The sequence below is a fragment of the Frankia torreyi genome, assembly GCF_000948395.1.
GTDB lineage: Bacteria > Actinomycetota > Actinomycetes > Frankiales > Frankiaceae > Frankia > Frankia torreyi.
On record NZ_JYFN01000005.1, the window covers coordinates 115,344 to 173,014 of the forward strand.

The 57,671-nt window shown below is 73.7% G+C and carries 42 protein-coding genes and 4 pseudogenes; 12 read left to right on the plus strand and 34 right to left on the minus strand.

What is annotated here, in order from left to right; genetic code table 11:
• Nucleotides 1–103 precede the first annotated feature (103 nt).
• Nucleotides 104–445 (minus strand): histone-like nucleoid-structuring protein Lsr2, encoded by a 342-nt coding sequence (locus FF36_RS04935; protein ID WP_011606763.1) that lies wholly within the window; start codon nt 443–445, stop codon nt 104–106.
• Between the two features lie 506 nt (nt 446–951).
• On the opposite strand from FF36_RS04935, the gene FF36_RS31400 reads away from it, so the two are divergent.
• A complete protein-coding gene (locus FF36_RS31400) occupies nt 952–1,662 on the plus strand; it encodes a hypothetical protein (protein WP_052680959.1) in 711 nt (236 codons plus the stop codon).
• 402 nt (nt 1,663–2,064) lie between these two features.
• Here the strand turns inward: FF36_RS31400 and FF36_RS04950 are convergent, their stop codons facing one another.
• The 5 genes and pseudogenes from FF36_RS04950 to FF36_RS04965 form a co-directional block, all read right to left on the minus strand.
• Nucleotides 2,065–2,889: an ABC transporter ATP-binding protein gene (locus tag FF36_RS04950; protein ID WP_044883766.1), complete on the minus strand. Its 825-nt coding sequence runs from the start codon at nt 2,887–2,889 to the stop codon at nt 2,065–2,067.
• 94 nt (nt 2,890–2,983) lie between these two features.
• Nucleotides 2,984–5,773 (minus strand): SpoIIE family protein phosphatase (locus FF36_RS04955; RefSeq protein WP_242422300.1); only part of this gene is annotated, 2,790 nt, incomplete at its 5' end.
• A 1-nt stretch (nt 5,774) separates the two neighbouring features.
• Nucleotides 5,775–7,054 (minus strand): annotated as a pseudogene (locus FF36_RS40330) (PAS domain-containing protein); the annotation flags it as partial.
• Nucleotides 7,051–9,696 carry a bifunctional acetate--CoA ligase family protein/GNAT family N-acetyltransferase gene (locus FF36_RS04960; protein ID WP_044883767.1) on the minus strand — a complete coding sequence of 882 codons (2,646 nt, stop codon included), beginning with the start codon at nt 9,694–9,696 and terminating at the stop codon, nt 7,051–7,053. The pseudogene FF36_RS40330 and the gene FF36_RS04960, both read right to left, overlap by 4 nt.
• Nucleotides 9,693–10,961 (minus strand): acetoin utilization protein AcuC, encoded by a 1,269-nt coding sequence (locus FF36_RS04965; protein ID WP_173667287.1) that lies wholly within the window; start codon nt 10,959–10,961, stop codon nt 9,693–9,695. Before FF36_RS04965 ends, FF36_RS04960 begins: the two co-directional genes overlap by 4 nt.
• Before the next feature lie 201 nt (nt 10,962–11,162).
• On the opposite strand from FF36_RS04965, the gene FF36_RS04970 reads away from it, so the two are divergent.
• Nucleotides 11,163–13,205 (plus strand): acetoacetate--CoA ligase, encoded by a 2,043-nt coding sequence (locus FF36_RS04970; protein WP_044883851.1) that lies wholly within the window; start codon nt 11,163–11,165, stop codon nt 13,203–13,205.
• Between the two features lie 185 nt (nt 13,206–13,390).
• On the opposite strand, the gene FF36_RS04975 is transcribed toward FF36_RS04970, so the two are convergent.
• On the minus strand, nt 13,391–14,659 hold the full coding sequence (locus FF36_RS04975; RefSeq protein ID WP_082121681.1) for an RNA polymerase sigma factor: 1,269 nt from the start codon (nt 14,657–14,659) through the stop codon (nt 13,391–13,393).
• Between the two features lie 728 nt (nt 14,660–15,387).
• Between FF36_RS04975 and FF36_RS04980 the strand changes: the two genes are divergently transcribed.
• Nucleotides 15,388–16,725, plus strand: coding sequence for an MGH1-like glycoside hydrolase domain-containing protein (locus tag FF36_RS04980; RefSeq protein ID WP_044883768.1), 1,338 nt, complete (start codon nt 15,388–15,390; stop codon nt 16,723–16,725).
• A gap of 41 nt (nt 16,726–16,766) precedes the next feature.
• Here the strand turns inward: FF36_RS04980 and FF36_RS04985 are convergent, their stop codons facing one another.
• The 5 genes from FF36_RS04985 to FF36_RS05005 all read right to left on the minus strand — a co-directional run bounded on the left by FF36_RS04985 (nt 16,767) and on the right by FF36_RS05005 (nt 22,441).
• Entirely contained in the window at nt 16,767–17,126 is a 360-nt protein-coding gene (locus FF36_RS04985; protein WP_199865327.1) for a type II toxin-antitoxin system VapC family toxin, read from the minus strand.
• Nucleotides 17,127–17,180: 54 nt separating this feature from the next.
• Nucleotides 17,181–17,447 carry a hypothetical protein gene (locus FF36_RS04990; RefSeq protein ID WP_206778442.1) on the minus strand — a complete coding sequence of 89 codons (267 nt, stop codon included), beginning with the start codon at nt 17,445–17,447 and terminating at the stop codon, nt 17,181–17,183.
• A 107-nt stretch (nt 17,448–17,554) separates the two neighbouring features.
• Entirely contained in the window at nt 17,555–20,572 is a 3,018-nt protein-coding gene (locus FF36_RS04995; protein ID WP_044883769.1) for a vitamin B12-dependent ribonucleotide reductase, read from the minus strand.
• Nucleotides 20,573–20,954: 382 nt separating this feature from the next.
• Nucleotides 20,955–21,749 carry a transcriptional regulator NrdR gene (gene nrdR / locus FF36_RS05000; RefSeq protein ID WP_044883770.1) on the minus strand — a complete coding sequence of 265 codons (795 nt, stop codon included), beginning with the start codon at nt 21,747–21,749 and terminating at the stop codon, nt 20,955–20,957.
• A 386-nt stretch (nt 21,750–22,135) separates the two neighbouring features.
• The gene (locus tag FF36_RS05005; RefSeq protein WP_052680960.1) at nt 22,136–22,441 is read right to left on the minus strand and encodes a LysM peptidoglycan-binding domain-containing protein; all 306 of its coding nucleotides are present in this window, start codon (nt 22,439–22,441) and stop codon (nt 22,136–22,138) included.
• 640 nt (nt 22,442–23,081) lie between these two features.
• Between FF36_RS05005 and lexA the strand changes: the two genes are divergently transcribed.
• Complete coding sequence (gene lexA, locus FF36_RS05010; protein WP_044883771.1) at nt 23,082–23,843, plus strand: transcriptional repressor LexA; 762 nt, start codon at nt 23,082–23,084, stop codon at nt 23,841–23,843.
• 164 nt (nt 23,844–24,007) lie between these two features.
• Here lexA and hflX read toward each other — a convergent pair whose 3' ends face one another.
• Nucleotides 24,008–25,468, minus strand: coding sequence for a GTPase HflX (hflX, locus tag FF36_RS05015; protein ID WP_044883772.1), 1,461 nt, complete (start codon nt 25,466–25,468; stop codon nt 24,008–24,010).
• 321 nt (nt 25,469–25,789) lie between these two features.
• Between hflX and FF36_RS05020 the strand changes: the two genes are divergently transcribed.
• Nucleotides 25,790–26,677 carry a helix-turn-helix transcriptional regulator gene (locus tag FF36_RS05020; RefSeq protein ID WP_242422302.1) on the plus strand — a complete coding sequence of 296 codons (888 nt, stop codon included), beginning with the start codon at nt 25,790–25,792 and terminating at the stop codon, nt 26,675–26,677.
• Here FF36_RS05020 and FF36_RS05025 read toward each other — a convergent pair.
• The 8 genes and pseudogenes from FF36_RS05025 to miaB form a co-directional block, all read right to left on the minus strand.
• Nucleotides 26,665–27,075, minus strand: coding sequence for a VOC family protein (locus tag FF36_RS05025; protein ID WP_044883773.1), 411 nt, complete (start codon nt 27,073–27,075; stop codon nt 26,665–26,667). The genes FF36_RS05020 and FF36_RS05025 overlap by 13 nt on opposite strands.
• An 89-nt stretch (nt 27,076–27,164) precedes the next feature.
• A pseudogene (locus tag FF36_RS37150) lies at nt 27,165–27,429 on the minus strand (diaminopimelate epimerase); the annotation flags it as partial.
• Nucleotide 27,430: 1 nt separating this feature from the next.
• Nucleotides 27,431–28,217 (minus strand): annotated as a pseudogene (gene dapF, locus FF36_RS05030) (diaminopimelate epimerase); the annotation flags it as partial.
• 86 nt (nt 28,218–28,303) lie between these two features.
• Complete coding sequence (locus tag FF36_RS05035; RefSeq protein WP_044883774.1) at nt 28,304–29,194, minus strand: EAL domain-containing protein; 891 nt, start codon at nt 29,192–29,194, stop codon at nt 28,304–28,306.
• A gap of 108 nt (nt 29,195–29,302) precedes the next feature.
• Nucleotides 29,303–30,214 (minus strand): tRNA (adenosine(37)-N6)-dimethylallyltransferase MiaA, encoded by a 912-nt coding sequence (gene miaA, locus FF36_RS05040; RefSeq protein ID WP_044883775.1) that lies wholly within the window; start codon nt 30,212–30,214, stop codon nt 29,303–29,305.
• 69 nt (nt 30,215–30,283) lie between these two features.
• Complete coding sequence (locus FF36_RS05045; protein ID WP_236705939.1) at nt 30,284–31,096, minus strand: alpha/beta fold hydrolase; 813 nt, start codon at nt 31,094–31,096, stop codon at nt 30,284–30,286.
• Nucleotides 31,097–31,157: 61 nt separating this feature from the next.
• Nucleotides 31,158–31,931: a class III extradiol dioxygenase subunit B-like domain-containing protein gene (locus tag FF36_RS05050; protein ID WP_044883777.1), complete on the minus strand. Its 774-nt coding sequence runs from the start codon at nt 31,929–31,931 to the stop codon at nt 31,158–31,160.
• Nucleotides 31,928–33,424: a tRNA (N6-isopentenyl adenosine(37)-C2)-methylthiotransferase MiaB gene (gene miaB, locus FF36_RS05055; RefSeq protein WP_044883858.1), complete on the minus strand. Its 1,497-nt coding sequence runs from the start codon at nt 33,422–33,424 to the stop codon at nt 31,928–31,930. The genes FF36_RS05050 and miaB overlap by 4 nt, the downstream gene beginning before the upstream one ends.
• Before the next feature lie 315 nt (nt 33,425–33,739).
• Between miaB and FF36_RS05060 the strand changes: the two genes are divergently transcribed.
• The 4 genes from FF36_RS05060 to FF36_RS05075 all read left to right on the plus strand — a co-directional run bounded on the left by FF36_RS05060 (nt 33,740) and on the right by FF36_RS05075 (nt 37,278).
• Nucleotides 33,740–34,474, plus strand: a complete 735-nt coding sequence (locus FF36_RS05060; RefSeq protein ID WP_044883778.1) for an amino acid ABC transporter ATP-binding protein — start codon at nt 33,740–33,742, stop codon at nt 34,472–34,474.
• A 180-nt stretch (nt 34,475–34,654) separates the two neighbouring features.
• Nucleotides 34,655–35,641, plus strand: a complete 987-nt coding sequence (locus tag FF36_RS05065; RefSeq protein WP_044883779.1) for a glutamate ABC transporter substrate-binding protein — start codon at nt 34,655–34,657, stop codon at nt 35,639–35,641.
• A gap of 102 nt (nt 35,642–35,743) precedes the next feature.
• Nucleotides 35,744–36,364: an amino acid ABC transporter permease gene (locus FF36_RS05070; RefSeq protein WP_255355681.1), complete on the plus strand. Its 621-nt coding sequence runs from the start codon at nt 35,744–35,746 to the stop codon at nt 36,362–36,364.
• Nucleotides 36,361–37,278: an amino acid ABC transporter permease gene (locus tag FF36_RS05075; RefSeq protein ID WP_044883781.1), complete on the plus strand. Its 918-nt coding sequence runs from the start codon at nt 36,361–36,363 to the stop codon at nt 37,276–37,278. The genes FF36_RS05070 and FF36_RS05075 overlap by 4 nt, the downstream gene beginning before the upstream one ends.
• A 33-nt stretch (nt 37,279–37,311) precedes the next feature.
• Here FF36_RS05075 and rny read toward each other — a convergent pair.
• The 4 genes and pseudogenes from rny to FF36_RS05095 form a co-directional block, all read right to left on the minus strand.
• Nucleotides 37,312–38,878, minus strand: a 1,567-nt coding sequence (gene rny, locus FF36_RS05080) for a ribonuclease Y (protein WP_242422304.1), incomplete at its 5' end; no start/stop codon positions are given.
• A 952-nt stretch (nt 38,879–39,830) separates the two neighbouring features.
• Entirely contained in the window at nt 39,831–40,439 is a 609-nt protein-coding gene (gene recX, locus FF36_RS05085) for a recombination regulator RecX (RefSeq protein ID WP_044883783.1), read from the minus strand.
• Between the two features lie 54 nt (nt 40,440–40,493).
• Nucleotides 40,494–41,483, minus strand: a pseudogene (gene recA, locus FF36_RS05090) (recombinase RecA); the annotation flags it as partial.
• Between the two features lie 167 nt (nt 41,484–41,650).
• On the minus strand, nt 41,651–41,845 hold the full coding sequence (locus FF36_RS05095; protein WP_044883859.1) for a DUF3046 domain-containing protein: 195 nt from the start codon (nt 41,843–41,845) through the stop codon (nt 41,651–41,653).
• Nucleotides 41,846–42,030: 185 nt separating this feature from the next.
• Here FF36_RS05095 and FF36_RS05100 point away from each other — a divergent pair, with 185 nt between their 5' ends.
• From FF36_RS05100 to FF36_RS05110, 3 genes are all read left to right on the plus strand, one after another.
• Entirely contained in the window at nt 42,031–46,779 is a 4,749-nt protein-coding gene (locus FF36_RS05100) for an ATP-dependent helicase (RefSeq protein ID WP_044883785.1), read from the plus strand.
• Nucleotides 46,776–48,197, plus strand: a complete 1,422-nt coding sequence (locus FF36_RS05105) for an MFS transporter (RefSeq protein ID WP_044883786.1) — start codon at nt 46,776–46,778, stop codon at nt 48,195–48,197. The genes FF36_RS05100 and FF36_RS05105 overlap by 4 nt, the downstream gene beginning before the upstream one ends.
• 130 nt (nt 48,198–48,327) lie before the next feature.
• On the plus strand, nt 48,328–49,233 hold the full coding sequence (locus FF36_RS05110) for a DNA-formamidopyrimidine glycosylase family protein (protein ID WP_044883787.1): 906 nt from the start codon (nt 48,328–48,330) through the stop codon (nt 49,231–49,233).
• Between the two features lie 44 nt (nt 49,234–49,277).
• On the opposite strand, the gene FF36_RS05115 is transcribed toward FF36_RS05110, so the two are convergent.
• The 9 genes from FF36_RS05115 to FF36_RS05155 all read right to left on the minus strand — a co-directional run bounded on the left by FF36_RS05115 (nt 49,278) and on the right by FF36_RS05155 (nt 57,536).
• Nucleotides 49,278–49,841, minus strand: a complete 564-nt coding sequence (locus tag FF36_RS05115) for an RNA polymerase sigma factor (RefSeq protein WP_011606798.1) — start codon at nt 49,839–49,841, stop codon at nt 49,278–49,280.
• 516 nt (nt 49,842–50,357) lie between these two features.
• Nucleotides 50,358–51,257 carry a phage shock envelope stress response protein PspM gene (gene pspM, locus FF36_RS05120; protein WP_052680967.1) on the minus strand — a complete coding sequence of 300 codons (900 nt, stop codon included), beginning with the start codon at nt 51,255–51,257 and terminating at the stop codon, nt 50,358–50,360.
• Between the two features lie 19 nt (nt 51,258–51,276).
• Entirely contained in the window at nt 51,277–52,176 is a 900-nt protein-coding gene (locus FF36_RS05125; protein ID WP_044883788.1) for a PspA/IM30 family protein, read from the minus strand.
• 88 nt (nt 52,177–52,264) lie between these two features.
• Complete coding sequence (locus tag FF36_RS05130; protein ID WP_044883789.1) at nt 52,265–52,459, minus strand: hypothetical protein; 195 nt, start codon at nt 52,457–52,459, stop codon at nt 52,265–52,267.
• A 178-nt stretch (nt 52,460–52,637) separates the two neighbouring features.
• Complete coding sequence (locus FF36_RS05135) at nt 52,638–53,105, minus strand: Dps family protein (RefSeq protein ID WP_044883790.1); 468 nt, start codon at nt 53,103–53,105, stop codon at nt 52,638–52,640.
• Nucleotides 53,106–53,354: 249 nt separating this feature from the next.
• On the minus strand, nt 53,355–53,666 hold the full coding sequence (locus tag FF36_RS05140) for a helix-turn-helix domain-containing protein (protein WP_009742389.1): 312 nt from the start codon (nt 53,664–53,666) through the stop codon (nt 53,355–53,357).
• Between the two features lie 108 nt (nt 53,667–53,774).
• Entirely contained in the window at nt 53,775–55,088 is a 1,314-nt protein-coding gene (locus FF36_RS05145) for a competence/damage-inducible protein A (protein WP_044883791.1), read from the minus strand.
• Nucleotides 55,078–55,869, minus strand: coding sequence for a CDP-alcohol phosphatidyltransferase family protein (locus FF36_RS05150; protein ID WP_370657110.1), 792 nt, complete (start codon nt 55,867–55,869; stop codon nt 55,078–55,080). Before FF36_RS05150 ends, FF36_RS05145 begins: the two co-directional genes overlap by 11 nt.
• A complete protein-coding gene (locus FF36_RS05155) occupies nt 55,866–57,536 on the minus strand; it encodes a MiaB/RimO family radical SAM methylthiotransferase (RefSeq protein ID WP_044883792.1) in 1,671 nt (556 codons plus the stop codon). Before FF36_RS05155 ends, FF36_RS05150 begins: the two co-directional genes overlap by 4 nt.
• Nucleotides 57,537–57,671: the final 135 nt, after the last annotated feature.

Consider the following 57,671-nt stretch of genomic DNA (forward strand, 5'->3'; position numbering starts at 1 on the left):
GGGCGCCGGGGCCTGCGGCCCACGGCCGAATACCGCGGGCACGGCGGGTACTACGGGGTCCACCGCTTCGAGTCTCGACCCGGAAAAGTCGTCAAGACCAGGATCAGTGGGCCTTGTCGTACGCCTCGACGATGTTGGAGGCGATACGGCCACGGTCACTCACCGTGTATCCGTTGCTGCGCGCCCACTCGCGAATGTCGGCGGTGCGGTCGGTTCCGCCGGTACGCCGCGAAGCGGTACGCACGCCACGGCGGCTGCCCGCCGCACGGCCGCCGGAACGGCGGGCCGCAGTCACGAACGGGGCCAGCGACTCACGCAACTTCGTCGCGTTCTTCTCCGACAGGTCGATCTCATACTGCGCACCGTCGAGTCCGAAGCGGACAGTCTCGTCGGCCTCTTCTCCACTGAGATCGTCAATCAACGAGACGATGGTCTTCTGGGCCATGCCACACTCCTTCAGGTCAGCGGACCGCAGAACTCACGCGTCTAGTATTACCACGAGAACACCGGGAACTGTCACGCCTGGTTCGACGGACTCGCAGACTTGGGGCCGCCGAACACGAAGACACCGGTCTAGGCACGCTGGTGAGGCTGTCGGAGTGCGGAACCCAAAGACGGTGGCCAAGCTCGGCATGATAGGGGCGATCATGTTCTGCGAATCACACCTTCCGAGCCGAAACGCCGGCCGCAAGCGGACAGTTGGGCCGCCGTCGGCCGGGCGGCGACCATGTCCGCCGACCTTGGGACACCGATCGTGTTCGTCTACCGACTCCCCGGACGATTGCCGGGCAATCGGCAGGCATCAGCCGGTGGGTGCTTTGGGGTGCTGGCGCCGCGAGCGGAACCGACCGGTACGAATGCCAAAGGCGATCGTGGCGGCGGATGAGTACGCCTGATTCCGGCGCCGACCCTATGGCTCGGCGCACGGACGAGTACCCACGGACGTGGGTGGTGGACGGTGCCAACGTCATTGGGTCCCGGGCCGACGGCTGGTGGCGCGACCGTCCGGGCGCGGCCCGGCGCCTGCTCGCCGATATTTCGGCCTGGATCGCCGGGTCCGACGGGCACGTCGGATCGCCCGGGTCAGCGGAATGGCCGACGGGGATCGTGGTCGTTCTGGAAGGGGCGGCCCGGGCCGGGGTTCCCGCCGCCGCGGTGGTCGTCGAGCCGACTCCGGCGAAGTCCCTGGCTCCCGACGATGACCATGTCCAGTCACGCGGAAGCACGGACCAGCCGAGCGGGAACACGGATCAGCCGAGCGGGAACACGGACCGGCGGGCCGGGAACAGCTACCAGCCGGCCGGGAACACCGGCCGGCCACGCGGGAAGGGCGATCGGTCTACGGGGAAGGGCGACCACTCGGCCGAGAACGGTGACAGCTACGCGAGGAAGGGCCGCCGCTCGCCTGGCGACGGCGACGGCGACGGCAATTCCGGGAACGGCGCCGACCGATCGGACGCGACGAACGACGACAGCGCCGCACCCTCACTCGCCGTCGTCCACGCGCCCGGGAACGGCGATGACGCGATCGTCGACGCCGCCCGCGACGCCGGCCCCGGCGTCATCGTGATCACTTCGGATCGCGGGCTCACCGCCCGCGTCCGCGCCCTCGGCGGCGAGGTGCGTGGCGCCGGCTGGCTGCGGGACCGGCTTCGGCGGTAAGCGCGCCCGCGCGGTTCTCGGCTGCACCCGGCTCCGCCCACCGGGCTCACCGCCCGGCCGCTTCCGGGTCGGCCCGTCCGGCATACCCCTTCCGGGGCTCCCAACGCGCGTGCGGGGCCGGAAGGGTGCTATGGGAGAAAAAGACCCGACCGTGGTGCCAGCGCGGGTCTGACGCCTTCTGAGGGCCTCGCGTCGCCCTGGCGCACCAGTCCGCGCCGCGTCGACCACGCATCGCCCGGGAAACCCGGCCGGAGGCCCGCGAGGATCGCCCGAGCGGCGGTCCTCGGGCGCGGCGCCGGCTGCGGACGCCCGGCTCGTCCTGATCCGCCAGGCGGTCCCTGAGACGCGCCGTGCGGACGCCCGGCCGGGGCCGGGCGAGGCGGCACCGGGCGGGACGCAGGCTCAGACGCCGACGGACACCGGTCGCCGCGGCGGCGGGCCGGCGGCCAGGCGGGCGGCGTAGCGCCCGGCCGTGACGCTGACGTCGAGGGGAATCCCGAAGCAGTCGGACAGCCTGGGCGCGGTGAGCACCTCAGCCGCCGGACCCGCGGCCCGCACCTGGCCGCCGCGCACCAGCAGGGCATGGGTGACGCCCACCGGGATCTCCTCGACGTGGTGGCTGACGAGGACGCTGACGGGCGCCGAGGGGTCGGCGGCGAAGCGGGTCAGCCGGCGCAGCAGTGCCTCTCGGGCCCCGAGGTCAAGCCCGGAGGCGGGCTCGTCGAGCAGGAGCAGTTCCGGGTCGCTCATGAGCGACCGGGCGATCAGCACCCGCTTGCGTTCGCCCTCGGACAGCGTCCCGAAGCGCCGGTCCCGCAGCTCCCGGCAGCCGAACTGGGCCAGCAGGCCGGCGGCGCGGGCGAGGTCGACGTCGTCGTACGGCTCGTCGCCGCGCCCGAGCACCGACCAGCCGGCGGTGACCACCGCGTCGAGCACCCGCTCGTCCGGGGGCGGCGTCTCGACCAGCGCCGGGCTGACGACGCCGACCCGGTAGCGCAGCTCGAGAAGGTTCACCGTGCCCAGCCGGTGACCGAACAGGTCGACCGTGCCCGAGGTCGGAAACAGCCGGCCCGAGGCCACCTGCAGGAGGGTCGTCTTTCCCGCACCGTTGGGGCCGAGGACGACCCATCGCTGACCGGGAAACACCTCCCAGGCAACATTTCGCAGAAGGTACGACCCATCCCGCACGACATTGACATTGTCGAGCCGCAGCACCGCGTCCGGCATGCCGCTCACGTTACGCGAGACGTGCCCGCCCGGCGGCGGCGGGACAGCCCGACCCCGCCACACCCGCCCTGCGCCGCCCGCCCGGGCGATCCGATCACGACGCGCCCGGATCGGCGGGGGCCGGCCCCACCAGGTCAACCTCCGCCCAGACCACCTTGCCGTCGGGGATCGGGCGGAAACCGTGCCGCACGGCGAGCCGGGAAACCAGGCCGAGCCCACGCCCGGCCTCGTCGTCCGGCGAGGCGTGCCGGCGCCGGGGCAGCCGGCCGCCGCCGTCGGCGACCTCGACGACAGCCCGGTCACCGAGCCGCCGCAGTCGCACGGACAACGGCGGCCGGCCGTGACGCACGGCGTTGCTCGTCAGCTCGGACAGAACCAGGACGACGGTGTCGATGATCTCGACCGGCAGCTCGGCGTTCTCCAGCGCGAGCCGGCACTGTGCCCGCGCCGCGCGCAGCCCGGACGGACCGTCGACGGTGACGTCGAGCAGCGTCGGTCCGGCGGTCGGTTCGTCGGGCAGGCGGGCGAGCAGCAGCGCCACGGCGTCGTCGGCGGGCGCCGGCTGGTTGTCGCGGCCAAGGCCCGCGCAGGCCGCGGTCGCCAGCGCGTCGAGGTTGTCGTCGGGTGCCTCGCTGGTGCGGGCCAGGACGGCCGCGAGATCCGAGACGCCGGCATCGACGTCCCGGCCGCCCCCGCGGACCAGGCCTTCGGTGAACAGGGCGATGAGGTAGCCCCGGCCCAGGCGGACGGTGTACTCGGTGGCGTCGGTGTATCCCGACGGATCCCGGTGGACATCGCCGAGCGGGGAGCCGACCGCCATGTACAGCCGCGAGACGAGCCCGTCCGGGGCGACCACGAGGGGCGGCGGATGGCCGGCGCTGGCCAGCGTCAACACGCCCGTGTCGAGCTCGGCGATCGCGTAGATGCAGGTCGCGACCTCGCGTCCCGGCAGGTCCGCGACGACCCCGTCGAGCAGCGCCAGCACCTCGCCGGGTGGCAGGTCGAGGCGGGCGCAGGCGCGCGCGGCGGCGCGTAGCTGCCCCATCACGGCGCTCGTGCGCAGCCCCCGACCCCGGACGCCGCCGATCACCAGGGCGGCCCGGCCCGCCCCCAGATCGATCACGTCGAACCATTCCCCGCCGGCGTCCCCCTCGGCCCCGGCGGGCAGGTAGCGGGAAGCCACCTGCAATCCCTTGGGCACCACCGGTGCCGCGCCGCGCAGGGCCTCGTGCAGCTCCACGGCGCCGCTGTGCGCGCTGTGCTCGCGGTCGATGCGCTCCAGGGCGACCCCGGCGCGCGCGGCGAGCTCGGTCAGGAAGGCCAGGTCGGCCTCGGTGAACGGGGCCCGGTCACCGACGGCGGTCAGGCTGAGCACGGCCGCGACCCGGCCGGCCCGCACCACGGGCAGCACGGCCGTCGTGTGGGCGCCGGCCTGACGGATCCAGCGCGCGATGTCGGACGGCGGCTCCCAGCCGTCCCCGGCGTGGCTGACGACCTCCCCGATCCCACGGGCCGCGACCTGGGTGATCGGGTTCGCCGGCGAGGCGAGCGCCGCGATCCAGGCGCCGGTCGAAGGCGCGGCGCCGGTCGCGGCGGAACCCGCGACAATCAGCGGCCGCAGCCGCGGAGCCTGCGCCGTCCCGCCCGTTCGCCCACCGCCGTCCTGCTCGGTCCCGGTGACCTGCCCACCGCCGTCCTGCTCGATCCCGGTGACCTGCGCGCCGCCCTCAGCCGCCGCAACCGCGGTGGGCGCGAGAGCCGGATGGGCCGTGACCAGGTGGACCGCGCACAGGTCCGCGATCTCCGCCACGATCAGCTCCGCGACGGCCCGCAAGGACGGCTCGGGGTCCTCGGCCGCGGTCACGATCTCCGTGGCCCGGGTCAGCAGGCGCAGCCGCCGGTCGGCGCGCTGCCGGGCCTCGCGCTCCTCGTCCGCCGCGGTGAGCGCCGCCTGGGCCCCCGCCGCCTCGGTCACGAGCCGCTCGTGTGCCCTGGCCCGCTCCAGCGCGCGGGCGCCGGCCGCGGCGATGCCACCGAGGTAGGCCCGATCCGCGGCGGTGAAGGTCCGCGGCGCCGGGAAGGCGAAGGTCACCACGCCGAAGGCCGAACCGTCGGGGGCGACCAGCGGCAGCATGGCCCACGCCTGCTCACCCGCCGCCGCGGTGGCGTCGGCGAGACCGGACACCGGCCAGCGAGCGAGCAGCTCCTCCCGGTCGGCCAGGAACAGGGGCCGGGCTCCCCGCACCACCTCGGCCACCGGATGCACCGCTCCCAGCGCCACGTCCGGCCAGCGGCCGGACCGCTGTGCCGGATCCTCGCCGGGTCGGACGAACCGCAGCTCCTCCTGGCCGTCGTCGACCAGCGCGACCCCGCGCCCGGCCGCCCGCGCCGCCTGACCGCCGACGTCGAGGATCGCCGCGAGGACCTCGTCGACCGTGCTGGCCCGGGCCAGCGCGACGGAGAACAGCCCGCCGGACTCGGCCCGTTGCGCGGCCGCCTCGGCCTGTTCGACGGCCGCCTCGGCCCGCTGATCGGCATCGGCCCGCGCCGCCTCGGCGGCCCGCTCCCCGGTGAGGTCGCGGACCACGCCGAGCCACTCGGCCGGCCGCCCGTCGCGCGCTGGACCGGTGCCGGCGGCGGCCTGACCGCCGGCGGCATCCACCGCAGGTCCGGGCACGGGCAGCACCCGGGCGGTGACGACACGCTCGGCGGCGCCCACGCCGCTCGGCGCGGAGATCCGGAATTCGGCCTCGAAGGTCTCGCCGCGTTCGACCGCCCCCCGCCACAGCCGCGCGACCCGGTCCCGGTCATCCGGATGCACCCCGGACAGCCAGCCGCCACCGGCCAACGCCCCCGGTTGCTGGCCGGTGGCGGAACGCCAGCCNGGCAGGTCGACGTCGAGGGCGCCGTCGGCCGTCGCGTGGAACACATCCAGGCCGGCGGCGTCGGCGAGCCCGCGGTAGCGCGCCTGCGCCCGCAGCCGCTCCCGATCGGCGATCTGCAGGCCGGTGACGTCCAACGCGACGAAGGACACCCCCACCGGACCGAGCTGCGGATCGCTCACCGGGAACCAGCTCGCCAGCCAGATCAGCGGTGTTCCGGCCGGGCCCGCGACCCCCACCTCCAGGTCCACCACGGCCTCGCCGGTACGCAGCACCCGGGCCAGCAGAGCGTCGAGTTCGGCATCGCTGTCACCGAGCACCTCGGACACGGTGCGGCCCAGGTGGTCCCGGGCGGACCGGCGGTCCAACCGGGTGAGCGCCTCGTTGACGCGCACGAACCGGCCAGCCCGGTCGAGCAGGGCGAGTCCGACCGGAGCCCGGGCGAACAGGGCATCCAACATCGCGTACGCCGCCACCGCGGGATCCACCCCGCTGCCACCACCGCTGCCACCACCGCTGCCACCGCCACCCGGTGCCGGTGGCCCGCCACGGGCAAGGCTCAGCGGCCCGCGCTCCGGGGGGACGTCCTCGGGGCCTCGCCGCGGGCCGGTCCCGTCGATCACGTCGCGCGGCATCGCCGTGCCGGCCACCGGCGGATCGGCCCGCGGGACCAGTGGCCATCCCTCGGGCAGCACGGGCAGGTCTCGGCCCCCGCCGCTCTCGGGATCCTGGCCGGGCACCAGGCTCGGGCCGGGGGCCGCCGTCGAACCAGGGCTCGCCAGCGAAGCGGGGCTTGCCAGCGAACCAGGGCTCGCCACGGCACCAGGGCCAGGCGTGGACCCGCCGCCGGAGCCGCCGGAACCGCCGGCGACGCCGCCCGGCGCGGGGCGGGCGCCCGGCGCGAGAGCTGGGCCGGGCACGCGGGTCGGCGGGGCAGTCGGTGTGCCGTCGATCGAGCGACCCCCGCCGCTCACGTCCGGCCGACCCGGCCCGGGAACCTGACCCGGCATGATCGGCCCCGAGACCGGCCCGGTCGAGATCGGCCCGGTCGAGATCGGCCCGGCGTCTTCCGGACCGCTTCCGGCGGGACCCGTCGCCCCCGACTCCGGCGGCCGCTGCGCGCCCCGCTCCGGGCCGTACATCGGCACCAGCTCCGCCTGCCCGGGTGCCCTCACCCCGGGGATACCCATGGCCTCGATGGGCCCCCCGGAATCGGACTGCGGCACCCCAAAGGCGCCGGATGCGGGCCAGACGGGCGGCTGCCCGGAGTACGGCGACGTCATGGGAGACGATTGTGGACGGTGTGACCATGTTGTGCCGAACCGCCCCGGACGGGAGGTCGGTCGACTACAGGCAGCGCCGGGGTCCAGAAACGCCGCGGTCCGGCGTCCGCCCTGGGCATGGAAGGGCCGGTCACGACCTCCGCCGACAGCACGGTGACCCGCCCGGTCGACACGATGACCGGGTCAAGAGTGAGATGAACCACCTCGGGGATATCGTCGGCGAGCCGGCCGACGCGCAGCACGAGATCCTCCAGCGCTGCGATGTCGACGGGAGTCGAACCGAGGTAGCCGAGCAGCAGCGGCGCCGCCCGCACCGAGCGGACCAGCCGGGCGGCGTCGACGTCGGTCAGCGGCAGGATGTGGTGGGCGCGGTCACCGAGCAGCTCCGTCGCCGGGCCCGACAGGCCGAAGGAGACCAGCGGGCCGTACTGCGGATGCTCCTCGGACCCGACGACCACCGACACGCCGACCGGCGCCATCCGCTGCACGACGATCGGCACCTCCGGCCCGAGCTGGGAGCGCAGCGACGTCCAGGCCGCCCGCACCGCCGCCGCGTCGGGCAGGTCGAGGCGCTGCCCGCGCAGGTCCGGCCGGTGCCGGTACGGGCGGGACCGGGCCTTGACGGCCACCGGGTAGCCGAGCCGCGCAGCCGCCTCGACGGCGCGCCGCGGCGAGGTCACGAGCTCCGCCGGCTGCACCGTGATGCCGTAGCAGTCCAACAGCGCGGCGGCCCGCTCCTCGGGCAGCCGACCGGCCAGGCCGGCGATGATCGCGCGGGCCTCGTCGGTCCGCACGGCCGTCACCGGCTCGATACCGGTCGGGCGAGACCGCCACTGCGCGTAGCCAACGACGCGACGCAGTGCGGTCACCGCGGCCTCCGGTGACGCGTAGGCCGGGATGCCGGCGAGCTCGCCCGGCAGGTCGACGCCCTGCATAGAGGCCAGAATCGGCACGGTGATGCGCTCGGCCGCCTCGACGGCCCCGGCGGCGACCGGGCCCGGCGACGAGGGCGGCAGGCGGGCCAGCGTCACGATGAGTGCGTCGGACCGCTGCGCCGCGGCGAGCAGCGCGGCCGTGAACGCCGCCGAACCGCTGCCCGCGGGCAGCAGGACCTCCTCGACGATCAGACCGGCGGCGTCGGCGGCGTGCGCGGTGAGCCGGACCAGCGCCCGGGAGTCGCCGATCACCGCGACCCGGTTTCCCGCGGGCAGCGGCTGCGAGGTGAGCAGCAGCGCCACGTCGAAAGCCTGCGAGATGCGGTCCACGCCGATCACGCCGGCCTGCCGCAGCAGGGCGTCGTCGAGGGCCGAGCGGCCGGAGTACACGGTCACGATCGGCTTGCGCCGGCCGAGACGGCGCGCCAGCCGGGCGAACTTGCGCGGGTTGCCGAACGTCTCCAGGTGCATGATCACCGCGTCGGTCTCCGGGTCCTCCTCCCAGTACTGGAGCAGGTCGTTGCCGCTGACGTCGGCCCGATCCCCCGCCGAGACGAACACGGACAGCCCGACCCCCCGCGCGGCGGCCGCCTGCAGGATCGCCCCGCCGAACGGTCCGGACTGCGAGTAGCAGCCGACCCGCCCGGCCGGCGGCATCTGGGGCACCATCGACGCGTTCAGGCCCCCCGCCGGGTTCTGGATGCCCATGCTGGCCGGGCCCACGACGCGCATGCCGTCGGCCCGCGCCTCGGCGGCCAGGGCGGCGTCGGCGGCATCGTCACGCTGGTCGGTGAGCACGACCAGCCCCCACACGCCGGCCCGCCCGCACGCGGCGACGACCCCGGGCACCTCGGCCGGCGGCACGCACACGACGGCCAGGTCGATCGGGCGGGGCACCTCCTCGATGCCGCCGTAGGCGCGGATCGAGGCGACCGCGGTGCCGGCCGCCGCGGCGGCCGGGTTCACCGGGTAGACCGGCCCGTCGAAGCCGCCGGTGAGCAGGTGGCGCAGCACCGAGTTGCCCACGGAGCCCGCGGCCCGCCCGGCGCCGATGACGGCGATCGACCGGGGATGCAGCAGCCGGCCGATGGAGGCCGCCTCCGCGCGGTGCTCGCGGGCGCGCATCACCGTCACCGACTGCTCGGTAGGGGTGATCTCGAACGACAGCCGGACGGCGCCGGAGTCCCAGGCCCGGGCGACGGTGTAGCCGGCGTCGAGGAAGACGCGGATCATCTGCCGGTTCTCGCCGAGCACGTCGGCGTCGAAGCGACGGATCCCGCGGTCCCAGGCCGCGGCGGCGAGGTGCTCCAGCAGCACCGAGCCGAGGCCCCGACCCTGCTGGGCGTCCTCCACCAGGAAGGCCACCTCCGCCTCGGTCGGCCGGGCCGCGGTGCCCTCCCAGTGCGCCACGGCGACGAGATCGTCACCGATCATGGCGACGATGGCGCCGCGCAGCCGCTGGTCCACCACGGTCATCCGGTGGATGTCGGCGTCGCTCAGCGCCCGGCGAGCGGTGAAGAAGCGGAAGTAGATCGACTGGGGGGACAGCCGGGTCCAGAACGCCCGCAGCAGCGGGCCGTCGGTCGGCAGGATCGGCCGGATGTGGGCCGTGCCGCCGTCGGTGAGGATGACATCGGCCTCCCACTCCGCCGGGTACGCCAGAGGCGTCTCGTCCCCGGCCGGGGGCGGCAGCGGCGCGGCGCTCACCGGTCCACGGTCGGGTCGAGACCGTGCAGGGGCAGCACCTCGCGCCGGGTGGCGGCGACCGCCCGGTCCAGCGGGTCGTCGGGGTCGCCCTCGCCGGCGTCCCAGGGCCGGTAACGCACGCTCACCCCGTCACCGAGGGTCCGGGGCATCCCCGCCGTGGCTCCGACGGAGTCGTGGCCGGTGACGGCCCGCACCCGTTGCGGGGCCTCGGCGCGCCACTGCGCCGGCAACGCGGTGCCGGGTTCGAGAGGGTGGTGGGCGGCGACCGCCAGCAGTTGCGTCCACGCCCGCGGCACCACCGCGTCCAGCGCGTACCCGCCGCCGCCGCAGGCCAGCCAGCGGCCGTCGCACAGCTCGTGGGACAGCGCGTGCAACGCCTCGTAGGAGGCCCGCTGCCCGTCGACCGACAGCTCCAGATCGGCCAGCGGATCGAGGGCGTGGGTGTCGCAGCCGTGCTGGGTCACCAGCACCTGCGGCCGGAACGACCGCAGCAGCACCGGGACGACGCCGGAGAAGGCCCGCAGCCAGCCGGCGTCACCGGTGAACGCGGGCAGCGCGACGTTCACAGCGCTGCCCGCGGCGCCCGGCGCGCCGACCTCGTCGGGGAAGCCGGTGCCGGGGAACAGCGTCCGCCCGGTCTGGTGCAGCGAGATCGTGAGCACCCGCGGGTCGTCGTAGAACGCCGTCTGCACCCCGTCGCCGTGGTGCACGTCCACGTCGACGTAGGCGATGCGGGTCGCCCCGGCGGCGAGCAGCCAGGCGATCGCGATCGCGGGATCGTTGTAGATGCAGAAGCCGCTGGCCATCCCCGGCATCGCGTGGTGCAGACCGCCGGCGATCGACACGGCGTGGCGCGCCGGCCCCCCCCACACCGCCCGGGCGGCCTCGATCGTGCCGCCGGTGATCAGGGCGGCGGCCTCGTGCATCCGCTGGAAGACGGGGGTGTCGGCGGTGCCGAGGCCGAACAGGGCCGCCATCCGGGCCCGGGTGGGGTCGGGCGCGGCACGGACCGCGTTCAGGTACAGGGGATCGTGGACAAGCTCGATCAGTTCGTCGGGAGCCAGGGTCGGGGTGGCGATCCGCAGCCCCGGCGCGTCGAGCACGCCCAGACTCTCGGCGAGGTCCATCGTCAGGCCCAGCCGGACGGGGTGCAGCGGATGCTGCGGCCCGAAGTCGTAGTCGGCCATGGCGGGATCCCACGCCAGGATGGTGGGTTCGACCGCCGGCGGCAGGGTGCCGCCGGACCGCTGTGTTCCGCCCGGCACCGTCACCCCTCGACGGTAGCCCGAACGGGTCCTGTGCCGGTAGCGGTGGTGACAAGCTCGACCGACCGTCGGCGGATCGAGGTTCACCATAGATCCGCGCGAAATGCCCTAGGGTCAGTGCCCGTGGCAGCAGACGGAACGGCACCGCAGCGTCCGGCGCCGGCAGGCGCGGAGCATCCCGCGGCCGCCGGCTCGACCCAGGTGCGTCCCGGCACGCCGCTGTGGGAGCCCTCCGCGCGGCGGATCGAGCAGGCGGCGGTGACGAACTACCGCGGCTGGCTCGCCGCCGAACGCGGGGTGGATCTCGGCGACGAGGCGGCCCTGTGGGAGTGGTCGGTCACCGAGCTCGGCCCCTTCTGGGAGTCGATCTGGGACTTCTGCGCCGTCGAGGGCGAGCGCGGCGACGGCCCCGCCCTCGCCGACGGCCCCGCCTTCACGGATGCCAAGATGCCGGGAGCCGTGTGGTTCCCCGGCGCCCGGGTCAACTACGCCGAGAACGCGCTCACCCGGCGCGGTGCCGCGCCGGCGGTGATCGCCGTGCGGGAGGACGGCGCGACCGCGGTGGTCTCCTGGGACGAGCTGCGCCGCCAGGTCGCCCGGGCCGCGGCCGGACTGCGCGCCCTCGGGGTCACCGAGGGCGACCGCGTCTGCGGCGTGCTGCCGAACACCGTCTACGCGACGGTGGCGATGCTCGCGGCCGCCAGCATCGGCGCGGTGTGGTCGTCATGCTCGCCTGAGCTCGGCGCCACCGCCCTCGCCGCCCGCTTCACCCAGATCGCCCCGAAGGTACTCATCGGCGTCGACGGCTATACCTACCGCGGTCAGGGTTACGACACCATCGCCGCACTCGGCACCCTCGCCGCCGACCTGCCCGGACTCGTCGCGACCGTCATCGTGCCCTATCTGGCGCCGGACGCGTTCGCCCGGGCCCGCGGCGCGGGGCTGCCGGGCCTGCTCACCTGGGACGAGCTGATGGCCGCGGAGAGCGCCGAGCTCGAGTTCACCCGGGTCGCCTTCGACGCGCCGCTGTGGATCCTCTACTCCTCCGGCACGACGGGGCCGCCCAAGGCGATCGTGCACGGGCACGGCGGCATCCTGCTGGAACACCTCAAGGCGCTGGCGCTGCACCTCGACCTCGGCCCCGACGACCGGTACTGCTGGTTCACCACGACCGGCTGGATGATGTGGAACTACCTCGTCTCCGGCCTGCTGGTCGGCGCGACGATCGTGCTCTACGACGGCGCCGCCGGCTACCCGGCGCTCGGCACCCTGTTCGGCCTGGCCGAGGCGCTGGAGGTGACGTGCCTCGGCACGTCCGCGGCTTACCTGCAGTCCTGCCGGGACGCGGGCCTCGTGCCCCGCGAACATGCCGATCTGTCCCTGTTGCGCACCATCGGGTCAACCGGGTCGCCGCTGTCCGCCGCCGTCTACGCCTGGGTGTACGAGGCAGTCAGCCCGCAGGTGATGCTGTCGTCGATCAGTGGCGGCACCGACGTCTGCACGGCGCTGGTGGCCGGGCTGCCGACGATGCCGGTGCGCGCCGGGGAGATCGGCTCGCGGGCGCTGGGCTGCGCCGTGGCGGCCTTCGACGCCGACGGCAAGGAGGTCGTCGACGAGGTCGGCGAGCTCGTCGTGACCGCGCCGATGCCCTCGATGCCGCTGCGCCTGTGGGGTGATCCGGACGGCAGCCGGCTGCATGACAGCTACTACGCGACCTACCCCGGGGTCTGGCGGCACGGCGACTGGGTGCGGATCACATCCGACGGTGCCGTCGTCGTCGAGGGCCGGTCGGACGCCACCCTCAACCGCGGCGGGATCAGGATCGGCACCGGCGAGCTCTACAGCGTCGTCGAGCAGTTTGCCGAGGTCACCGACAGCCTCGCCGTGGATACCTCGGACGCCCCCGGCGGCGGAGAGCTGCTGCTGTTCGTCGCCCTCGCCGAGCCGGGGCTCACGGCGGAGCTCGCGCAGCGGATCCGGCAGACGGTGCGCACCGAGCTCAGCCCGCGGCATGTGCCGGACCGGATCCTCGAGATCGCCGCGGTGCCGCGGACGCACACCGGCAAGAAGCTGGAGGTCCCGGTCAAGCGGCTGCTCGCCGGCGCGGCGCTGGCCGACGTGGTGAGCCTCGACGCGGTCGCCAACCCGCAGGCCCTGTTGGCCATCGCGGCCACCGCCGAACAGGCCCGAGCGGCCACGGCCGAGCAGGCCGCCGGGGCGCCCATCACCACACCGGACGACTGACCGCCCGTACCCCGGGACCGCGCCCGCCGCCGACAGCAAAGCCGGATCTTCGCTGGTCCCAGCGAAGATCCGGCTTCCATGGAACACACGGCCACGCCGTCACCGGCGTGTCGTGCCCCCCGCGGGGGATGCCACCCGTGACCCTGTGCGCGCCCGCCGTGCCGGCGGTCTTCGGCCGCGAGCGGTCAGTCGAGAAACTCCCGCAGCCGGCCGGCGACGGCGGGCTTGCGCAGCTCACGCAGCGTGTCCCGCTCGATCTGCCGGATCCGCTCACGGGTGAGTCCGAGCCGGTTACCCACCTCGGCGAGGGTGTGCTGCTTGCCGTCGGCGAGGCCGAAGCGCAGCCGCATCACCTCCCGCTCCCGCGGGTTGAGGCCACCGAGCACGTTCTCGATCTCGTCCTGCATCGCGCCGTACGAGGCGGCGTCGGCGGGGGAGGTCGCGTCCGAGTCCTCGATGAAGTCGCCGAGCACGGAGTCACCGTCGTCGCCGACGGAGGTCTCCAGGCTCACCGTGTCCTGCGCGTAGCGGCGCAGCTCGACGACCTGCTCGATCGGCATGTCCAGCTCGAGGGCGAGCTCCTCGTCGGTCGGCTCGCGGCCGAGCGTCGAGACGAGCTGGCGCTGCAGCCGCGTGATCTTGTTGATCTGCTCGACCACGTGGACCGGGATCCGGATGGTCCGGGCCTGGTCGGCCAGCGCTCGACCGATGGCCTGGCGGATCCACCAGGTCGCGTAGGTCGAGAACTTGTAGCCCTTGGCGTAGTCGAACTTCTCCACCGCGCGGATGAGCCCGAGGTTGCCCTCCTGGACCAGGTCCAGCAGGGTCATCCCGCGGCCGCTGTACTTCTTCGCGACGGAGACGACCAGGCGCAGGTTCGCCGAGACGAGCTGCTGCTTGGCGGCATGGCCGTCCTTCACCAGCAGACCCAGGTCGCGGCGGAGGTCCGCGGGCAGGTCGGGGTCGGACTCCAGCTTGTGCTCGGCGAAGAGACCGGCCTCGACCCGCTTGGAGAGCTCGACCTCCTGCGCGGCGTTGAGCAGCGGCACCTTCCCGATCTCGCGCAGGTACATGCGCACGAGGTCGGCGGTGCCGGCGTGCTCGGCGGTGGAGCGGGTGGCGGCGGTGACCTCGTCGGTCGTCTCCTCCTCTTCGAGGAGCTCGACGCCGGCGGCGCTCAGTTTGGCGATCAGCGCGGGCAACAGCTCGAGGCCGATGTCCGCGGACTCGAGCGCGTCACGCAGCTCGGACCGGCTGATCTCGCCGGACTCGCGACCGCGCGCGATGACCTCGGCGACGGCACTCACATCGAGTTCGTCGCCGTCATCGGGAACGGCGGCCAGCGAACGGCTGGGGGCGGTACGGGCAGAGGCAGCGGACCGGCGAGTGCGCCGCGGGCTACGCGGGCGGTTCTCGTCGGTGCGCTCGGCAAGTTCCAGGGCAGGCAGCGTCATCAGTGGCAAATCCGATGGTCGGTGCGGGTGGGACGTCTGTTTCCGTGCACGTGGGAGGTAACGAACGAAGTCGCGGAACCATTCCCCGTGCAGGCGCACCCGGACATCAGCGATCGCCGGGCCTACCGGCAGTGTAGACCCATGCCCTCGAGACGCTGAACTCGCTGTCGCGAAGACTACCTGGCAGATCCCGTGGTGTGGCGCGTTCCGCGAACTATCTTGACCTTCTCGCGTGGCGAGACCCCCGTCGAGAGCCCAGATACTGAACGCTACGCACTTGCCCCCTCACGGGAAGTGAGGATTTTCGAGGGGCTGCCGTCCGCACCACATTTTCCGTCCAGTACCGCCATCGGGCGGGGTCGGCCATCCGACAATCCCGACAGTGCCGCCGCGTCTCCCCGATGCCCTCCCGATGCCCCCCGAGACCCCCTCGAGAACCGGCTCGGCAGCGTGCCCCGGACTCGGATCGGGCCGGATCGGCATACTCGCGCCGCCCACTCGGGCGACATCGGGCGACCGGCCGGCCGCACTCCCCGCGAGCACCTCACCTCCGAGAGCCCCACGCCTCCGAGAGCCCCACGCCTCCGAGAGCCCGCGGTCGCGGCGTGGGCCGGCCGGTCGCCCGGCGCATCGGGGCGGCCGCGGGGCGCCAACGAGGTTTTCGTTAGGCAGACCACACCAGGGGCGCCCTTCACCTGTGCACAGCGTGTGACGGCTACTCTCACACGATGTCCGTCCCCAGCCTCCCGGCAGAGCTGGCGGCGTTGCGCGAGACCGCGGTCTCCGTGCTGCGCGGCAACGACCTCGGCGACATCACCCGGCCGTCGCCGACGTTGTATCCACACCAGTGGCTGTGGGACTCCTGCTTCATCGCGATCGGGCTGCGCCACCTCGACCCGCAGCGCGCCGCCGCCGAGATCCTCTCCCTGCTGCGCGGGCAGTGGCCGAACGGCATGATCCCGCACGTGATCTTCGCGGAAACCACCAACTTCTACCACGCGGGTCCGCAGCGCTGGCGCTGTGACCGGGTGACGACCACCGCCGGCGGCGCGCAGAGCACCGGCGTCACCCAGCCGCCGATGATCGCCGAGGCCGCGGTCCGGGTCGGCGCCATGATGTCCGACTCCGAACGCGGGGAGTTCTACCGCCGGCTGTTCCCCGGGCTGCTGCGCTTTCACCAGTGGCTCTACGACGAGCGCGACCCGGACGACGACGGCCTGGTGTCCCTGGTTCACTCCTGGGAGTCCGGGATGGACAACACCCCGACCTGGATGGAGATCACCAGGCCGGTGGCGCCGCTGGGCGTGCGGGCGCTTCGGCGCGTGAACGGCGACGACGCCCTGGACGCGCTGCGCCGCGATTCCAAGGAGGTCCCCTCGGATGAGCGGCTCACCTCGGGGGACCTGTTCACGCTGTACCGGATCGTGCGCGAGCTGCGCCGGGCGCACTACAACTTCCGCGAGATTCGGCGGACCATCGTCCCCCTCGTGCAGGACGTGGCGTTCAACGCGATCCTGGTCCGCGCCAACGAGCACCTGAGCACCATCGCCGCCGAGATCGGCGAGGTCATCCCGGCCAGGCTGCGCCGGTCGGCGCGCCGCACCCGGGAGGCGATGGGAGAGCTCGTCGTCGACGGCGTCTACTACAGCCGCGACTTTCGGACCCGGACCCTGCTGCGCCACGAGACGATCGCCGGCCTGCTGCCGCTCTATGCCGGCGTCGTGCCCGAGGACCGCGTCGACGAGATGGTCAAGACGATCACCTCGCCGCGTTACTGGTCGCGCTTCGGCGTCGCGAGCGTTCCCCTGGACGACCCGAACTTCCTGCCCCGCTGCTACTGGCAGGGCCCGCTCTGGGTCAACATGAACTGGCTGATCGCCGACGGGCTGGAGCGCTACGGCCGGCTCGACGCCGCCGAGGACCTGCGCCGCAACACGGTCGACGTGATCGCCTCCTCCGAAGCGATGTTCGAGTACTACTCGCCGCTCGACGGCTCGGGCGCCGGCAGCAACCGGTTCTCCTGGACGGCCGCGCTGCTCATCGACCTGCTCGCCGCCGACCACTGACCGCGCCGCGCCCGTACGCCGGGCGCGCCGCGGACGTGCACTCAGACGTGCACGACGACGACCCGACTGTCCTTGGGACGATCGGGCTCGTCGACGAGCCGGTGCAGGTCGCCGACGTCGCTGGTCAGCAGGACGGCCGGCCGGTCCGCCCGCAGCGCCGTGACGGCCACCACCGCCTCAAGGGCGCACCGGTGGCCGGACAGGCCGGTCGCGCCGAGCAGCTCGCCGGCCGACCGGGCCAGGTCCGGCGTCACCGGGAGCACCCGGATCCTGGCCAGCACGCGGTGCACGGCCGCATCCCACGGGCCGCCCCGCAACACCTCGGTGAGCGTGACCGCGCTGACGACCACCCCCGCACCCCGGCCGTGCGCGGTCTGCAGGAACGCGCGCCCTCGCGGCACCCGTGGCGAGCTTGACCAGCCCGTCACTGTCGAGGACCAGCGACCCGCCGACGGCTACTCGGCGTCCGGCCACGCGGCGCCCGCGTCGGCGAGCGCCGCCTCCGGGACGGGGCCGTGCTCGGTCTCGAGCTGCTCGGCCAGCTCGGCGAGGAGATCCAGCTCCAGGCGCCGGGCCACGGCCTCGGTCACGTACTGGCTGAACGCCCCCGGCCCGACTCGATCCCGCACGGCGGCGGTCAGCTCCTCCGGCAGGGAGACGCTGACCTTGCGCACCCGACCCCCGGGCCGCAGCCGGACCACCCCGGCCGCCTCCGCCGACACATGCGTGACGGTCACCCCTGCGGGGAGGGGTGACTCCTCGCCCGGCGGCCCGGCCGGGGGACATCGCCTCCCGGCCGGGCCAGGACGCCCGGTGGGCGCCGTTCGGCCTAGCTGCAGCCGCTGGTGGAGCCGCACTGCTCGCAGACGTAGCAGCTCCCCGCCGGGCGCATCGTCACCCCGCAGGTGAAGCACAGCGGGGCATCAACGACCGTCTGGGCGACCAGCGACTCCCCGGGAGGCGCCAGCCGCAGCTCGCGGGCCACGTGCGCGGGCCCGTGACCGACGGCCACCCCGTTGCTGCCCGTCCCCGGACGGCCCGCGGTCGGCGCCGACCCGGCGCCGACCGGACCTCCGGCAGGACCACCCACCGCGGAACCCCCAGCAGGACCCGCGCCCGGGTTCGGGGCGTCCACGCCGGGCAGCGCGTCCGCGAGCGACCCGGCGGGCGCCGCGACGGCGTCGACGGCCGGGTCGGCCTGCGGGCCGTAGCGGCCGTTGACCTCGCGGACCCGTTCGGCCGCGGTGGAGATGCCGAGCTCGGCGCGACGGTCGGCGTCGAGGTAGTCCAGGGCCAGCCGGCGGAACAGGTAGTCCATGATCGACTGGGCGATCCGGACGTCCGGGTCGTCGGTCATCCCGGCCGGCTCGAAGCGCATGTTGATGAACTTGCTGACGTACGCCTCCAGCGGCACGCCGTACTGCAGGCCGATCGAGATGGCGATCGCGAAGGCGTCCATCACGCCGGCCAGCGTGGAACCCTGCTTCGACATCTTGATGAAGACCTCGCCGAGGCCGTCGTCCGGGTAGGAGCCCGCGGTCAGGTAGCCCTCCGCACCGCCGACGGCGAAGGAGACCGTCTGTGACGGGCGGGTCTTCGGCAGCCGCCGGCGCACGGGCCGGTACTCGATCTCGGCGGCTGCGCCCGCGGCGGTCCCGACGAGCGCGGGCGCGCCGGCCGGGGGCGCCGCCAGGGCCGCGGCGGTCGCGGCGCTCGCCGCGGCATCCCGCTTCGCCCCCCGGACGTCGGACAGCGGCTGGCCGACCTTGCAGTTGTCCCGGTAGATCGCCAGCGCCTTCAGACCCAGCCGCCAGCCCTCCAGGTAGATCTCCTCGACCTCCTCGACGGTCGCGGTCGAGGGCATGTTCACCGTCTTGGAGATCGCGCCGGACAGGAACGGCTGCACCGCGGCCATCATCCGCACATGCCCCATCGGGGAGATGGCCCGCTCGCCGATCGCGCAGTCGAACACGTCGTAGTGCTCCGGGCGCAGGCCGGGGGCGTCGACGACGTGGCCGTGCTCGGCGATGTACTCGACGATCGCCTCCAGCGTCTCCTCCGGATAGCCGAGCGCGCGCAGCGCCGCCGGGACCGTCTGGTTGACGATCCGCATGCTGGCGCCGCCGACCAGCTTCTTCATCTTCACCAGGGCGAGGTCCGGCTCGATGCCGGTGGTGTCGCAGTCCATCGCCAGGCCGATCGTGCCGGTCGGGGCGAGCAGGCTGACCTGGGCGTTGCGCCAGCCGTGCCGGTCGCCGACGGTCTGCGCCCGCGCCCATTCCTTGGACGCCGCGGCGAGGACCCGGGTGTCCTCGGTGTGCACGGACCGCACGGCGTCGTTCGCGGCGGAGTGCTTGCGCACCACCCGGCGGTGCGCGTCGGCGTTGCGGGCGAAGCCGTCGTAGGCGCCGACGATGCCGGCGAGCTCCGCCGAGCGCCGGTAGGCGGTGGCGGTCATCAGCGAGGTGATCGACGCGGCGAGCGCGCGGCCGCCGTCGGAGTCGTAGGCGCGGGCACTGGCCATGAGCAGCGCCCCGAGATTGGCGTACCCGATGCCGAGCTGTCGGTAGGCGCGGGTGACCGCCGTGATCTCCGGCGTCGGGAAGTCCGCGAAGCAGATCGAGATGTCCATCGCGGTGATGATCAGCTCGACCGCGGCGACGAACCCCTCGGCGTCGAACGTCCGGTCCGGGCGCAGGAACTTCAGCAGGTTCAGCGACGCGAGGTTGCAGCTGGAGTTGTCCAGGTGCACGTATTCGCTGCACGGGTTGGAGGCGCTGATCCGGCCGCTCTCGGGGCAGGTGTGCCAGTCGTTGATCGTGCCGTCGTACTGGATGCCGGGGTCCGCGCAGGCCCACGCCGCCTCGGCGACGGTGCGGAACAGCCCCTTGGCGTCGATCGTCTCGATCGTCCGGCCGTCGAGGCGCGCCCGCAGGTCGAAGCTCCCTCCGTCGACGACCGCGCGCATGAACTCGTCGGTGACCCGGACCGAGTTGTTGGCGTTCTGGTACTGCACGGAGGCGATGTCGCGCCCGCCGAGATCCATGTCGAACCCGGCGTCCCGCAACGCCCGGATCTTGTCCTCCTCCCGGGCCTTCGTCTCGACGAACTCGACGATGTCCGGATGATCGACGTCGAGCACGACCATCTTCGCGGCCCGCCGGGTCGCCCCGCCCGACTTGATCGTGCCCGCCGACGCGTCCGCACCGCGCATGAAACTCACCGGGCCGGACGCCGTGCCGCCGGAGGACAGCAGCTCCTTCGAGGAGCGGATGCGGGACAGGTTGAGCCCGGCCCCCGAGCCGCCCTTGAAGATCAGCCCCTCCTCGCGGTACCAGTTGAGAATCGACTCCATGGTGTCATCAACTGAAAGAATGAAACACGCTGACACCTGCTGGGGGGCCGGGGTTCCGACGTTGAACCACACCGGGGAGTTGAAGCTGAACACCTGGTGAAGCAGCATCCAGGTCAGCTCATGCTCGAAGATCTCGGCGTCGGCGTCGGCGGCGAAGTAGCCGTGCTCGCGGCCGGCGGCGCCGTAGGCGTGCACGACCCGGTCGATGAGCTGGCGCAGGGAGGACTCCCGCCCGGGCGTGCCCAGCGCCCCGCGGAAGTACTTGCTCGTCACGATGTTCGACGCGTTGACCGACCAGGATTCGGGGAACTCCACCCCGCGCTGCTCGAAGTTGACCGAGCCGTCCCGCCAGTTGGTCATGACGACGTCCCGGGTCTCCCAGGTGACCTCGTCGTACGGGTGGACGCCGGCGGTGGTGCGCGAGCGCCGGATCTTCAATCCGCCCGCCCTGGCCGCAGACCTGCCCGCCTTCGTGCCGCGACTTTCGGTCATGACGCTCCTCGTCCTGTCTTCTCATCGGCGCGCGCTGGCGCACTGGTGGTGGCATCCCCGCCCGGGCCCGTCCACTGCACGCGTGGACGGCGGACCGCGGGCATATCGGCGTGCCGGCCGACGCCGGACCCCGGGGTCGACCGGGTCCGGCGGGAACGGCACGCATGACGAACACACCGGCCCCGGCGGTCCGGCCCCCGTCCCCGCGCCGTCCGGCCACGGGCGCGGCCGGGTACGGGTGGCGGGCAGGACGCGCGAAACCGGGTCACGCGGGATCGGACGCCCACGCCGGCCGGGTCAGGTCGTCCCGTGCACACGGGAACGGGCCGGCGGGGCGGCGAGCTGCTGGCGGGACGGGCGGAACGGGGCCTCGGCGACCCCGTCAGGTGCGGGTGGCCGAGGCGCCGCGCGCCCGGCCGACCTTGTACTCCCCCGTGGTCGGCTCGGCCCGGCCGAGCCCGCCCTCGACGATGTTCAACTGGTTTCCGCCGCCGCGGCGGCCCGGGGTCTCCGGGGGCTCGCGGACGGCGGCGAGCGTGTCCCGGCCTGGACGGCCGGGGCGTGGAGTATCCGGGTCGACCCGCCGGCCGCCGGGCGGGGGGCCGGCGGGACCGGCGCGCTGCGACGGGTCCGCCGGGTCGGTGAACGCCCCACCGGCGGGACGGACGGCCGGATCGCCCAGCTCGTCAAGGTCGTCGAGGTCGTCCGGCTCGGCGCCGCGGCGGGTGCCGGACGTCTCGGCCCGCAGCGCCGCGATCGCGCTCTCGAAGTCGCCGAGCGACTCGAAGGCCAGGTACACCGAGGCGAAGCGGAGGTAGGCCACCTCGTCGAGCTCGCGAAGCGGGCCGAGGATCGCCCGGCCGATCGCCTCCGCGGGGACCTCCGCCGAGCCCGAGGAGCGCACGGCGTCCTCCACCCGCTGGGCCAGCAGGGCGAGATCGTCGTCGCGCACGGGCCGGCCCTGGCAGGCCTTGCGCACGCCGGTGATCACCTTCGCGCGGCTGAACGGCTCCGCCACGCCGCTGCGCTTGAGCACCCGCAGCGACGCCTCCTCCATGGTGGTGAACCGGCGACCACACGACAGGCAGGACCGCCGCCGCCGGATCGCCGAGCCCTCCTCAGCCTCCCGGCTGTCGACGACACGGCTGTCCGGATGCCGGCAGAACGGGCATCGCACGCGATACGCCTCCTTCGTCCGGTCCGGCGCGAACCACCCGGCGTGGCGGGAGGACGAGTCGTGAACCGACCCGCGCCCCCGCACCGGCCGAGCCGCCCCTGTGGACAGCCGCCCGCACCTCTGTGGAAAGCCTGTGCATCAACCTGTGGATGACTTACACCCTCGTAAGCACCAGATGTTGTGTCCAACCTAGCGCACAACCCCAGTGATGGGGACACCGACCCCCCCGCGTGTCACACCAGGACATCAGCCCGCGGGGGCGCGACAACCCTGCGCGAGGGCGCCTCACCCGCCCGCTGCCGCCGGACACCGGCCCGTCACGGCGGCGAGCCGCCGAGCGCCGATCGGGACCGGACGGTGCCGGAGTGGACCGGCCAACCGGAGGGTCAGCCCAGTAACAGGAACTGGCCGGGGGTGAGCTCGACCGAGGGGAGATGGTTGATCCGCATCAGCCGATCCACGACGGCGCGGGTGTCGGCGTCGGGATCGAGCGCGACGGCGATCTCCCATAACGTCTCCCCGGCGAGGACCAGGTGACCCCGCGGCGGCTCGCCGGACCACGCGATCGAGGCGCGCGGCAGGACGAGCACCAGCACCGCGGCGATCGCCAGCGCGACGACGGCGACCACGACCACCCGGCCGCGGTGGGTCAGCCGCAGCGGCGGCAGCGGTTCGCCGGCGGCGCGGCGCACCGTCGGCCGGGATCCTGGTCCGCGGGCAAGCTGCCGCGGCGAACCCGACGACGGGGACCTCCGCGACCGCGATCCCGATGCCTTGAACCTCGACGCCTGGGAGTTCCGCGCCTGGGGGTTCTGCGCCTCGGACCTCGTCGACCGGGGAACCGGCGAGCGCGGGGGGCATGCCCCCACAACCGGCCTCCTGGCACCGACCCCGGCGGCCGGCCGGGCCACCCGCATCCGTGCCGGACCGCCCGCCGGCCATCCCCCGGCCCGGCGCGCCGCCCGCTCCCGGGCAGCCGCCAGATCGACCACCTGTGTGGTGTGCGCGCTGTGCACGGCTTCCTCCCAAGGCGCCCCGGACCACGTCGTCGACGCCACGAACTCCCGTTCGATCGAACTCCTGATCGATTGTCGCACCGGAGTCCCGCCGGGGAAAGGGACACGCTCGAACAGACGTTTGAGATTCCGCGACCAGGCGGTTACCGTCGAGACGATCAGGTTTGCACCGGGCGGTCTCCCCCGGTCGCGGACAGCCGGGTGCCGTGGGGGTGCCGGTCTCGCCGGGCGAGCGCCGACAGCCGCGCGCACGTCCGGCGCGCGACCGAGCGGCGGCCCCCGGCGACAGAGTAGGCGACGAGGAGAGCGGTAGGCGATGACCAGCCAAGGCAGGGGTACACGCCGGGGCGGGGCCCGCGGCAACGTACGGGCCTTTCCCGAAAACCCCGCGGACGCAGCCGGCCTGACCCCCCGGCAGCGTAAGGTGCTCGAGGTCATCCGGGCCGAGGTGGAACGGCGCGGATACCCGCCCAGCGTGCGGGAGATCGGGGAGGCGGTGGGGCTGACCAGCACGAGCAGCGTGGCGCATCAGCTCAAGGTGCTGGAAGAGAAGGGCTACCTGCGCCGGGATCCGAACCGCCCGCGGGCGATGGAGGTACTCAGCCCCGATCGGCCGCGGCGCAAGGCAGACTCCAGCGCGGCGGCGGTCGTGTCGACGTTCCCGGGTGCCGCGGCGGCCCCGGCGGGCGCGAGCGGCGAGGGGTCCGCGGCCTACGTGCCGGTCCTCGGGCGGATCGCCGCCGGCGGCCCGATCCTGGCCGAGCAGGCGATCGAGGACGTCTTTCCGCTGCCGAAGGAGATCGTCGGCGAGGGCACCCTGTTCCTGCTCCGGGTCGTCGGCGAGTCGATGATCAACGCCGCGATCTGTGACGGCGACTGGGTGGTGGTGCGCCAGCAGCCGGTCGCGGACAACGGTGAGATCGTCGCCGCGATGATCGACGGCGAGGCGACGGTCAAGCGGCTGCGGGTCCGCGACGGCAAGGTCTGGCTGCACCCGGAGAACCCGACGTTCAGCGACATCCCCGGCGAGGAGGCGACGATCCTCGGGCGGATCGTCGCCGTGCTGCGCCGGGTCTGACCGTGGACGGCCGGCCGCGCGAGGCGGCCGGCCGGTTCGGCTGCCGTGGACCGGGCGATGTGCCCCGCCGACCGCGCCGTGCTCGCCGACGGCGGGTCGATGCCGGTCCCGACAGATCAGGGCTGACGGGTCAGGGCTGGGTGACGGTCAGGGCTGGGTGACGGTCAGGGCTGGAAGGTGTGCAGTTCCGCGGCGAGCGACGGGGACACCCTCGCGAGCAGTCGGGTGCCGTCCGCGGTGTGCTCCAACTCGAGCACCTCGCCGTGGGCGTGTACCCGGGAGACGAGATCGCCCCGCGTGTACGGGACGAGGACCTTCATCTCCACGTCGGGGTGGGGAACCCGGACGCACAGGGCGTCGACGAGCGCAGTCAGCCCCTCCCCCGTGCGCGCCGAGACGAAGACCGCGTCGGGCGCGAGCTGGCGCAGGCCGGCGAGGACGGTCGGCTCGGTGGCGTCGACCTTGTTCACGACGATCAGCTCGGTGACGTCGCCCGCGTCGATGTCGTTGAGCACCTCGCGCACGGCCGAGATCTGGGCGGCCGGGTCGGGGGCGGAGCCGTCGACGACGTGCAGGATGAGGTCCGCGTCGGCGACCTCCTCCAGGGTCGAGCGGAACGCCTCGACGATCTGGTGCGGGAGGTGTCGGACGAACCCGACCGTGTCGGTGAGGGTGAACGCCCGGCCGTCCGGCAGGGTCGCGCGCCGCACGGTGGGATCCAGCGTGGCGAACAGTGCGTCCTCGACGAGGACGCCGGCGCCAGTGAGTCGGTTGAGCAGCGAGGACTTGCCGGCGTTGGTGTAGCCGGCGATCGCCACCGCGGGCACCTCGCCGCGCCGGCGGGCCGACCGCTTCGTCTCCCGCACGGTCGCCATCCCGGCGAGTTCCCGGCGCAGGCGCGCCATCCGGGCACGCAGCCGCCGGCGGTCCGTCTCGATCTTCGTCTCGCCAGGCCCACGGGTACCGATGGGCGCGCGCCCACCACCGCTGGCCGCGGCCCGGGACATCGACTCACCCCAGCCGCGCAGACGGGGCAGCATGTACTGAAGCTGGGCAAGCTCGACCTGGGCCTTGCCCTCCCGAGACGTCGCGTGCTGGGCGAAGATGTCCAGGATGAGCGCGGTCCGGTCGATGACCTTGACCTTGACGATCTCCTCCAACTGGCGTAGCTGGCCGGGGGTGAGCTCGCCGTCGCAGATCACCGTGTCCGCGCCGGTCGCGGTGACGACCTCGGCGAGTTCGCGGGCCTTGCCGGACCCGACGTAGGTCGACGCGTCCGGCCGGTCGCGACGCTGCACGAGCGCATCCAGCACGACCGAACCCGCCGTGGTCGCGAGGGCGGCGAGCTCCGCCATGGAGGCCTCGGCCGACCGCAGCGAACCCGACGTCCACACGCCGATGAGGACGACCCGCTCCAGCCGCAGCTGGCGGTACTCGACCTCGGTGACGTCGTCGAGCTCGGTGGCCAGACCGGGCACGCGGCGCAGTGCCGCGCGTTCCTCCAGGTCGAAGCCGTCCCCCGAATCGTCATAGAAACCCGAGAGGTACGCCGAATCCGAATCGGCGAGGTCGATGAAGGATCTGTCGAAAGTGGACGCCGTCAGGGCGTCGGCAGGAAGAGTCATACCATCCGTTCTCAACGCGGCTCGCTGCCGCGAGATTCCGCGCCGCTTCGTCCGGCCAGGTCACGCGCGCGGGTTCCGGCGACCTGATGAGGTCCGCAGCAAGGGTCGGCGCGGGGCGCCGGCCGCTTCGCTTGCGGATTCATCCCGTCTCCGACCAGGGTCCCACGCCGCCGTGACGATCGCGAACGGTTTCCGGGCTGGAACGCCGTGACCTTCGCACCGGCCGGCTCGGGCACCTGGACGGGACAGGCACCCCAACGGGACAGGCACCCCAACGGGAGAGGCGCCCCTGCTGGTCGCCGGCCGCGTACCGTCGACGCCGTGTACCGGGAACGGCCGACGACCCGGCTGCCGGCGATGCTCTGGTCCGCGCAAGGCCCGTCCGGGCCCCCCTACGACCTCGCTCAGGCGGATGCCAGCCCGCCGCGGCCACGCCTGCCGGCGGGCGATCCGACCCCCGCCGGGCGGGCCGCGCAGGTCCACCGGATCCTGCCCGACGGCTGCATCGACATCATCTGGAGCTCCGACGGCCGGTTGATCGTCGCCGGCCCGGACACGGTCGCCACGCTCGCGAGCTGGGCGCCGGGGGTGCGCCACCTTGGCCTGCGCTTCGACCCCGGGCGCGGGCCGGCCCGGCTCGGGGTGCCCGCCGCTGAGCTGCGCAACCGCCGCCCGGACCTTGCCGACCTGTGGGGTGCGGGGCCGGCCCGGCGACTCGCCGAACGGCTCGCCGATGCGGGCGACCCGGCGCTGGTGCTCGAGACATGCGTCGCCGCCCGCCCCTGCCATCCGGGACTGGGCGATCCGCTGGTGCCGGCGATCCTCGCCGGAATCCGGGCCGGGTCAGCGGTGGCGGATGTGGCACGAACGGCCGCGCTCAGCGAACGTCAGCTCCTGCGCCGCTGCCGGCAGATGTTCGGGTACGGCCCGAAGACGCTCGCCCGCATCCTGCGGCTGCAGGAGGCGCTGCGCTCGGCGCGGACCGGCCGACGCCTGGCCGTGGTGGCGGCCGACGCCGGCTACGCCGATCAGGCCCATCTGGCCCGGGAGGTGCGCGCTCTGACCGGCGTCGCGCTGACCAGCCTGCTCGGCCCCGCCCGGCCGAGCAGCCCGGCACCAGCGGGTCTCGCGGAACCGCCGGGGCTGCCGGGGCTGCCGGGGCTGCCGGATAAGGATGGGCCCGCCGGCCCACTCGGTCAGGGCGCCTGAACGGCGGGTAGCGGGGCGAACAGGTCGACGTGGTTGCCGTCCGGGTCGAGAACGGTCGCGTAGCGCTGGCCCCAGAAGGCATCCCAGGGCGGCAGATGGCCGGTGTGGCCGGCGGCGAGCAGCTCGGCGTGGAGCGCGTCGACCTCGGTGGGGCTGTCGCAGGCGAAGGCCAGGCTCACCCGCCCGGCACCGCCGGTCGCCGGCGCCCAGTCCGGGTCGAAGGAACGGATCGTCTCCTCGGTGTCGAAGGCCAGGCGCAGCCCGCCGGGCAGGGTCACCTCGACATGCGGTTCGGCCTCGGCGCCGGCCGGCGGGTCCAGCCCGAGCAGGCGGTAGAAGGCCAGGCTGCGGGCCATGTCGGCGACGATCAGGCCGATGAGGTTGAACGTGGATGGCATGACCGCACCGTAGGACGCCCCAGGCCAGGCGGTCTTGTCGAAAACGGACGTCGCCGTCGGAGGACACGCCCGAGGTCCCCCGGAGCGGGTCAGCGGGTGGGAGAGTCGGTCAGCCCGGCGGCCGCCAGGATCTCGGTGGCGTCGCCGACCCCGGCCGCATCCGCGCTCGCGGCCGCACCATGCCCGCCCGGGGCCGCCGAGCGCAGGGACGCCGAGCGCAGCACGCCGTCGAAGACCAGCTCGGCCGGCCCCCGCAGCAGCACGGTGTCGGGACGCCAGACCACCACCAGTCCGCCGCCCGGGACGTCGACCTCGACCTCGACCGCCGGCGGCGCCGCGCCGGCGCCGTTACGCNCCCCCGCCGCGGCCGATGGGCGGGCAGCCGCCGCGCCTCCCTCGGCCCCGGGAGCGGGCGCGGGACGCAGGCCACGGCGGGCAGCCCAGGCCACCGCGACGGCGCAGGCACCGGTGCCGCAGGAGGCCGTCTCCCCGACCCCGCGTTCGTAGACCCGCATGGCGACTCCGCCCGGCCGGTCCACGACGATCTCGACGTTCACCCCGTCCGGGAAGTCCACCGGGGAGAACGCGGGGGGGCGGGTCAGGTCGAGGCCGCGCAGCGCGGGCACGTCGAGATCGTCGGCGAAGCAGACCGCATGCGGGTTGCCCATCGACACTCCGACCGCCGTGAAATCGCGTTCGGCGACGGTCACCGCCGACCCGGGCCCGGCGGACAGCCTCGGCGGCCCCATGTCGACCGTGACATCCCCCGCGGCCGGCACCTCCACAACCCGCAGGCCGGCCCGGGTCGCGATGGTGAACCGGCCTGGCTGGGCGTAACCGGCGGCCACCAGGTAGCGGGCGAACACGCGGGCGCCGTTTCCGCACATCTCGGCGACGGACCCGTCGGCGTTGCGGTAGTCCATGAACCAGCGGGCGATCCCGGCGAGGGAGGCGGCCTCGGGGACCGCGGCGGACAGCACGACCCGCAGCACCCCGTCCGCGCCGACGCCGGTGCGCCGGTCGCACAGCGCGCGGACCAGGTCCGCGGTGAGGTCGAGGTCGCCGTCCGGGTCGGGAAGCACGACGAAGTCGTTGCCCGTGCCGTGGCCCTTGACGAAGCGCAGCTCCCGGTCGTCCCGCACGAGGCGATCGTACGGCGCTGCGGCCCAGGCCGCCGAGCCGCCCAGGCCGCCCAGACCGCCCGAGCCGCCCGGGCCGCCGCCGCGGCTCATCCCCCGGCGGCGCGCACCCACTCCCGCATCCGGTCGTCGGTCCGGGCCGGCGGCTTGTACCAGCGGTCCGGGCGGCCCCGGCCCAGCGCGATCAGCCGGGCGTCCTCCACCGGGACCGGCGGGCAGAACACCGGCCCGATCGCCCGGTCGCAGCCGAGGTCGACCACCCGGATGGCCAGCCGGGCGGTGTCGACGCCGTCGGCGACCACGGTGAGCCGCCGCTGGTGGGCCAGCCGAGCGATCGCCGCGACGACCGCCTCTCCCTCCAGATCGCGCATGGTCGCCCGCAGAAAGACGCCATCGAGCTTGACGTGGTCCAGCGGCAGCAGGTCGAACATCGCCAGCGACCCGAACCAGGTGCCGAACGACTCGACGGCGATCGCGACGCCGAGGGCGCGCAGCCGCTCCAGCAGACGGGGCACCACCGGCGCGGCGAGCCCGAGGTCCCGCTCGCTGAACTCCAGGCCGATCGCCCCCGCTGGCAGCAGCCGGCCGGAGAGCAACCGGTCGATCTCGGCGACGAAGGCGGGGCTGGCGAGCTGGCGGCCGTCGACGTTGATCCACAGCCGGGGCGGCCGGATCGGCGTGCCCGCGGCCATCCGGTGCCAGGTGCGCGCCTCCGTCACCGCCATCCGCAGGACCCACTGGTCGACCTGGTGGACGAGGCCGGCGGCGGCGGCGATCGGCATGAACTCCGCCGGGCCGAGCACGCCGCGCTCAGGATGCTGCCAGCGCGGGTGGGCTTCCATTCCCGGAACCGACCCGTTACGCAGGTCCACCTCGGGTTGGAAATGCAATCGCAACGAGCCGTCGTCGAAAGCGGCGTAGAGGGCGGGAACGAGAGTCAGGTCGGGTGGGGAACCGGCAGCAGCGGAGGGCGCGGTCACATCGATCTCTCCAGACGCCGAGCGGGACCGGCCGCCGCACGCCGGGCGTCGGCGACGCCGTGGTTCGGCGCCGACCCGTCGCCCCGGAGCCGTTTGACCGATCACCCGTCAGAGCGAACCCACCAGCCGTAGCACCTGGGTGACATCCGGTTGGTCCAGCCAGACTATCCGTTCGTCGCGACGAAACCAGGACCTTTGCCGTCGGGCAAAGCGTCGCGTCGCGGTAATTGTGGCCTGCTTGGCCTCCTCGGCGGAGTCCATTGCTCCATCGAACCAGGCGAGCAGTTGAGCGTATCCCAGCGCACGGGACGCCGTACGACCTTCCCTGAGGCCCATTTCCGCCAACCTCCGCACTTCGTCAGGAAAACCCGCGCCCCACATTCCCTCCACCCGTTCGACGATGCGTTCGTCCAGATCGGTCCGGTCCACCCCGATCTGGACGACGTCGTAGACGGAGCGGTGCTCGGGCAGGGTGGCCTCGAAGGTTCCGGTCAGCTCGACGACCTCCAGCGCGCGCACGATGCGGCGACCGTTGCTGGGCAGGATCGCCTCGGCGGCCCGCGGCGCGAGCCGCGCCAGCTCACCGTGCAGCGCCGGCGCGCCGCGGCTGGCCAGCTCCCGCTCCCAGCGCGCCCGTACTGCCGGATCGGTGCCCGGGAAGGTCAGATCGTCGAGAGCGGCGCGCAGGTACAGCCCGGAGCCGCCGACCAGCACCGGGGTCCGGCCCGCCGCGAGCAGACCGTCGATCACCCGGCGGGCGTCGGCCTGGAAGCTGGCGACGTCGGCGGTGCGCGTCACGTCCCAGACGTCGAGCAGATGGTGGGGCACCCCGCGGCGCTGCGCTGGCGGGACCTTGGCGGTGCCGATGTCCATCCCGCGGTAGAGCTGCATCGAGTCGGCGTTGACGACCTCACCGCCGAGCGCGAGCGCGAGCTCGATGCCGAGATCGCTCTTGCCCGCGGCCGTCGGCCCCACCACCGCCACCACCGGTCCCGACCCTGACCGCTCCCGTTTGCTCATCGCCCCGATCGTGCCACGCGCCGGCGCGGCGCCGGCGCGCCCGCCCGGTCGGCGTCCCGGCCCAGCCGGTCAACCGACCCCGGAGCTGGCCTCGGCGCCGGCGGGCGCCGGGCGCCGCACCGGCAGGCCCGGCGACCGCCAGAAGCCGACCAGCGCGGCGACCAGCGCGTCCGGGGCATCGGCCGCCGGATCGTGGCGGGCACCCGGCAGCACCTCGTAGCGGGCCGCGAGCCGGCGGGCCATGTCGGCCTGCACGGCAGCCGGCCATCCGTCGTCGCTCTCCCCGTGCGCGACGAGCACCGGCAGGCCCGCGCCGCGGGCGGTCTCCGCCAGGTCCGCAACCCGGTCGGGGGTGTCGAGCAGATGCTGGGCGATCGCCATCAGAGCGGTCTGGTTGTGGGCGAAGAACCGCCGGCGCAGGAAGTCGGCCGTCGGCGCCGGCCGGGGCCGCTCCACGGCGTGCAGCGCGGCCCACACCGCGGCCGGCCCGCCCCGCTCCAGGAGCAGCCGGATCGTGCGCAACGCGGCCTGACGCCGCCCGACGATCCCGGCGGGTCCGGAGGACAGCAGGGTCAGCGTGCGTATCCGGCCGGGGTCGGCGATGACCGCCGCGCGGGCGACGAGGCCGCCGAAGCTGTGCCCGACCAGGTGCACGCCCCCCGTACCCCCCGGTCCGAGCGCGTCGATCACGCGATGTACGTCGTCGGCGAACGCCTCCAGGCTGTACGCCGCGATCTCGTCGGGGCCGGGCGACTCGTGCTGGCCTCGCTGATCAAGCGCCGTCGCGGCAAAGCCCGCAGCGGCCACTGCCGGCATGATCGGCAGGAAGTCCTCCTTGCTTGCCGCGTAGCCCGGCAGCAGGAGGACCCCCGGGGCGTCCACCGACCCGCACCTCAGCGCGGCCAGGCCGGCGACATCGGTCCGCCACACACCTGGCGGCAGTTCAGCCGGACTCCCTACCACGTTGCGCGCCCCCCCGATTCCATACGGCAACCAGATAGCCGACACCGTAGGGCGCGTCGTCATAGATGAGCTCGCTGGACCAGGCTTCGGTTGGCGTGTCGTCCCGAGTCGCGGCGAGTAGCGCACCGGCGAGGACCTGCCACGACGCCCGGCCGGCCGCCAGCAGCTCGGCCGCCAGCTCGGGATCGAGGTCGAGCAGCGCGGCCGGATCAGGTCCGGCCAGGGCCGCCGCGGCGGCGGCGTCGAACGCCGCAGCGCGCTCGTCGAGCCCTCCCGGCGCCTTCAGGGTGCGCCGCGCCGACCCGTCACCCATGACGAGCAGGGCGAGCCGCTCCCCGCGCCGCACCTGCGCGACGAGACGTTCACCGAGGCCGGCTGCCTGCCGCGGGGAATGACCGGCCGGCACCCCGAGCGCCGTGCGGTCCCCGGACCAGCCGGCGCTCGCCAACAGCCAGGCGCCGACGGTCAACGACAGGGGCAGCGACGGCGCCGCGGCGGCGGGCGGCCCTGCGGCGGGCGGTCCGAGCGGCACGTGCAGGTCCACCCCGAAGCCGGCGAGCGACCCGGCCGACTCGGGCCCGTAGCGCGTCTCGGCCGGCGCGTCCCCGACCACCACGATGCGGTCCGGCCGCGCGGCGCACAGCCGCCGCACCGCGTCCACGGCTGCGGCGCGGGCGTGGACCTGCTCGCCGCGGCCGACCTCGGGGACCAGCAGCGGCGGGTGCGGGCAGACGGCCGCGGCGACGAAGGTCACCGGCGGTCCGGGCTCGGCGCCGGCCCCACCGACGGCATGCCGAGGGCGACGGTCTGCCGGGCCGCCGCAGTGCCGCCGCCCTCGCCGCCGCCGGTGTGGGCGGCAGCGGTGCGGCCGAGTTCCCAGGCGTCACCCGCGCGGGTGCGGCGGTGGGACAGCAGCGAACCGTCGGCGGTGAGATGGTGCGGCGCCCCCCGCGTCACCACGGTCTCGACGACGTCACCGGGCCGCACCACGGGTCCCGGACCGGCCCGGAAGTGCACGAGACGACCGTCGCGCGCCCGACCGGACAACCGGCCGGTGGCGTCATCCTTACGGCCCTCGCCCTCCGCGACGAGCAGCTCGACCCGCCGGCCGACCAGCTCGCGGTTCTGCTCCCAGGAGACCTCGTCCTGCAGTGCGACCAGGCGGGCGTACCGCTCGGCCACGGTGGCCCGGTCGATCTGGCCGTCCATCGTCGCCGCCGGGGTTCCCGGGCGCGGGGAGTACTGGAAGGTGAACGCCCCGGAGAAGCGCGCCTGGCGCACGACGTCGAGGGTGTCGGCGAAGTCCGCCTCGGTCTCGCCGGGGAAACCGACGATGATGTCGGTGGTGATGGCCGCGTCCGGCATCGCCGCCCGCACCCGCTCGACGATGCCGAGAAACCGGTCCCGGCGGTAGGAGCGGCGCATCCGGCGCAGCACGTCGTCCGAACCGGACTGCAGGGGCATGTGCAACTGGTGGCAGACGTTGGCCGTGGCGGCCATCGCCTCGATGACGTCGTCGGTGAAGTCCCGCGGATGTGGCGAGGTGAAGCGCACCCGCTCCAGGCCGTCGACCCGGCCGCAGGCGACCAGGAGCTTGGCGAACGCCCCGGGATCGCCCAGCGAACGGCCGTAGGAGTTCACGTTCTGCCCCAGCAGGGTGATCTCCAGCGCCCCCTCGCCGACGAGCGCCTCGACCTCGGCCAGTACCTCGCCCGGCCGGCGATCGCGCTCGCGGCCACGCAGGCTGGGCACGATGCAGAAGGTGCAGGTGTTGTCGCAGCCCACGCTGATGCTGACCCAGGCCGAGTGGTGGCTGGCCCGCCGCGTCGGCAGCGAGCTGGGAAACACTTCCAGCGCCTCGGCGATCTCCAGCTCGGCGGCGGCGTTGTGCCGGGCCCGCTCCAGCAGCACCGGCAGGCGATGCAGATTGTGGGTGCCGAAGACGACGTCGACCCAGGGAGCCCGGTCGAGGATCGTCGAGCGGTCCTTCTGCGCCAGGCAGCCCCCGACGGCGATCTGCATCCCCGGGTGGCTCTTCTTCATCGGGACGAGCTGGCCGAGATTGCCGTACAGCCGGTTGTCGGCGTTCTCCCGCACCGCGCAGGTGTTGAACACCACGACGTCGGCCTCGCTGCCGGGGGCGGCCGGGACGTAGCCGGCGGACTCGAGCAGTCCGGAGAGCCGTTCGGAGTCGTGAACGTTCATCTGGCACCCGAACGTGCGTACCTCGTAGCTGCGGCCTATCACGTCAACCAGCCTACGGCGCGTCGCCCGCAGCCCGGCGGGCGACCGGCGCCCCGCCGGGCCGGACGACAGCGCCGGAACGGCACCCAGAGGGACGAGCACCCCCGAATCAATGTCACTAAATATACAGATTCGCGGACTTCGGCGGCCGGTCGCGTATCATCCGCGAATGTCGCTGCAACGGTCCGGAAACGCCAGCGCAGCGACCGTCCACCTGTCCGACCCACGACTATCCGCGCGCCTGGCCCGTCCGTCCCGGATCCGCCGGGATGCTCGGTCCACCACCACACCGTTCTGCCATTGTGTCGGGAGGTCGATGTGCCCCTGGTGACCCTGGAGGGAGTCGGGAAATCCTTCGGCGACAACCGGGTACTGAGCGACGTCGATCTGTCCGTCGAGGCAGGGGAGGTCGTTGTCGTCATCGGGCCCTCCGGATCCGGGAAGTCAACGCTGTGCCGCTGCATCAACCGGCTGGAGACGATCGACGAGGGCCGTATCCTGTTCGAGGGGAACCCGCTGCCCGCGGAGGGGCGGGAACTCGCTCGGATGCGGTCCCGGGTGGGAATGGTTTTCCAGTCGTTCAATCTGTTCGCCCACCGCACGATTCTCGACAACGTGACGCTCGGGCCGACGAAGGTGCTCGGGCAGAAACGGGGCCAGGCCGAGGCCCGCGCCCGCGAACTGCTGGCCCGGGTCGGCATCGCGGACAAGGCCGACCGGCTGCCCCGGCAGCTCTCCGGCGGCCAGCAGCAGCGCGCCGCCATCGCCCGGGCGCTGGCCATGGACCCGGTTCTCATGCTGTTCGACGAGCCGACCTCGGCGCTGGATCCCGAAATGATCTCCGAGGTACTCGACGTCATGCGGTCCCTGGCCGCGACCGGGATGACCATGATCGTGGTCACCCATGAGATGGGATTCGCCCGCTCCGCCGCCGACCGCGTGGCCTTCATGGCCGACGGTCGCATTCTGGAGATCGCACCGCCCGACGACTTCTTCGGCGCGCCCAAGTCCGAACGGGCCAGGGACTTCCTGGCCCGAATCCTGCAGCACTGATCGCAGCACTGACCGCAGCACTGATGGGGACGGGGACGGCCTCGGCTCCGGCGCAGGGCCACCCCCATGGCCCGGCGCGCGCCGGGCGGGAGCCGCGCCCCGAGCAGCACCGGGACACCTCATTCGACACCAGCCCCCGCTCCGGATCCGGCGGTCCGGGGCATCGCGAGAGGATCGGTCATGCGTACACCGTTCAGTCGGGGCCGGCGGCCAACCGCCGGGCGTCTTCCCGGGGACCCCGGGCAGCCCGGCGCGGGCTCGCCCCGACAGTCCGGCGGGGCCGGCCGCGCCCGGCGGCGCGGCGGCGCGCTGCTGCTCGGCGCCGCGATGCTCGCCACCCTCGGCCTGACCGCCTGCGGCAGCGACGACGGCGGGGACTCGGCCGCCCCGACCCCCGCGACCAGCTTCGCCCCCGGCACCACCATGGCCCGCCTCCACGACGCAGGGAAGATCACCGTCGGGACGAAGTTCGACCAGAACCTGTTCGGCCTGAAGAACCTCAGCGGCAAGCCCGAGGGCTTCGACGTCCAGATCGCGGAGATCATCACGGATGCCCTCGGGATCCCCCGCGACAAGGTGAACTTCGTCGAGACGGTGTCGGCCAACCGCGAGCCGTTCATTCAGCAGGGCCGCGTCGACATGGTCGTCGCCACGTACACGATCAACGACAAGCGCAAGAAGGTCGTCGACTTCGCCGGCCCGTACTACGTCGCCGGACAATCGATCATGGTGGCGAAGAAGAACACCGACATCACCGGCAAGGACTCCCTCGCCGGCAAGAAGGTGTGCTCGGTCAGCGGCTCCACCCCGGCGGAGAACATCCGCAAGGTGGCGCCGGCCGCCCACTTGGTGCTGTTCGACGTGTACAGCAAGTGCGCGGACGCGTTGAAGAACGGGCAGGTGGACGCGGTCACCACCGACAACGTGATCCTGCTCGGCCTGATCGACAAGGATCCGGACGCCTTCAAGCTCGTCGGCGGCACCTTCACCAGGGAGCCGTACGGCATCGGGATCAAGAAGGGCGACACCGCCTTCCGGACCTTCATCAACGACACGCTGGAGGCCTCGTACTCCGACGGCCGCTGGGCGAAGGCGTTCAGCTCGACCGTCGGCAAGGTGGAGCCGAACACGCCGACTCCGCCGCCCGTCGACCGCTACACCTCCTGACCCACTGGTCGCGGTGATCGGCTGGTTCCACCGGTCACCGCGACCAGGCGTTCCACCGCACGAGGGAGCATCGCGATCGACGCCGTCTTCGACAACCTCGACATCTTCGCCGAGGGGTTCCGCCGCACGGTGGGCCTGAGCCTGTTCGCGGCGATCGCGGCGCTGATCCTCGGCACCGCGCTCGCGGCGATGCGGGTCTCCCCGGTGCCCCCGCTGCGCTGGTTCGGCACCGCCTACGTGGAGATCGTCCGCAACACCCCGCTGACGGTGGTGTTCTTCTTCGTCGTGTTCGTCCTGCCGCAGGTCGACATCGTGTTTTCCTACTTCACCTTCGCGGTGGTCGCCCTGTCGATCTACCACGCGGCGCTGGTCTGCGAGGCGGTCCGCTCGGGCATCAACGGAGTCGACCTGGGACAGGCCGAGGCCGCCCGCGCGATCGGTCTGACCTTCACCCAGACGCTGCGGATGATCGTGCTGCCGCAGGCGTTCCGCAACGTGCTCCAGCCACTCGGCAGCGTGATCAGCGCCCTGATCCGCAACACCTCGATCGCCGCGGCGTTCGGCGTGCAGGAGCTGACCGGGGTGGTGCAGCGGCTGACGACGGCCAACCCGGACTCGGTCATCGCCGTGCTGCTCGGCGGCGTGGTCGCCTACCTGATCCTCACCCTGGCGCTGGCGGGCGCGCTGGCCCTGACCGAACGACGGGTGGCGAGGGCACGATGAGCGGCACGCCGATCGTCCTGGCGGATCCGCCCGGCCCCCGGGGTCGGCGACGCATCCTGATCTCCAGCATCATCGCGCTCGTCGTCATCGCCGGTCTGGTCACGCTGGCCCTGCTGCGGCTGGCGAGCAAGGGTCAGCTCGACGGCGAGCTGTGGAGCGTGTTCGTCGACCAGCCCGACCTGCGGACCCTGCTGTGGAACGGCCTGCTCGACACGCTGCGCGCGGCACTGACGGCGATGGTCCTCGCCGTGATCCTCGGCGTCGCGCTGGCGATGGCCCGGATGTCGCGGCACCGGGCCGTGCGCATCCCCGCCGTCGCCGTGGTCGAGCTGTTTCGCAGCCTGCCGGTGCTCATGCTCATCCTGTTCGCCTACCTGGGGCTGCCGGCGCTCGGCTGGAAGCTGTCGGCCTTCTGGGCCCTGGTGCTCGGCCTGACTGCCTACAACGGGGCGGTGATCAGCGAGATCTTCCGGGCGGGAATCGCCTCGATCGACCGGGGGCAGACCGAGGCCGCCGCCGCGCTCGGGCTGCGGCCGGTGCAGATCTTCCGACTCATCCAGTTCCCGCAGGCGGTCCGGCGGATGAGCCCGACGCTGATCAGCCAGTTGGTGACCCTGCTCAAGGACACCTCGCTCGGTTTCGTCATCGCCTACAGCGAGCTGCTGCGCTCCGGGCGCGGCGCCGTGGAGTTCCTCGGCAGTCGGTATGCCCTGCCGATCTACACGGTGATCGCCGTGATCTACATCGTGACCAACAACCTGCTGTCGGCACTGGCCCGATGGCTCGACCGCCAGCAGAACCGCCGGCTCGGCGGGGGGCACGCGGAGCTGCCGGTGGACGGCGCGGTGGCCACGGGCGCCCGGCCGGCGGCAGCGGTGCCCGAGCAGGGTGGGCCGGGCGGTACCCGGACCTGAACCGCCCCGGACCTGAACCGGCCGGCCGCCTGGTCAGCGGGCCGTGTCCACCGCCCGGGTCTCGCGGACCACGGTCACCCGGATCTGGCCCGGATAGGTGAGTTCGTCCTCGATCTGCCGGGCTACGTCGCGGGCGAGCAGGTGGGCGGCGACGTCGTCGACCTCCTCGGGGACGACCATGACCCGCACCTCCCGGCCCGCCTGCATCGCGAACACCCGGTCGACCCCCGGGCGATCACCGGCGATCTGCTCGATCCGTTCGAGCCGCTTCACGTACGACTCGAGGCTGTCGCGGCGCGCCCCCGGTCGGCCGCCGGAGATCTGGTCGGCCGCCTGGGTCAGCACGGCGCACAGGGAGCGGGGCGCGACCTCGTTGTGGTGCGCCTCGATCGCGTGCACGACCTCCTCGGTCTCCCCGTAGCGGCGCGCCACGTCCGCGCCGATGAGCGCGTGGGAACCCTCGACCTCATGCGTCAGCGCCTTGCCGAGGTCGTGCAGCAGGGCCGCGCGTTTCGCCAGGGGCAGCGCCATCCGCAGCTCCGCTGCCATGATTCCGGCGAGGTGAGCGCTCTCGATGAGGTGTGCGAGCACGTTCTGGCCGTAGCTGGTGCGGTAACGCAGCCGCCCGAGCAGAGTGATCAGCTCGGGGTGCATCTCGGAGATCCCGGTCTCGAGCAGCGCGTCCTCGCCGGCCCGCACGCAGCGCTCCTCGACCTCCACCTGGGCCCGCGCGTACTCCTCCTCGATGCGATGCGGGTGGATGCGCCCGTCGGACACCAGCGCCGCCAGCGTGATCCGGCCGATCTCCCGGCGCACCGGGTCGAAGCAGCTCAGCAGGACCGCCTCCGGGGTGTCGTCGATCAGCACGTTCACCCCGGTGACGGACTCGAAGGTCCGGATGTTGCGCCCCTCGCGGCCGATGATCCGGCCCTTCATCTCGTCGCCCGGCAGGTGCAGCACGGTCACGACCGACTCGGTGGTCTGCTCGGAGGCGACCCGCTGGATGGCCGTGGTCACGATCCGGCGGGCTCGCTCCTCTCCCTCCTCCTCGGCCCGCGACTCGATCTCACGGACCAGCAGGGCGGCCTCGCGGCGGGCCTCGTGCTCGATGGTCGAGACCAGCTCCGCCCGGGCCTGGGCGGCGGTCAGCTCGGCGATCCGCTCCAGCGCCGCCTGCCGGGCGGCCTCGACATCCGCCGCCTCGGCCGTCCTGCGGGCCAGCTCGTCCTCCCGGTCGAGCAGATCCTGCTCACGCCCGGCGACCCGGCTGGCGTGTTCGTCCAGACCGGCGGTGCGCTCTTCGACCCGCTGTTCCCGGGCCGCGAGCGCCTCCTCCCGGCCGCGCAGCTCGGCCCGCCGGACTCGTAGTTCGTCCTCGAAGGAGGTCCGGGCCGAGGCGATCTCGGCCCGGGCGGCCTCCAGCTCGACACGGGCCGCGTCGCGCACCGCGGCCTCCGCGCGGGAGGCATCGGCTGCGGCCTCGGCGCGGGCCTGGTTGCGCAGCGAGGCGACCTCGTCCTCGCCACGTCGGCGGATTTCCGCGGCCTCCCGCTCGACCCGGGCGAGCCGCTCCGCGGCCTCACGTTCCGCGCGCGCGACANTCNGCNCCGCCTCCCGCTCGGCCGCCCGCCGCACCGACCCCGACAACTCCGCCGACACCGCTGACACCGCCGACACGGCCGCCGGCTCCCGCGACGCCGGCTCCCGCGACGGCCCATCGACCGATGCCACCTCCGTCGAGGCATCCTGCCTGGTCGCCCCGGTGACGACCGTCTCGGCGATCCGGCCCGCATCCGCGTCGGCGGGCGATCCGGTGGCCGGCGCGGGCGCGCCACCGCCCGTTGCCCCGGGCCCCGACGCGGGTGCCGCATCGTGGCGTGGCGTCCGGGGGGCTGGGGGGTCGGCGCCGGCGTCCGGTGCGGCCGCTGACTCACCGCCGGCCGCAGCGGGAGCGTCATGCGCCTGCTGGTCGCCACCGGCCGCGGACCGGACGGGGGGCAGCACCCGCACCGCGGGTTCGGAGTCGTCGTCGAGCGGAAGCGCGTCGGCCGAGGCCGCGATACCCGAGGAGCTCCGGGCTGCGCGTATCGCGGCGCCGTAATGCCGATCCCCCCGCGCCGTGCGCACCAGCCACGCCACGGCGAGGATAAGCGCGGCGAGCACGACGAGAACGAGTGACAAGAGGATGACGAGAACGCCGTCCACCGCTGCTCCCTCCGCTATCGTCGGACCCGCCCAGGCGGGCTGGATCGGAGCGGCGAAGGACCCACGACCCGGCGCGATCACAGCCGTGGAGGGGCAGCACGCGGACTCCACCATTACGATAAGGAGCCCACGACGGCACGCTGGAGCAGACCATCAACAGTGATGGCCCACCCGGCATAGCGACTCGGACACCCGCTCGCGGCGGCTGCCTCCTTGTGAAGTTGAACGAGCTATCGTCACCGCGTCCCCGCGGGGGATCCTGTCACCTTTCTGGGAGAATAAGTCGGGTCACATTCTCCGGTCAAGAAATTCGTCACATTGACAATCGGCGGAATTCCCGCTAGCGCTCAGGCGGAGGGGTCGAGGTCGCCGTCGTCCCACGTCGTCGGCGGCGGCTCGCCCTCGTCGGCACCGGCGCCGACCTGCTCCTGCACGACCCGGATCGCGAGCTCGGCCGGATAGCCCCGCCGCATGAGCATGGCCAGCAGCCGTCGCGCCCGCGCCTGCTCGGGCAATCGGTCCATCGATCGCAGCCGGCGCCGCACGAGGTCTCGGGCCGTCTCCTCCTCGTCCTCCGCGGCGAGAACGGACGTGGCCGCCTCGACCACGTCCGGCTGGACCCCTCGCCGGCGCAGTTCCGCGGCGAGCGCCTGCCGACCGAGCCCGCGGTGGGTTCGCGCCGAGGACACGAAGGCGGCGGCGAAGGCACCGTCGTCGACGAGCCCGACCGCGGCCAGTCGGTCGAGGACCGTCGCGACGACGTCGTCGGCCACGCCTCGGCGGCGCAGGGTCGTGGCCAGTTCGGCCCTGCTGCGCGCCCGCGTCGCCAGCAGGCGCAGGCAGATCTCCCGCGCGACGACGACCGGATCCGTCGGCCGACCGGCACCGGGATCGCCTGCGGCGTCGGTGCCGGCGGTCAGACGGCGTTCGGCATCGCGCCGACCGGCTCCCACCATCGGTTAGAGGTCGACGGGGACCGGTGCCACAACGTCGGATTCGACGCTGGGCAGGATGCCGAGCTTTTCCTTGATCTTCTTCTCGATCTCGTTGGCCAGGTCGGGATTGTCCCGCAGGAACGACCGGGCGTTCTCCTTGCCCTGGCCGAGCTGGTCGCCGTCGTAGGTGTACCAGGCACCGGACTTGCGGATGATGCCGTGTTCGACGCCCATGTCGATGAGGGAACCCTCGCGGCTGATACCACCGCCGTAGACGATGTCGAATTCGGCGGTCCGGAACGGTGGGGCGACCTTGTTCTTCACCACTTTGACCCGCGTGCGGTTACCCACGGCCTCCGTGCCGTCCTTGAGCGTCTCGATACGGCGGACATCGAGGCGCACCGACGCGTAGAATTTCAGCGCCTTTCCACCGGTCGTGGTCTCCGGCGAACCGAACATGACGCCGATCTTCTCGCGGAGCTGGTTGATGAAAATCGCGGTCGTGCCGGAGTTCGCCAGCGCGGCCGTCATCTTGCGCAGGGCCTGCGACATCAGCCGGGCCTGGAGGCCGACGTGGCTGTCGCCCATCTCACCCTCGATCTCGGCCCGCGGGACCAGCGCCGCCACCGAGTCGATGACGATGATGTCCAGCGCACCGGACCGCACGAGCATGTCCGCGATCTCGAGTGCCTGCTCACCGGTGTCCGGCTGGGAGACCAGCAGGTTGTCGATGTCGACACCGAGCTTCCCCGCGTACTCCGGGTCGAGGGCGTGCTCGGCGTCGATGAACGCCGCGATGCCGCCGGCCGCCTGCGCGTTCGCCACGGCGTGCAGGGCGACGGTCGTCTTCCCGGACGACTCCGGGCCGTAGATCTCGATGACGCGGCCCTTCGGAAGGCCGCCGATACCGAGCGCGACATCCAGCGCGATCGAGCCCGTGGGGATGGCCTGGATCGGCGGCCGGGTGTCGTCCCCCAATCGCATGACTGATCCCTTGCCGAACGCCTTGTCGATCTGCGCCAGGGCATTGTCCAGCGCCTTGTCACGGTCGAGTCCTGCCGCCATTGGAGTTACTCCATGCTGAGGTCGTCGATTCTTGGCCACGGGGGTGACGTTAGGCCGTGGGTCCGACAGTTTCGAGGGCCGGGGGTGATCTGTGGATAAGTGCCCGCATGGGGATAACTCTAGCCGAACAAGCGTTCGACGGATCGGCGACACGCCGATCCGCCCGCTCAACGCTCCCGAGCGGGCACGTCGAACGCGTCGCACACGGCCCGCCACACGGTCTTGGCGTCGTCACCGCGGGCCAGGGCGGCCTCCACCGTCGCGCCGCCGAGCCCCGCGAGCACATGATCGCGGGCAAACGACTCCGCGTAGGCCGAACCGAACCGTGTGTCCATCTTCGCCCAGAACTCGGTCAGCCGCACCTCACCAGTGTGCACCGCCCGGAAAGGACCGGGTCAACCGCCGCCGCGGCGATCGGTCCACGCCTCGGCGGGCATCCGCCGGACCCGAACGCACCCGGCGCAGCCGGGCCGGCCCGGCTGGACCACCGAGCCCGACGGACCGCGGACGCCGGAATCTGTCGGTACCGCGTCGCAGACTGGACGACGTGCCCAGCCGCAGCTCCACCGACCAGCCGGATCCGCTCGCGCCGTTCTCCGCGTCGACGCGGAGCTGGTTCGGCGCGGCCTTCGCCGCCCCGACGCCCGCCCAGCACGGTGCGTGGGGGGCGATCCGCGGGGGCGGCAACGCGCTGGTCGTCGCCCCGACGGGCTCCGGAAAGACGCTCGCCGCGTTCCTGTGGTCCCTGGACACACTTGCCCGTTCGCAGCCGCCGCCCGAGCCGACGCGCCGGTGCCGGGTGCTCTACATCAGCCCGCTCAAGGCGCTCGGCATCGATGTGGAACGCAACCTGCGCGCCCCGCTGGCGGGGATCCGGGGCGCCGCTCAACGCCTTGGCCTGCCCCAGCCCGACATCATCGTGGGCGTCCGTTCGGGCGATACTCCGGCCGCCCAGCGGCGCAGCTTCGGGACCCGTCCGCCCGACATCCTGATCACCACGCCGGAGTCGTTGTTCCTCATGCTGACCAGCGCGGCCCGCGAGGCGCTGCGCGGAGTCCGCACGGTGATCGTCGACGAGGTGCACGCGGTGGCCGGCACCAAGCGCGGCGCCCACCTAGCGCTCAGCCTGGAGCGCCTCGACGCGCTGCTGGAGACGCCGGCGCAGCGGATCGGCCTGTCGGCCACGGTGCGCCCGGTCGAGGAGGTCGCGCGCTTCCTCGGCGGGGCGGCCCCGGTGACGGTGGTCCGGCCGCCGGCGGCGAAGACCCTCGAGATCGAGGTCGTGGTCCCCGTGGCGGACATGACCCACTTGGGCGAGCCGCTCGTCGACGCGCCGTCGGACGGTTCCGCCGCGGCCGCCCCGCCACGGGCGTCGATCTGGCCGGCGGTCGAGGAACGCGTGCTCGACCTGGTGCTGGCGCACTCGTCGACGATCGTGTTCGCCAACTCGCGGCGGCTCGCCGAGCGGCTGTGCGCCCGGCTGAACGAGCTCTACGCCGACCGGTTGGTCGAGGCCGCAGCCGCGGCCGGGGGGCCGGAGTCGAGCCCGGTCGCGGCCGGGCTCGACGGCACCGGGGCAACCCCGGCGCGCGTGGCCCCGGCCGCGATGATGGGCGCGGCTGGCCAGGGCGGCGGCACCGCCGGGTGGCCGGAGGTCGCGCGGGCACACCACGGCAGTGTCAGCCGGGAGCAGCGGTTGCTCATCGAGGATGATCTCAAGGCCGGGCGGCTGCCGGCGGTCGTGGCGACCTCCAGCCTGGAACTGGGAATCGACATGGGCGCGGTCGACCTCGTCGTCCAGATCGGCTCGCCACCCAGCGTCGCCGCCGGCATGCAGCGCGTCGGCCGCGCCGGTCACCAGGTCGACGCCACGAGCCTCGGCGTGGTCCTGCCGCAGCATCGCGGGGACCTGCTCGAGAGCGCCGTGGTCGCCGAGCGGATGCGGGCGGGGGCGATCGAGGAGGTCCACGCTCCGCGTAACCCGCTGGACGTGCTCGCCCAGCAGATCGTGGCGATGACGGCGATGGACGACTGGTCCGTCGACGATCTCGGCGCGCTGGCCCGGCGGGCCGCGTCCTTCACGTCCCTGCCGGCCTCGGTCCTGGAGGCCGTGCTCGACATGCTCGCCGGGCGCTACCCCTCCGATGCCTTCGCCGAGTTGCGTCCCCGCATCACCTGGGACCGAACCACCGGCATCCTGCGTGGCCGGCCCGGCGCGCAGCGGCTTGCGGTGACCAGCGGCGGAACGATCCCCGACCGGGGCATGTTCGGTGTGTTCCTGGTCGGGGAGAAGGCCAGCCGGGTCGGCGAGCTCGACGAGGAGATGGTCTACGAGTCGCGGGTCGGTGACGTCGTGCTGCTCGGCTCGTCAAGCTGGCGGATCGAGCAGATCACCGCGGACCGGGTGCTGGTCACCCCGGCGCCGGGCCGCCCCGGCCGGCTGCCCTTCTGGCACGGCGACGCCCCCGGTCGGCCCGCCGAGCTCGGTCGCGCGCTCGGCGCCTTCCTGCGCGAGGTCGGCCGGCTGCCGGCGCCGGCCGCGGCCGAGCGGGTGCGGGCCGCCGGGCTGGACGACTGGGCCACCGCGAACCTGCTGCGTTACCTCGACGAGCAGCGGGCCGCCGTCGGGCACCTGGGAGACGATCGCACGATCGTCGTCGAGCGGTTCCGGGACGAGATCGGCGACTGGCGCCTCGCCGTGCACTCGCCGTTCGGCGCCCCGGTCAACGCGCCCTGGGCCCTGGCGCTCGGGGCCCGGCTGCGGGAGCGGTACGGCACCGAGGTGCAGATCATGCACACCGACGACGGCATCGTCGCCCGGATCCCGGACGCGGCGGAGGTGCCGGGCGCGGATCTCGCGCTGTTCGATCCGGACGAGATCGACGCGATCGTGCGGGCGGAGATCGGCGGCAGCGCCCTGTTCGCCAGCCGGTTCCGGGAGTGCGCCGGGCGGGCCCTGCTGCTGCCGCGGCGCACCCCCGGGCGGCGGACCCCGCTGTGGCAGCAGCGCCAGCGCAGCGCTCAGCTCCTCACCGTCGCCGCCACGTTCAGCGACTTCCCGATCGTGCTGGAGACGATGCGGGAATGCCTGCAGGACGTGTTCGACACCCCGGCGCTGGTCGGGCTCATGCGTGCGGTGGCAGCCAGATCGCTGCGGGTGGTCGAGGTGGAGACGGCGTCCCCGTCGCCGTTTGCCTCGTCGCTGCTGTTCGGCTACGTCGCCGCGTTCCTGTACGACGGCGACGCACCACTGGCCGAACGCCGCGCCCAGGTGCTGTCGCTGGACAGCTCGCTGCTCGCCGAGCTGCTCGGCGAGGCCGACCTGCGGGAGCTGATCGATCCCGCCGCGCTCGCCCAGGTGACCGCCGAACTCACCCGGCTCGCTCCCGAGCGGCGCGCCCGCGACGCCGAGGGGGTCGCCGACCTGCTGCGCATCGTCGGCGACCTGACCATGCAGGAGGCCATCGACCGGGGCGCCACCCCGGCCTGGCTGGCCGAGCTGGAGCACGATCGCAGGATCCTGCGGGTACGCATCGCCGGTGAGGAACGTTGGGTGCCGGTCGAGGACGCGGGCCGGCTGCGCGACGCCCTCGGCGTCCCCCTGCCGGTGGGGGTGCCCGAGGCGTTCACCCAGCCGGCGCGCGACCCGCTGGGCGATCTGATCTCCCGGTACGCCCGCACCCACGGTCCGTTCGATGCCGAGGAACCGGCGCGGCGTCTGGGACTGGGCACGGCGGTCGTCGTCGGGGTGCTCGAGACCATGACGGCCGAGGGCCGGCTGGTGCGCGGCGAGCTGCATCCCGAGCGCACGGGCATGCAGTGGTGCGACGCCGGGGTGCTGCGCGCGCTGCGCCGGCGCAGTCTCGCCGCGCTGCGCCGCGAGGTCGAGGCCGTGCCGACCCGAGCATTCGGCGCCTTCCTACCCACCTGGCAGGGGGTGACCAGCGGTCGGGGCCGGGGGGTCGACGGCGTGCTGCGGGCCGTCGAACAACTGCAGGGCGTCCTGATCCCGGCGAGCGCCTGGGAGCAGCTCGTCCTGCCAGCCCGGGTCACCGACTACTCCCCCGCGATGCTGGACGAACTGTGCTCCGCCGGCGAGGTCCACTGGGCGGGTGCCGGCGGCCTGCCCGGCGGCGACGGCTGGCTGACGCTGGTAACCGCCGATGCCGCCGCCCTCCTGCTGCCCGCGGCCGACCTCGACGCCGCCGCCGGGCAGCCGCATGCCGCGGTCCTCGACGCCCTCGCGGACGGCGCGGCGCTGTTCTTCCGGGCCCTGTCGGATCGGGTCGGCTCGCTCGACGACACCGCCCTGACCGCGGCCCTGTGGGATCTCGTCTGGGCGGGCCTGATCACCAACGACACTCTCGCGCCGCTGCGCGTCGCCCTGAGTGCCACCGGCGGGACCGCCGGACCCGGGGCGGGGCGACGGGCCCCGCGGCCGCGGCAGTCCCGCTACGGTCGGCCGATGCTGCCGCGGCGGACCGGCCCCCCCACCGCGGCCGGCCGGTGGTCGCTGCTACCCGAGCGCGACGAGGACCCGACCCGCCGTGGCCACGCGCTCGCGGAGGCGCTGCTCGACCGGCACGGCATCGTCACCCGGGGGGCGGTGACCAGCGAGCGCCCGCCCGGCGGTTTCGCCGCGGTCTACCGGGTGCTCAGCGCGTTCGAGGACGCGGGCCGGGCCCGGCGCGGCTACTTCGTCGAGTCGCTGGGCGCCGCCCAGTTCGCCGTGCCCGGCGCGGTCGATCGGCTACGGGCGATCGCCGCAGCGCAGCGCGACGCGGCCCAGGCCCCCTCCTGGGCGCCGCCTCCGATCGGATCCGACCTGGGCACCTCGGCGGATGACGGCGGGCCGTGGGCGCAGGCGGATCCCCGCCGGCCCGCCTCCGCGGTGGGCCGGGCCGGTGCAGGGCCCGCGGCCGTGGTTCTCGCGGCCACCGATCCGGCCAACCCCTTCGGTGCCGCACTGGCGTGGCCGGACCGGCCGGAACCGGGGGTGGACGCGGCGGCCGGGCACCGACCCGGCCGTAAGGCAGGAGCGCTGGTCGTCCTCGTCGACGGCGAACTCGTCCTCTACGTGGAGCGGGGCGGGCGGTCACTGCTGTCGTGGACGGCGGACGAACGCCTCACCGGGACCGCCGTGGACGCCCTGGCCCGCGCCGTCACGGACGGATCACTCGGCCGGCTGACCGTGGAGAAGGCCGACGGGGAGCCGATCGCCGCGAGTGGCCTCGGCGCCGCCCTCGAACGCGCCGGCTTCCATCCGACGCCGCGCGGCCTGCGGCTGCGGGCTTGACCGACCAGGTCGGGGCACGCGAAGAAGGCGGTCGCGGGCCGGCGGTGCGGTCCCTGTGGGACCGACGGATCAGGGCGCTGACCGTCGGTCTCGTCACGATCATCACGCTGGTCGCGTTCGAGGCCCTCGCCGTGGTCACGGTGCTACCGGACGTGGCCGCCGATCTCGACGGCGTCGGCCTGTACGGCTGGGCGACCAGTGCGTTCTTCCTCGGCACGACGGTCGGCATCGTGCTGGCCGGCGCCGGCGCCGACCGGGCCGGGCCGGCCCGCCCGTTCGCCGTCGGGCTGCTGTTCTTCTGCGCCGGGCTGCTGCTCGCCGCCCTGGCGCCGACGATGGGCGTGCTCGTCGTCGGCCGGGGGTTGCAGGGCCTCGGCGGCGGGGCGATCCCGGCGATCGCCTACGCCATGATCGGCCGCGTCTACCCCGCCGAGCTGCGCCCCCGGGTGTTTGCGGTGCTCTCCACCGCCTGGGTGGTGCCGGGCCTCGGCGGGCCGGCGCTGGCCGGCCTGATCGCCGCCCACGCCGGCTGGCGCTGGGTCTTCGGCGGGCTGCTGCCGCTGACCGTCGCCGCGGGGGGCATCCCCTTCCGGGCGCTGCGCGCGCTACCGGGACGGCCGGCTGGCGGGCACGTCCGGATCCCGATCGTCGCGGCGGCGCGGATCAGCGGCGGCGCGGGCCTCGTCCTGGCCGGGCTGACGAACCGCTCGCCGCCCGGCCTGTCACTGATCGCCGCCGGCGTCGCCTGCGGTCTCGGCCCGCTGCGCCGGCTGCTGCCGGCCGGCACCCTACGCCTGCGTCCCGGTGTCCCCGCCGCCGTGGCCGCCCGGGGCTTACTGACCTGGGCCTTCTTCGGCGCGGACACCTTCGTGCCATTGTCGATCACCGCGGTGCGGCACGCGTCGACCACCACGGCGGGACTCGCGGTGTCCACGGCGACTCTGTGCTGGACGGCGGGCTCCTGGACGCAGGCCCGACTCGCCGAGCGCCGGTCGTACCGCGAGCTCATCGGGGCGGGACTCGGACTGGTCGCCCTCGGCACGGGCGGGTTCGCCACCGTGCTGCTGCCCGCGAGCGTGCCGTTGGCCGTCCCGATCGCCTGCTGGGGAGTCGCCGGGGTGGGAATCGGTCTGTCGTACTCGACGATCGTCACGCTGGTCCTCGGCGAGACGCCGCCCGACCGGCACGGGGTGGCCAGCACCGCGGTGGCACTCAGCGACAACCTGGGCACCGCGTTCGGCGCCGGAGTGAGCGGTGTGGCGGTCGCGGCGAGCCAGGCGACGACCGGCGCGCCGGACACCGGGCTCGCGGTCGCCTTCGGCCTCACGGTCGGCATCGGGCTGTTCGGCGCGATCGTGGTCGCCCGGCGGCTCCCGCAACGCCGCTCGCCCCGCCCGGCCGATGCGCCCCAGTCGTGACCGTGACCGGGACCGGGACCGGGACCGGGACCGGACCTGCAGCGGCAGGTGACGTGAGGCGTCGAACGGCGGAAGGTGGACGGCGCAGGCATCGGCCACGCAGGCGCGGAGGATGCGGGGGGAGGCGGGGATGCCCGAGGGCGACACCGTGTGGCGGGCGGCCCGGCGGATGGACGCCGCACTCGCCGGCGCGCGGCTGCTGAGCACCGACTTCCGGGTGCCCCACCTGGCCACGGCCGACCTCTCCGGCCAGCGGATCATCGAGGTGGCGGCGCGCGGCAAGCACCTGCTGACCCGGTTCGACGGCGGGCTGAGCCTGCACACCCATTTTCGGATGGAGGGCTCGTGGCACCTCTACCGTCCGGGGGTGGCTTGGTCGGGCGGTCCGGCCTGGCAGATCCGGGTCGTGCTCACCACCGCGGAGCAGGTTGCGGTCGGGTACCGGCTGGCGGTCGTCGAGCTGCTGGCGACGAGCCGCGAACAGGACGCCGTCGGCCATCTCGGCCCGGACGTGCTCGGCGCGGACTGGGATCTGGACGTTGTGGTGGCGGCGCTGCGGGCAACGCCGCAGCGGCAGATCGGTGCCGCGCTGCTCGACCAGCGCATCATCGCCGGCCTGGGCAACATCTGGCGGACCGAGGCCTGCTTTGTCGCCGGGGTGTCACCCTGGACGCCCGTGGGCGACGTACCCGATCTACCGGGACTCGTGCGACGAGCCCAAGCGATGATCAGGACCGGCGCCCACGGTGGGCATCAGGTGACGACCGGGTCAATGCGACCCGGGGAGGAGCACTGGGTCTACGGCCGGGCCGGGCGGCCTTGCCGGCGGTGCGGGAGCCGGATACTCACAGCCGACCAGAGCCGGATACCCGGCCGGGTCGACGACGAGAGCCGGCGCACCACCTGGTGCCCCCGATGCCAGGCCGGACCGGCGGCTCCCGCAGGAGCCGTCGCCCGTCGCGGACGTGCGAACCGAGGCGCCGAGGCGCGCTCCGGCCGCGTCCGCCGGCCTGATGCCGGGGAAGGTGGTGCCTGATGGTGCGTGATGGCGCGTAGTACACGCCCGATCCTGGCGAACCGTCAGTTCCGGGAGAAGGAGATCAGCCGCGCCCGGCCACGGGTGAAGGCACCCTCGGCCGCCTTGAGGCTGATTTCCAGGTCCGCCGCCGCCTCCCGCGTGCTCATCCCGGCCGCCCGCGCCATGATCACCTGACGCTCACGGCCACGCAGCGAACCGGCCCGGGCCAGCAGCCAGCGGGCCTCCGCCCGGTCGCAGACGGCGTCGTCGGGCGCGGGTTCCCACGGCTGCAGGTACCCGCGGACGACCGCCCGCTCCGCGCGCTGACGGGCCCGGTGGTGGTCGACGCACAGGCGCAGCACCGTCGTCGTCAGGAACTGACCGACTCGGCTTGCGTCGAGGTCCCGGAAGCCCGCGGCACGGATGAACGCCTCGTGCACGCAGTCCTCCGCGTCGGCCTTGCTCGGCAGCCGACGGCGAGCGATGTGGATCAGCCGCTCCCGGTGGGGCAGCATCAGCGACCAACGCTGCTCGCTGTAGGGCCGGTCCAGCTCGGCCAGGGACGTTGCAGTTGCCGTCGCGGTTGCGGAATCAACCGGGGGGAACTCCCCGGCAGGGCATGTCACGGTTCAGTCCACCTCTGACTTGCTCGGACCGCGCCACCCCCCAGCGCGATCACGGCCGGCCTGGTGCGCGCCAGCACCAGCAGAACCGCGATGCGCCTTGGTCTTCTATGTCCGCTGAGTGCCAAGCAGCGGACTTTGGACAAGCCGGACATTACACATCCACTCCTGGGCAAGCCAGTCCCGACTTCTCCGTACACGCGGCACGGCCGCCCAACATGCACGCACCGTACGCTCCACGGACCCGGAACCAACGCTCCTACGCCGGAGCAACACCACCAAACGGTGACAAAACGCCGAGAAAGCCAAGAGAATGGCGTTCTCCAGCCCAACGGACCGTATGCCTAATTGCCATTCGTTACGCACCGTATTCAGTGAACCGGCTGTAAACGTGGCGATCTACGACCCGAAGGTGCCACCCAGTCGAATAGACGACACGTGGTCGGAGCCTCGCAGTTCGTACCGGCCCGAGCATGGGTGCTCCAGCCGCGCGCGGCGGGGCTGCGGCAAGCCGGACGGCTAGACGCCCGCGAGATCCCGCAGGGCCGCCGCGTACTCCCGCAGCGCCTCGGTGTCCTCGCGCAGCCTGATCAGGCCGGGTGCCGACGACGACACGGTACCGACCGTCTCGCCGGCCGCGGCGAGCAGGTCGTCGAAGACGGCGACTGACGTCGCCATCGTCGCCACCAGGGCCTCGGTGCTCCGGGCGAGCTCGGCCCGCCGCCCGGGATGGGAGATCGCCCGAACGGCCGCCTCGCAGGCGACGACCCGGGCCGCACCGACGCGCAGCCCGTCGACCAGCTCCGCCGCGCCGGCCACTGCCGTCTGCAGGAACGTTCGGGCCGGGCCCGGGCCGAGGGAACGGGTCATCGCCACGAGCGCGGCCAGCCCCGCCTCCCCGCGGCGCAGCGGCTCGGCGGCCGCAGACCGACGCAGCTCCCACAGGCTCGGCGCGGGGGTACGCGGCAGCGGGAGCCCGTTGTCGGCCCGCCGCAGCAGTCCCAGTTCGCGCCCGGCGAGGGCCGCCCGGGCGAGCGCGGCCCCGCCGGCCACCAGCCAGCCCCAGGAGTCGTACGCCACGGCGGCCACGGGGGTCAGCGCGGCGACCCCGGTCCAGATCGACACGCTGGCCGCCTCCCGCCGCCGGGCCCAGCGCAGCCCGCGCCCGGCCCGGCGCTCGGCCCGCTCCAGCGACCGTCGCTCGACGTCGGCGCCGACCCAGGCCGGCAGAGCGGGTACGACGGCGGCTGCGGCGGCCGCGGTCGCGCGTGCCACGCTGGACCGCCCGTCGAGAAGCGCCTGAACACGATCCCACGCCCGGCCGGGGGCGCCGGGGGAGGCCGCGGGACCGGGGGAGGCTGCGGGACCGGGGGCGCCGGGGGAGTCCGCCCGACCGTCGCGCGTCGGCCAGTCCGTCACCGTCGGCTCCCCACCCGGCTCACGCCGCCGGCCCACCGGGCGCGGACGCGGGCCCGTCGGCGCCCTGCCCGCCCGCGGCAGGCGGTGGCGCGCCCCGGCCGCCGGCGTCGGGCGCCCGGTACGGCTCGCCGTCTGACTGCCCCTTGGTCAGCGACGGCCGCTGCGGGTCGGCCCCGGCACCGAGTGCCGCCGGCGTCCCGCTGCCGAGATCGCCGCGCAGCTCGGCCAGCCGAGACAGGGCCCGGGCGTCCATGGTCGCGCGTCGGACCTCGACCATCCGCGCCTCCATCCCCTGCGAGGCGAGCTCATGGCGACCGAGCGCCACCGCGTAGCGGTGCTCGACCTTGTCGCGGATCTCGGCGAGCGTCGGGGTGTCGCCGGCCGGGGCCAGCGACGACATGCCCTCCATCGCCTGGGTCATCTGCTCCTGCATGGCGGCGTGCTCGATCTGGGTCAGCAGCCGGGCCCGCTCGGCCAGGTGGCGCTGCATCCGCGCCGTGTTGTCCTCGACCGCCGTGCGCGCCTGGGCCGCGGAGGCCGCCGCCTGGCGGTGCAGGTTCTTCAGATCCTCGAGGGAGGTCTCCGCGGAGACGAGCTGGCCGGCGAATGCCTGCGCGGTCTCCTCGTAGCTCGCCGCGGAGACCGGGTCACCCGAGGCCCGCGCGTTATCCGCCAGCAGCAGCGAGGAGCGGGCCGACTCGGTCAGGCCGGCGACCTCCTCGGCCTGACGGGCCAGCCGCATCTCCAGTTGACGCTGGTTTCCCACGACGAGCGCGGCCTGCTGCACGAGCGCCTCGTGCTGGCGGCGCGCCTCCTCGATGGCCTGGTCGATCTGCACCCGCGGGTCGGCCCGCTCGTCGAACTTGCGGTTCGCCGACGCAGAGAGATACCGGGCAATCTTGCGGACGACATTCGCCATACCACGATCGTCGCACGACCTCGGCCCGGTGGTGACCCGGCCGGTACACCAATCGCGTCGTCCATCCGTCAGACGGGCGGGCATCCCGTCAGACGGGCGGGCACAGCGCGGTGCGGCCCCGTCCCTGGCAGACCACGCACGAGCGGCAGGCCGGCACGAAGCCGCCGCGCGCCGTCGCGAAGACGACCAGTTGCTCGCCCAACCCGTTACACGCCTTGCAGACCTGGATCGGCAGGTGCTCCGGGGCTGCGTCATCCTCCTCGGGTTGCGAGGCGGTGCTCACCTGATCTTCTCTCCCTGCGGGCCAGGCCCGGGAGCCATGCCCGGGGGGACGACGACCGACTCAAGCTGCACCGTGAGAACTACCCGGGGAGAGTGGCAGACCGACCCGCGCGCCGCCACCGGAGTCGCCCGTTCGGGCCGGTGGTCCTGGTGGCGGCGGCCCCGGTGGCGGGCCGGGCTCAGACCATCGCCTGGAACATCCAGTGCTGTTCCTCCAGCTCGCGCACGACGTCGATGACCAGATCCTGGGTGACCGGGTCGGGCTGCTCGGTCGCGTCCATCCGGATGCGCATACGGGTGACGACTTCGGCGAGCACGTCGGCGATGAGCCGGACCACCTTCTCGTCGGCGAGATAACCGACCTCGACTCCGTGCAGATGGGTGCCGCGGGCGACGGTCGACGACTGGCCGTCCGGGTTCGCCCCGATGGCTACGGCCCGTTCGGCGACGGCGTCCGCGTAGCGGCGGGCCAGCTCCACGATCTCATCGAGCTGGCGGTGCACACTGCGAAAGTTCCGGCCGATGACGTTCCAGTGCAACTGCTTCGCGAACAGGGACAGATCAATCAGATCGACCAAGGCGCCCTGCAACGCCTCGCCGGTGACGGAACGGGCCTCGTCGGACAGCGGGCTACGGATCGCACTCATGCTCGTCCTCTCGGGTCGGAGCCGCTTGCGTTCCTTGGCGTGCCCCGGAAAGAGATCCGTACGCGGAGCTCCCGGTACCGTCCCACTCCGTCACCGAAGACCGTCGACGCACAGGAACCATGCTAGTGCGGACCACAGCACACGAAGCCTGGCCGGCCTCGAACACCGGCAGTGACCAGCGGGAGGTCGCACGCGAAGACCGGCCCAAGGCAGGGCCTGCGGCCGTCGAGCGGGCGCGACCGGGAGAGCTCAGGCAGCCCGATCCACGACCGTCGGGCGGGCCGGCACCACGACCGTGGCCCCGCCGACGCCCGCACCCACCGCCAGCTCGGCGAGCTCCAGGTCCTCGCTCACCTCGCGCAGCAGGTCCGCGAGCCGGACTCCCAACGCCTCGCAGATGGCTGCGAGCAGCTCGGAGCTGGCCTCCTTCTGCCCACGCTCCACCTCGGAGAGGTAGCCCAGCGACACCCTGGCCGCCGAGGACACCTCCCGGAGCGTGCGGTGCTGATCCTGACGGCGGCGGCGCAACGCCTCGCCGATCATGCGTCGGAGCAGGACCATCGAGCCTCCTCCTTCGTCCGCGGGATGCGTTCACCGTATACCCACCACCGTGGCCCTCGGGCCCTCGTTGATGGGACTGTAACTGTGTAAGCACCTCGGGTCCGGCGATTACTCCCGCGACCCGCTGGCGGTGTCGTCACCGAAGGTGGCGATCTCGCTGCCCGGCAGTCCCGCCAGAGTACGCCGCACCAGGTCCAGAGCGGTCACGGCGGCGAAGGCACGCACCCGCGTGCGATCGCCGGGCAGACGGAGCGAGCGGGTGATCGTCCCGTCCGGGCCCGAGAGGCCCAGGTGCACCGTACCCGCCGGCTTGCCCTCCAGCTCCCCCGGCCCGGCGACACCCGTGGTGGCCAGCCCATAGTCGGCACCGAGGCGTGCCCGCACTCCGGCCGCCATCGCCGCGGCGGTGTTGGCCGACACCGCCCCCTCGGCGGCGAGCAGGGCCTGATCGACCCCGAGCGCCGACGCCTTGACGTCGGTCGCGTAGGATACGACGCCACCGCGGAACACCACACTTGCCCCGGGCACGTCGGTCAGCCGGCCCGCGAGCAGCCCGCCGGTGATGGACTCGGCGACGGCGAGCGTCGCCGACCGCGCGCGCAGCAACCCCAGCACGACGCTCTCCAGCGAGTCCTCCTCGCCGCCGTACACCCCGGCGCCGAGCGCCGTGCGCGCCGCGGCCTCCACCGGGGCGATCAACGTCTCGGCCTCGGCCCGGTCGCGTGCCCGGGCGGTGATGCGAACCCGGGTCTGGCCGCCGCTGGCCAGGAACGCGATCCGCGGGTTGCCGATCGGCGCCAGCCGGTCGACCTCGGCCGCGAGCGCCTCGGCGACCACCGACTCCCACATCCCCGCCGTGCGTAGCACCCGGTGCACGACCACCGCCGGCTGGCCCGCGCGGCGCAGGATGTCGGGCAGGACGCTGCCGGTGAACATGTCGTTCATCTCGAAGGGCACGCCCGGCATGGCGTACACGACGCCCGTGCCGATCTCCATCCGGATGCCCGGTGCCGTGCCCGGCCCGTTGGGCAGCGGCTGCGCTCCCACGGGCAGGTCCGCCTGCCGGTAGTTCATCACCGGGACGTCGCGGGCGGCGCGCCGGCCCATCGTCCGGAACCGCCGACGCAGCTCGGCCTCCAGGAAGTCGTCGCGGCGCAGCTCGACGCCGGCCGCCGCGGCGATGCCCTCGCGGGTCAGGTCGTCCTGGGTCGGCCCGAGACCACCGGTCATCACGACGGCGTCGGCGCGCTCCAGCGCCACCCGGATCGCCGTGGCGATCACGTCGACGTCGTCGCCGACGACCGTGGACGTCGCGACCGTCACCCCGACGTCGGCGAGCTGGCGGCCGAGCCACGCGGCGTTGCCGTTCACGATGTCGCCGTAGAGGAGCTCGTCCCCCACCGCCAGCAGCTCAGCGCGCATCCGTCAGCCCCTCGTCGTCGGTGATGCCCGTCCCGGCCGCGGGCTCGCCGGTGGCGCCGCGCGCGGCGCGGCGCCGCAGCGCGAGCGCCCGGTACACGTAGTCGACCCCGGTGACGACGGCGACCACCACCCCCGCGGCGAGGATCACCGCCCGGCTGGTCGCGGCGACCCCTGCCAGCGGCAGCACGTAGAGCCCGATCGCCACGTTCAGCAGCAGCGTCTTCGCCTTGCCCCCGCGGCTCGCGGCGATCACCCCGAAGCGGATCACCCACAGCCGCAGCAGCGTGACCCCGACCTCGCGCAGCAGGATCACCGCCGTCACCGGCCACGGCAGCTCCCCGAGCACGGACAGCGAGATCAGCGCGGCGCCGGTCAGCGCCTTGTCGGCGATCGGGTCGACGAGGATGCCGAAGTCGGTGACCAGCTGCCAGTGGCGGGCGATGGACCCGTCGACCTGGTCGGTGATCGCGGCGACGGCGTAGGCGACGAAGGCCGCGTACCGCCATCCGTCGTCGTCGGGGCCGGCGAACAGCAACAGCACGAAGACCGGCACGAGGATCAGCCGGATGATCGTCAGCAGGTTGGCGACGTTGAGCACGGACACGCTCGGACGCGGGGCCGGACCGTTCACGGCGGCGATGGGACCGCCGATGCCGGCGGCGCCCGGCTCGGGCGAGGCCGACGAGAGGTCGACGGGTGGCAGCTCACGGATGGGCTGGCCGGCCGGCGACGGCCGCCGCCCGCCGACGCCGCCCGGGGCGTCGGCTTCGGGGGCCGTCACGTCCCATCCGCGCCGGGCCGGCCCACCAGGACCGACGCCCGCGCCCCGCTTGCCCGCGCCCCGGTTGCCGACGGCGCGGCCTCGCCCCGACCGGCCGAGGGGCGGGCCCGGTCGAGCACCGCGGTGAACTCGGCGACCAGGTCGACCCCTTCGGACGCGACGACCCGGGCCTCGATCAGGTCCCCCACCTCGACACCGGGCAGACCGGCGCCGGGCAGGCCCCCGGCGGACGGGCCAGCCGCCGCGGCGGGGCCGGGCAGTCGGACCATGCACGAGCCGTCGGCATCGGGCTGCTGGTGTCCGGCACATCCGGCGGCGATCCCGTCGGCGACCTCCTCGACGAGGACCTCGACCCGGCTGCCGATCCGCTCCTGCGCCCGGGCGGCGGTGAGCTGTTCGACGAGATCGGTGATCTGTACCCGGCGTCGCTCGATCTCCTCATCGGCGATCTTGCCTGGCAGCGAGACCGCCTCGGTGCCCTCCTCGTCCGAATAGCCGAACACACCGACCGCGTCGAGCTCGGCGGCCTCGAGGAACTCCGCCAGGATGTCGACGTCCGCCTCGGTCTCGCCGGGAAAGCCGACGATGACGTTCGATCGGGCGCCGAGGCCGGGCAGCAGACGGCGACCGCGCTCGAGCAGGTCGAGGAAGTGCTCGGAGCCGCCGAACCGGCGCATCCGGCGCAGCACCGCCGGGCTGGCGTGCTGGAACGACAGGTCCAGATAGGGGGCGAGACCCGGCGTGGTCAGCAGCGCCTCGAGCAGCGACGGGCGCAGCTCCGCCGGCTGCAGGTAGACCGTGCGCACCCGCACGATGCCCGGCACGGCGGCAAGCTGCGGCAGCATCTTCTCCAGCGCCCGCAGGTCACCGAGGTCCTTGCCGTAGGACGTCGAGTTCTCGCTGACCAGCACCAGCTCGCGCGCGCCCTCGCCGGCCAGCCACTCCGCCTCGGCGAGGACGTCGTCGACGGGACGGGACACGTGCGAGCCGCGGAACGACGGGATCGCGCAGAACGCGCACCGCCGGTCGCAGCCGCTGGAGATCTTCAGGGCGGCGACCGGCCCCGCCGTCAACCGGCGACGACCCGGGGCACCCACCGCGCCCCCGCCCACGGCGCTCCCATCAGGTGCGCCGCTCGCCGGCCCGCCGGCGGTCCGCCCGCCGGCGCCGGCGTGCCCGGGAACATGCACGGCGACGTTCGCCGAGGCGCCCCGCTCCACCGGGGTGATCGGCAGCAGGGTGCGCCGGTCACGCGGGGTGTGGGCGGGCACGGTGGCGCCGCCGAGGACCGCCTCGAGATGCTCACCGATGCTCGGGTACGCGTCGAAGCCCAGCACCGCGTCGGCCTCGGGCAGGCTCGCCGCCAGCTCGTTGCCGTAGCGCTCCGCGAGGCAGCCGACGGCCACCACCGCACGCGGGCCCGCGCCGGCCGATTCGCCGCCGCCGGCCCGCAGGTCGTCCACGGCCAGCAGGGCGTCGATGGAGTCCTTCTTCGCCGCGTCGACGAATCCGCAGGTGTTGACCAGCACGGCGTCGGCGTCGGCGGCCTCTGCGACCAGCTCCCAGCCCTGGGCGGCGAGCCGGCCGGCGAGCTCCTCCGAATCCACCTCGTTCCGGGAACAACCGAGCGTGACGAGAGCTACCCGGCGCGGGACGTGAGTGGACACCAGGTCAGGCTACCGGGGTGACGGCACCCGGCGCCGCACCAGCCCGACATGGCCGACTCGCACAGGTAGCCGACTCGCACAGGTTGGGAGCCTCCCGGGCGGACCCGGTGCAGATCGACCGGCAGGCCGCCGGTG

Coding starts and splice junctions, on each gene's coding strand:
- FF36_RS05145 (WP_044883791.1), bottom strand. CDS start 55,088: ATGCGCGCTGAGCTGCTGGCGGTGGGGGACGAGCTCCTCTACGGCGAC.
- FF36_RS05065 (WP_044883779.1), top strand. CDS start 34,655: ATGCGTACACCGTTCAGTCGGGGCCGGCGGCCAACCGCCGGGCGTCTT.
- FF36_RS05140 (WP_009742389.1), bottom strand. CDS start 53,666: ATGGTCCTGCTCCGACGCATGATCGGCGAGGCGTTGCGCCGCCGCCGT.
- miaA (WP_044883775.1), bottom strand. CDS start 30,214: ATGAGCAAACGGGAGCGGTCAGGGTCGGGACCGGTGGTGGCGGTGGTG.
- FF36_RS05110 (WP_044883787.1), top strand. CDS start 48,328: ATGCCCGAGGGCGACACCGTGTGGCGGGCGGCCCGGCGGATGGACGCC.
- FF36_RS04935 (WP_011606763.1), bottom strand. CDS start 445: ATGGCCCAGAAGACCATCGTCTCGTTGATTGACGATCTCAGTGGAGAA.
- FF36_RS05125 (WP_044883788.1), bottom strand. CDS start 52,176: ATGGCGAATGTCGTCCGCAAGATTGCCCGGTATCTCTCTGCGTCGGCG.
- FF36_RS05025 (WP_044883773.1), bottom strand. CDS start 27,075: ATGCCATCCACGTTCAACCTCATCGGCCTGATCGTCGCCGACATGGCC.
- FF36_RS04980 (WP_044883768.1), top strand. CDS start 15,388: ATGTCCGTCCCCAGCCTCCCGGCAGAGCTGGCGGCGTTGCGCGAGACC.
- FF36_RS05135 (WP_044883790.1), bottom strand. CDS start 53,105: ATGAGTGCGATCCGTAGCCCGCTGTCCGACGAGGCCCGTTCCGTCACC.
- FF36_RS04975 (WP_082121681.1), bottom strand. CDS start 14,659: ATGACGCTGCCTGCCCTGGAACTTGCCGAGCGCACCGACGAGAACCGC.
- FF36_RS05075 (WP_044883781.1), top strand. CDS start 36,361: ATGAGCGGCACGCCGATCGTCCTGGCGGATCCGCCCGGCCCCCGGGGT.
- FF36_RS04995 (WP_044883769.1), bottom strand. CDS start 20,572: ATGACCGAAAGTCGCGGCACGAAGGCGGGCAGGTCTGCGGCCAGGGCG.
- FF36_RS04950 (WP_044883766.1), bottom strand. CDS start 2,889: ATGCCGGACGCGGTGCTGCGGCTCGACAATGTCAATGTCGTGCGGGAT.
- recX (WP_044883783.1), bottom strand. CDS start 40,439: ATGGTGGGAGCCGGTCGGCGCGATGCCGAACGCCGTCTGACCGCCGGC.
- hflX (WP_044883772.1), bottom strand. CDS start 25,468: ATGACTCTTCCTGCCGACGCCCTGACGGCGTCCACTTTCGACAGATCC.
- lexA (WP_044883771.1), top strand. CDS start 23,082: ATGACCAGCCAAGGCAGGGGTACACGCCGGGGCGGGGCCCGCGGCAAC.